Below are 56,364 nucleotides of genomic sequence, written 5' to 3' on the forward strand. Positions count from 1 at the left end.
ACCCACCCGCTAAGGCTTCGCTGGGGCTCACTTCTCATGATTGGCTGCACTCGGTCAGATTCGCGTCGCGCTGGACTTTCGTCCGCGCCGCTCCGCCCGCAGCAACCCTTCCAACCTAGCTCGGTCGGTCTCGCTCTGTCAACCCGGGGCCTTCGAGAGGAAGTTCCCGGACCGGTTGAGCAACCGCCCGGCGGTCCGGCGACCTACCGGAGTAGGTTTCCGTTCCGCGTCGCGCTCGTGAATCTTTCGATCCGCTCGCGGCGACGGGGTGAACTTTAGGCAGGGCCCGCATCGATCTGCAAATCGGCTGGTCAGCGGCCTTGCGGCCCCGATCGGCGCTCTGCACGGGACTCGCGCGACGACGGCACACGACCGTTCGGCTCCGAGCAGATCGCGTCAGAGGGTGGAAGTTGGGCGCCTGGGTAACCTTCCGGCGTGTCAGACCTCGCCCGACCGCAGCCCTCGTCGACGCCGACCGACCAGACGGCTCCGCATGCGCGGCGTCCCTACGTGGACAGCGAGGTGGGCCGGCTTCGTACGGTGATGCTGCACCGTCCAGGGCCGGAGCTCCGGCGGCTCACTCCACGGAACAACGGCTCGCTCCTCTTCGACGGCATCCCGTGGGTGGCCAGGGCCCAGGAGGAGCACGACGCGTTCGCGGAGGCTCTGCGCTCGCACGACGTCGAGGTGCTCTACGTCGACAAGCTGCTCGCGGAGGCGCTGGCCGATCCAGGTGCCCGCAAGGAGATCTCCGAGTCGCTCCTCGGTGACCGCCGCTGGGGTGACACGCTCCGCCGCCGCGTCGCCGACTACCTCGAGGACCTCGACGCGGAGGCTCTCGCCGCCACCGTCATCGCCGGCCTCGCTCACGAGGAGCTGCGCAACGGCGCTGGGCTCACCTACCGGCTGATGGATCAGCACGACTTCGTACTCGAACCGCTGCCGAACACGCTCTTCACCCGGGACTCCAGCGTCTGGGTGCGGGACGCCTCGGCCGTGACCAGCATGGCGATGCCGGCCCGGCTCCGGGAGAGCACGATCACCGGAACGATCTACCGCTGGCATCCGCGCTTCGCCGGCTCGTCCGCGCTGTACGGACGCGAACTGGAGCCGCTCGAAGGCGGTGACGTGCTGCTGCTCGCTCCGGGCGTCATCGCGGTCGGCGTCGGGGAACGCACGACGCCGGCCGGTGCCGAACGGCTGGCGAGCCGACTGTTCACGGAGGGAAGGGCCAGCTCGACCCACACCGTGTTGGCGGTCCCCATCGCACAGCAGCGCGCGACGATGCACCTCGACACGGTGTGCACGATGGTCGACCTGGACGCCGTCGTCGCCTACCCCGCGGTGGCCGACACGCTGGTGGCGTATCGGCTCACCCCGGGTGTCGACGGCGAACCGACGGTGAGCGGCCCGGTGCCGTTCCTCGAGGCCGCGGCCGAGGCCATGGGCGTCGACCGGCTCCGGGTGATCCCCACCGGCTTGGACCCGGTTACCGCTGAGCGCGAGCAGTGGGACGACGGCAACAACACGCTCTGCATCGCGCCGCGGCTGGCCGTCGCGTACGAGCGGAACGTCGAGACGAACGCCCAGCTCGAGGACTCCGGGATCGAAGTCATCCGGATCCCCGGCAGCGAGCTCGGATCGGGTCGCGGTGGTCCCCGGTGCATGTCCTGCCCGATCGTCCGCGACCCGCTGACGGACTGACGCGCGGCTACCGCAGCGTCAGCTGGCGGCCGCGCAACCCGTCCCGCGCTCGACGCTCGGCCGAGTTCAACGGATCCGTCACCGCGACGGCGTCCGCGTAGCGCTTGGCGAGATCGGCCAGCGGCTGCTCGTACTCGGCCGGCTCGGGATCGCGCGGGAGGTCCCAGACCGGCGCCAGCAGCCCGTGCGCCCGGAACGCGCCGACGTACCGCCCGGTCGAGCCGAGCGCGAGGTCGCCGGCGGCGTGCAGCCGAGCCAGCGCATCGAGGGCCACGTCCTCGGGCTCGGGCAGCACCCACCGCAGGTGTGCCTTCTCGGTGACCTGGCACCAGTACGCCGCCGGCGCCGACGGCACCGCCACGGTCGGCAGGATCGAGGAGTTCGCCTGTTCGAGACTGCCGGCGATCTCTGGGTCGTCCGGCCGCGGATCGTCGAGCCAGTAGTCGAACGTCGAGTGGACCGTCACGTCCAGCTGCCCGTCGTCGGCCAGCAGATCCTGCAGCCGGGGACCGGGCCCCGGCAGGCCGGTAGCTCCGACGTAGTTGCCGGGCTCCGCGCGCAGCGCGTCCTCGAGCACCGTGGCCAGGTCTCGGCTCAAGTCACCGGAGCGGGCCGGCATCTGCACCGACAGAAGGATCCGGCCGTCCGGCTTGACCAGCGCCGGCAGAGCCATCGGCAGCACCGTGGTCAGGATCACCGGGCGGTCGGGGTGGTCGGCCAAGGCCAGGGGAGCGGTGGCCGCCGGGACGAGTTCGCGCAGCGCGACCCACTCGGCTTCGGTCGCCAATCCTTCGAACGGACGCCCGACGAATACGTCCCTGGTCTTCTTCTCCCGACGTCCCCGCTTGCCCACGACCACTCCTCGCTGCTGACACCTCGGTCGGCCAGGAGCCTACGACGCCGACCCCTCCGTCGTGGGCCGCGGCACCGGGTGGTCGGCACGGCGCAGCCGGACCTCGACCACCGAACCGCCGCCGGGACGCGGACGCAGCGAGACCCATCCGCCCTGCCGATCCAGCAGCTGCCGGATGATGTAGAGCCCCAGACCGACGCCCCCGAACCGACGTTGGTCACCCCGGTCGGCCTGCCAGAACCGCGCGAACACCGACTCGACCTGGTCCGCCGGTACGCCGATGCCGCGATCGGCGACCCGGAACCAGACCGCCGAGACGTCGGCCCCTGCGGTCACTTCGATGTCACCACCGTCCGGCGAGTACTTGTACGCGTTCGTCAGCAGCTCGGTGACGATCGTCGGGATCGAATCCGCCTCGCCGATCGCGAACGGCAGCGTCGCCGGAATGCGAGTACGCAGCCGGAGGCCGTCCTCGCTCGCGGGTGCGGCCGCCAGTGCGCTCGCCAGCGCGGTGCGCAGATCGAACGCGTGCGTCTGCGGGGGGCGGATGTCGCCGGCCCGGTCGCCACTGAGCAACCGGTCGACGAGCGCCGCGAGCTGTCTGCTACGCGCGACGATGACCTCCGCGGCGGATCGACGTCCTGCGTCGTCGAGCTGGTCCCAGCGGGTGACCAGCGTCTCGGCGTAACCCCGGACGATCGTGAGCGGCGTGCGCAACTCGTGGCTCGCGGTGGCGAGGAAGAGGTTCTGCGCCTCGTCCCTGCGTCGGGCCTCGCTGACGTCGTAGAACGTCACCACACGGCGGGACGCGTCGAGGGCAGCGCAGCGCGCCTCGATCCAGCGGCCGTTCGGCAGGCGGTGCTCCCGCACCTGGCCGGGGACCGGGATCGGGAACGGCAGCGGCTGGTTGAGCATCTTGTCGGTCGCGCCCTCGGTGATCTCCTCGGCGGCCGGGTTCCAGGCCTGGACGAGCCCCGCGGCGTCCACCACGGCGATGCCCTCCGGCACGGCGGTGGCCACCGTGCCAATCGGCTCGGGCAGGCGGTCGGGGCGAATCACCGCCAGCGCGCCGATGCCGGCCGCGAGGCACTCCAGGACCGCGCGTTCCATCCGCAACTCGCCGTCCCGCGGGGACTCGATCGCCACCACGAGCGCGCCGAGCGGGCCGTAGCGTCGCACCACCCGCGTCATCAGGATCCACTCGCAGCCGTGGTCGCGCAGGTCTCCGCGGAGCACCGGCGTCGCTTCGGCCCAGCCGAACTCGATCGTCCGGTGCGGGCTCCCGAACAGCCGCGCGAACGACGAGCCGGACAGCGGTAACCGTCGTCCGGCCATCCAGTTCACCGAGTCGCTGGTCGCGACGGCCCGGAGGGCTCCCGGCTCACTCAGCAGGAAGGCCGCTCCCACCCCACCGACCAACTGCTCCAGCGCGTCCACGACGCGGCGCAGCGCAGGCACCTCGACCGGCCCGCCGGAGACGTCGTCGAGGATGTGGGTGATCGCCCGGAACGCGTCGGCGGCATCGAGCGGTGGGAGGTCGGCGCCTCCCCGCGGTGCTTCCGCATTCCCGTCCGGCACGGTTCCATCGAACACCGTCGCGGCCGAAAGCGGCAGTACCGATCAGGGCACCCGCTGGAGGTGGTCGAGCAGCCGCGCCGGACGGTTGGTGGCGATCATGTTCGCACCCAGCCCGAGGACGAACTCCATGTCCGCGAGTTCGTCGACCGTCCAGACGTAGAGCTGGTTCCCCGCCGCCCGGATCCGCTCGGCGAACCGCGGCCGCGATCGCAGGACGTGTAGGCCGGGGCCGGCGATCGTCGCGCCGAACGGCAGCGTTCCGTCCCGGTACAGGGGCGGCAACCCGTCGAAGAGCATCACGGCGGGGAGTTCGGGCGCGAGCTCGCGCAGTCGCCGTACTGCCATCGGCGAGAACGACATCACGACGACCCGGGACGAGGCGACGTCCGGCGCCGGGCGGTCGGGGACCAGGCCGAATCGGCGGAGGCTCGCGACGACGCGCTGCTCGACCAGCCCACCCCAGCGGGTGGGGTGCTTGGTCTCGACGTAGAGCTGGACGTTCCGCCCGCAGTCGACGAAGAGTTGGAGCAGGCGCTCGAACGTCAGCACTCGGCGCTCGGCGTCGCGGATCTTGTCGTCGTCCTCGATCGGCTGCCGGTAGTCCCGGTCGCGGCGCGCCGCGACCAGGTCGTCGGCCGACTCCGGCAGGTCGACTTTCCACCCGCCGAAGTCCAGGGAATGCAGGTCCTGCAGCGAGCGGTCGCTGACCGCGCCCCGTCCGTTGGACGTCCGTTCGAGCCTGCGGTCGTGGACGCAGACGAGGTGACCGTCCCGGGTCAGCCGGACGTCACACTCCAGTCCGTCAGCGCCCTCGGCCAACGCCTTCTCGTAGGCGGCCAAGGTGTGCTCGGCGAGGAGGGCTGAGGAACCACGATGGGCCACGACCAGCGGGCCGTCGGATTGCACGGCCGAAAAGATAGTCGAAGCTCTGCCCCAGGAGTGCAGCTGGGTCGGAACGTTGAGTCACATGTTCGTGAACAGGATGCAACGAATGGGCGCAACGCGGCCCGAGTGAAACGCGGACGAAGTCAGAGCACCCGAGCCGGAAGGCCGGTGTCGGCGACGATCGCGCGCCCGGATGCTTCCCAGGCGAGCATTCCCCCGTCGAGGTTCGCGACGTTCTCCCAGCCCTGCGCTGCAAGGTATGCGGCGACCTGCGCGGATCGGCCGCCGACTCGGCAGACGACGACGACCTCGCCGACGGTCGGCACCTCGGCCAGTCGGGCCGGGATCTCCCGCATCGGGATGTGGTGTGCGTGCGGCGCGTGGCCGGCGTCCCACTCGTCGGGCTCCCGGACGTCGAGCAAGTAGACCTCGTCGGAGAGCAGGTCAGGAGTGACGTCCGGGACTTCAGCGGGGAGCGACGGCTGCACCATGCAGCCATTCTCGCCCATGGCCCGAGTGATCCGAGCCTGCGGGGCTCACCGGCGGATGAGCTCGTTGCCCGCACTCCGGCTGTCGGCCTGCTGGTTGACCGCGTAGGCAGCGCCCAGGCCACCGAAGCCGACCAGCACGAGCACCGCGCCCAGGACGACACAGACCTTCGTCCACATCGGGAGCGTGAGCGTGCGCGGCATCCGGATCGGGGCCGGCAGCGACGGCGTCATGCTCCGCACGGGGGGAGCGCTGCGCATCGGCACCGGAGGAGCGCTGATCGGGCGCCGGGCCGGAACGCGCGGCGGCGGTGCTGCCTGCGCCGCGACCCGCGGGGCGGGACCCCGCTGCTGCACTGGAACTCGTTGAGCAGGAACGCGCTGGGCAGCAACGGCCTGGGCGGGGATGCCCGGAATGGGACCGCCGTGGCCAGGTACCGCGACGGAAACAGCGACCCTCGGCGCGGGCTGCTCGGGCGTGCGGCGCGGCGCCGGAATGACCGCGGTCGCCGCTCCGTCAGTGTTCTTGCTGGGCCTCTCGGCGTCCTGAGCGGACATAGCCGGAAGGAACCCGGTGTCGGCTGACGGCGGCTTGATCCGGGGGATCTTGCCGGTCTTCCGACCACCCGCGGCCCGACGGAACTTCGGGTCCTCGGGTTTGACGAATAGAACTCCGGTCGGCGTATCGCCGTTAGCGTGCCTACCCACGATGGCCTCGGCGCGTCCTCTCAGGCGACTGTCAGGTGACTGTCAGGACGCCGATACTGTAACGACTCGCGTGACGCCGAGTACAGCTTTCGAGTGGACAGCTGGCGATTAGCGGGACCGGGCGATGCGAACGACCGAATTGTCGAGGCGTTCGGATGATTAGTTGAACCATCCGCCACTGGCGTACGTGGGGGGCGGTAACTACGAGCGACGGCCCGCCGAGTGATTCGGCGGGCCGTCGTCGGCGTTGGGCGGGCGTCAGCGACCGCGAGTGACGTCGTTGCCCGGGTTGGCGGCGAGCCAGTCGGCCACCGTGTCCTTCTCCACAGCACCCCACAGCTCGATCGCCTTCTCCTTGTCGGAGACGACGACGCTCTGCCCGTCGACGTTCTGCGAACCGAGGTGCGGAGAGGTCACGAACGAGAGGTCGCCGGGGCGCAGGCCACGGAACTCCAGCGCCATGTCCTTCAGCGAGAACGCGTTGTCGACGGTGAGCGACGTCGTCGCGGCGTCGAGGAACTTCTTCAGCTTCACCGGGTTGGAGAGCGTCCCGGACTCGGTGGCCTTCTGCATCAACGCGCGGAGGAAGATCTGCTGACGCTGGACGCGGTCGAAGTCTCCGCGCGGGAGGTTGTAGCGCTGGCGGACGTAGTCCAGGGCAGCGTCCCCGTCGAGCTCGTTCACGCCGGCCTTGAACGTCCGCTTGCTGCGCGGGTCGTAGACCGTCTTGTCGACCGTGACCTTGACGCCGCCCAGCGCGTCGGTCATCGCCTTGAAGCCGTTGAAGTCGATCTTCGCGACGTGGTCGATCTTGACGCCGGTGAAGTTCTCGACGGTCTTCACGGTCAGCGGGATACCGCCCCAGGCGAACGCCGCGTTGATCTTGGCCCGGGCGCCACCGTTGCCGTTGAGCTCGGGCACGGAGACGTAGGTGTCCCGGGGGATCGAGATGATGTATGCCTTGGAGTGATCGGCCGGGATGTGCAGCACCATGATCGTGTCGGCGCGCTCGTTCTTGACCTCGCCGGTGTTCGGCTTGGCGTTCGGGTCGTACGCGCCACCGTCCCGGGAGTCGGAGCCCAGGATCAGGATGTTCTTGGTGCCCTCGACCGACTTGCCCGGCCGCTCTCCGAGGCCGGAGAACGCGTCGGTGCGGTTCAGCTTCTCGTCCAGGTTGGTGACGTAGGCCAGCCCGCAACCACCCGCCAGCAGAACGATCAGGACGATGACGGCGCCGATGACGAGTCCGATGCGACCCCAGCGCGGCTTCGTCTTACGCGGACCGCCTCCGGTGTAGGTCGTCCCCCGGGTGCCGTACACGGTGCCGCCCGCGCTGCCGGGTTTGGTCGCGGGAGGTTGGGTGCGCGCCACGGGGTTCGCTCCTTGCTGTGGGGGTCGTCGTGCGTCGTCTCGTCGGTGCTGGACGAGATTCAGCGTATCGACGGACGTCGAGCCGAACTGTTGTCATGACAACGGTCGACTCCGCAGCCCAAACGGCCCGAACTGGGTATTTCCGCAGCTCAACGCGGTTAAAGCACCGCGCTGGCAGGCGTCCGGGTCGGGGAGCTGACAGCAGAGGCGTCAGGCAGACGACGCAGAGGCCGCCGTCGACGCGGTCGCCGACGTCTCCGCGGCGTGCGCCGTGAACCATTCGAGCGTCCGCCGCAGCCCTTCCGCGGGGCTGACCGACGGCGCGAACCCGAGCAGTTCCCGCGCCCGCGTCAGATCGGGGCGCCGCAGCTCCGGGTCGTCGGTCGGCCGGGGAAGGAAGCTGATCGTCGAGCGGGAGCCCGCCAACGCCACGATCGTCTCGGCCAGCTCGCGCATCGTCAGCTCGTGCTCGCTGCCCAGGTTGATCGGGCCCGGCTCGTCCGAGTCGAGCATCGCGAGGATGCCGTCGACCAGATCCGAGACGTAGCAGATCGACCGGGTCTGTCCACCGGTGCCGTGCACGGTGATCGGGGCGCCGACCAGCGCCTGCGAGGCGAACGTCGGAATGGCCCGGCCGTCGTCCGGCCGCATCCGCGGACCGTAGGTGTTGAAGATCCGTACGATGCCGGTATCAACGCCGTGAATACGGCGATAACCGGCGGTCGCGGCTTCGGCGAACCGCTTGGCCTCGTCGTAGACCGCCCGCGGGCCGATCGGGTTGACGTTGCCGCGGTAGGTCTCCGGCTGCGGATGGACCTCCGGGTCGCCGTACGCCTCCGACGTCGACGCGAGAACGAACCGGGCGCCTTGCTCGCGCGCCAGTTCGAGGCAGTGGAACGTGCCGGCGGAGTTGACCTTCATGACTTCGAACGCGAGCTTCTCGAAGTCGGTCGGCGACGCCGGCGAGGCGAAGTGCAGCACGCCGTCGAACCGGCCGGTGACCGGCAGTCCGTCGATCACGTCGGCCTCGACCAGCGTGAAGCGTGGCTCGTCGGCCAGGTGCGCGATGTTCGCGCGGCTTCCGGTCAGAAAGTTGTCGACGACGACGACTTCCGCTCCGCGCGCGAGCAACGCGTCACAGAGATGGGAACCGACGAAACCGGCACCGCCCGTCAGCAAGATCCGGTTACCGGCTCCGTACCGCTGTGCCATCTGCGTGCGACCGCCCCGGGTGTGTCAGCTGTGGTTGGCCAAGGGTACCCAGCGCTGCCGGAGCGTAGACCCGCAGCCCGCAGTTGACCGCTTTCCCATTTGTGACAGATCACTACTGGTAGTAACCACAGTGGCGGCGCCCCACCCTCCCGGACGAGGGGTGTGACGCCGCCACTGGGCGGGGAAGACGTGACTCAGACGGCTCCGGACCCGGTGAGCGACCGAACCTCGAGCTCGGCCCACTTCTCCCGGTCGCGTTCCTTCGAGAGGTACGTACCGATGATCGCGCAGGCGAAGCCGACCGGGATCGAAACGAGACCCGGGTTCTCCAGCGGGAACCAGTGGAAGTCGACGTCGGCCGGGAAGAGCGACAGGCTCTTGCCGGTGACCGGGTTGACCCCCTTGCCGGAGACCACTGGCGAGAAGAACACCAGCACGACCGCGGCGATCAGACCGCCGTAGATGCCGGCCGTCGCCCCGGCGGTGTTGAACCGCTTCCAGAACAGCGAGAGCAGGATCGCCGGCAGGTTGGCCGAGGCCGCCACCGCGAACGCCAGCGCGACGAGGAACGCCACGTTGAGCTGCTGAGCGAAGATCGCGAGGACGATCGAGATCGCGCCGATCACGAACGCGGCGATCTTCGCGACGTTGACCTCCTGCCGCTCGTCGACCTGCCCACGTTTGATGACGTTGGCGTAGAAGTCGTGGGCGAGCGACGAGCTGGACGCCAGCGTCAGGCCGGCGACCACAGCGAGGATCGTGGCGAACGCGACCGCTGCGATGATCGCGAGGAGCACCGCGCCGCCGCCGTCACCCGCCAGATCCCGGCCGAGTTCCTCGGCCAGCTGTGGAGCGGCGGTGTTGCCGGCGGCGTCCTGGGCAGCGATCGCCTCGCCGCCGACCAGTGCCGCCGCGCCGAAGCCGAGCGCGAGCGTCATCAGGTAGAAGGCACCGATCAGCGTGATCGCCCAGTTCACCGACGTCCGCGCGGCCCGGGCAGTGGGCACCGTGTAGAAGCGGATCAGGATGTGCGGCAGACCCGCGGTGCCCAGCACCAGGGCGAGGCCGAGGCTGATCAGGTCGAGCTTGCTGGTCAGCGTCTTTCCGGCGTCCCCGGCTGTCTCCACGCCGTAGCGCAACCCTGGTTCGAGGAACGCCGTACCCTTCCCGGATGCCTCGGCCGCCTCGCCCAACATCGTCGAGATGTTGAAGTTGAACTTGGCCAGCACCAGGACCGTCATCAGGGCGGCACCGGTCATCAACAGCGCAGCCTTGACGATCTGCACCCAGGTTGTGCCCTTCATGCCGCCGACCGTGACGTAGACGATCATCAGGGCGCCGACCAGGATGATCGTCACGACCTTGGCGGTGTCGGCAGTCATCCCGAGGAAGGTTTCCCCGGGTTTGATGCCGAGCAGCAGCGCAACCAGCGCGCCGGCGCCGACCATCTGCGCGAGCAGGTAGAAGATCGACACCACGATCGTGGAGAGCGACGCGGCCGTCCGGACCGGGCGCTGCCGCATCCGGAACGAGAGCACGTCGGCCATCGTGAAGCGGCCGGAGTTCCGCAGCGGCTCGGCTACCAGCAGCAGCGCGACCAGCCAGGCCACCAGGAAGCCGATCGAGTACAGGAAGCCGTCGTACCCGTAGAGCGCGATGATGCCGGCGATGCCGAGGAACGACGCCGCCGACATGTAGTCGCCGCCGATAGCCAGACCGTTCTGGAAGCCGGAGAAGCCGCGGCCACCCGCGTAGAAGTCGGTGGCGGTCTTGGTCTGCCTGCTCGCCCAGATCGTGATGCCGAGCGTCGCGGCCACGAACAGCAGGAACAGGACGATCGTCAGCGTGCGGGCACCGGAACTGGTGCCGCTGGCTTCCGCCGCGAGCGGCGCGATCGAATCAGCGGCCAGGATCGTGCCGGCGCTCATTTGGCCGCCTCTGCGTCGAGTTCGGCCTTGATCTTCTCGGCCATCGGGTCGAATCGACGTGCGGCGTACCGCGAGTAGAGCACCGCGATCAGGAACGTCGAGACGAACTGCAACAAGCCGAAGAAGAACGCGATGTTGAGGTTGCCAACGACCTTGGTGTCCATGAAGTCGCGCGCGTACGCGGAGAGCACGACGTAGAGCAGGTACCAGGTCAAGAACGCCGCGGTCATCGGGAAGATGAAGCGGCGCATCGTGCGACGTAGTTCGCCGAATTCCGGACTGGCCTGCATCGCGAGCGCGCGCGCAGCGCGTTCGTCAGGGGCGTCGGCGTCCGTGGGATGGACATCGGTGGACATGCGGGCACCTCCCCGGTGGTTGAGTGAGAGTGGGTCAGCCGCCCGTGCGCACCATCCTGAACGGCACAGGTGGCTGAACGACTCTCATTGGGGTGCCCGCACGCTAAGCATCCTTGACCGGTCCGGACGCAGTACTGGTCGCTCGCTGCGACGAGCGGTCGGGACTCGGCGCTCAGTGGCGTTGGTCACAGCGCCGGGCGGTAAGCCCGACGCTGCGACTCGAGCGGCGAACGTCAGACGGGGAGCTTTTCCCGCGCGACTTTGGCCGCGTGCTCACTGGACTTCCGGGCGGATTTCGCCGCGTGCTCGGTCGTCTTCCGAGCGGACTTGGCGGCGTGCTCGGTCGCCTTGCGGGCGTCCTTCGCGGCGCGCCGGGCGCGCCAGGAGAGGCTCGGACGGCCCTCGGTGTCGACCGCGGCGAGCACCAGGCCGCCGAGCACGGCGAGGTTCTTCTCGAACTCGGCGCGCTGGCGGGCCTCGGTCTCGGGGGTCGCGTCGGCGGACTTGTGCGGCAGGATGCCGCCCGCCGGGACCAGCGAGCCGGCCAGCAGCAGAGCGGAGAGCCGCGGAGCGCGTCCGGTGGCGAGCGCGATGCCCGCCACGATCTGGACGGCCGCGGTCGCCCGGACCACGGTGGTCGGGTCCTTGGGGATGGACGGGAATTGGTTGGAGACCCGCTCGACCAGGGGGCGGACCGCGTCCGCCGACTCGTCGGGGTTGCGGAGCGCCGCGTAGCCTCCACGGACGAACGTGTAGCCCAGCAGCGAGCGGGCAGCGAAGCGTACCGGTGTCATCTCCGAATGATGCCCGCCCAATAAGCATTCAAAGCGCCGCCAGGCGCGTGCTTTGTTCTGACTGTGGAGCCCGCTGAGAGCGGGGCTGGCAGTCGAGCGCGAGGCCGCCTCGACCTTAGTGTGGCCTCAAGGCCTCGCACTCGCCTGTCAGCGTCGTTCTCAGCGGGCCGCCCAACTAGCGGGCCGTGCAGACGAATAGGCCGGTGTCTGTGGTTAGGCGGAAGGCGCCGTCGCGGTCGATGACGGCGTCGACCTCGGCGCGGATCTCTTCGGCGTGCTCTTCCGAGAGCTGCGTACCGCACACCGCGGTCAGCAGCCCCATCACCGCTTCCGGGTCGAGCAGCCGGAAGCCGTCGGAGAAGCGCTCCAGGCGAACCCCGGAGAATCGGTCGGCCAGCACGAGCGCACCGTTGCCGAGGTGGAACCGCGGTACCTCCAGCGGGCGCCAGCCCTCGACCCGCCCGGCGAGCAGACGATCGAGCTCGATCAGGTGCGTGGGGCCGTCGGCGGCGAGCACGATCGAGCCGCCCGGCCGCAGCACCCGGTCGAACTCCTCTAGCGCCGGTGCCGGGTCGTCGAGCACCTCGAGCAGGTGGTTGGCCACGACCGTGTCGAACGCCGAGTCACCGAGCGGCAGGTCGGCGAACTCGCCCTGGGTGACGGTGACCTGCGGGGCGCCGTCGACCGCATTGCGCAGTTCGGTCACGACGTCCGGCGAGATGTCGGTCAGCCAGACCCACCACGCCATCGGTAGCCGGTCGTAGTTGTAGGTCCAGAGCAGACCGGCGCCGGCCCCGACCTCCAGCACCGCCGCGACGTCCGGCGTGTGGGCGAGGATGCGGTCGAAGAGCCAGCCGTACCACGGCAGCCCGGCCGTCACAGGGTCGTGGTGCGCGCGCATACCGGCGGACAGGTGGGACCGGCCGGTGCGCCGCACGGATCCACCCTGGGTGGCATCGCGGAAACGGTGCATTGTCCCGTCCTCTCCGGGTCGCGCGCTCGCCACGACTTGTGAATGCCTCGGGTATAGCGTCTGTTTACTGCCGTTCGGAAGAGGTTCCACCGTACTGAGACCCCTATTTTGGGGCCGCGCCGGGCAGCGCTTACATCGAACACCCAGATATCGACTCTCAGTGACGAAGCGACTCGGGAGCGTGCAGACGGAGCATCGTCGCGCCGACGTCGTGCGGAATGCGACGACGCGTCAGCATCGAGACGACCACCATCACTGCGAACGCTAACGGCACGGTCCAAGCCGCGGGTTGCGCGACCAGCGCGGCCGGCCAGCCGGTGAGGGCGGGGCCGGCGACCGCCAGCAGCACCGCCACCGCGGCGGCACCTCCCCCCACCAGCAGCCCGGCGGCCGCACCGACGTCGGTCAGGCCGCGCCACCAGATGCCGAGCACCAGCAGCGGGCAGAAACTCGACGCAGCGACGGCGAAGGCGAGCCCGACCACCTGCGAGACGTCCAGGCCGTGCAGTTGCAGCGCGAGCACGGTCGGCACCGCACCGGCCAGCACCGCCGCCCATCGGAACCCGGTCACCGAATCGGTGCCCCGGCCGACGTCGCCGGTCCCGAGCACATCGGTCGCGAGCACACCGGCGACCGAGACGAGGAGCCCGGACGCGGTGGACAGGAAGGCCGCGAACGCGCCGGCCGCGACCAGGCCACCCACCAGCGCTGCGGCGAAGCCGTCGAGCATCGCGGCGGGCAGCACGAGCACGACCGCGTCGGTGTTGCCGGTCATGAACAGTTCGGGCGTGTAGACCCGGCCGAGCGCTCCGTAGAGCGCGGGGAACAGGTAGAACGCGCCGAGCAGGCCGAGCACGACCAGCGTGGTGCGGCGGGCCGCGGCGCCGTCGGGGTTGGTGTAGAAGCGCACGAGGACGTGGGGCAGCCCCATCGTCCCGAGGAACGTGGCGAGGATCAGCGAGTAGATCCCGAACAGCGCGGTCTCGCCGGTGGTCGACGGGGTGAGCCAGGCGCTGCCGTCCCGGGTCGCCAACCCCACCATGTGCGGGACCTCGGCTCCGGCGGGGAACGTGACGGTTCCGGGTCCGAGCTCGTGCTCGCCCACCGACAGGGTGGCCGGGCCGTCGAGTCCGACGCCGTCGAGCCGACCGTCGACCTGTACCGACACCGGCTCTGCGACCTCGACCCGAACCGGTGTGCGGACGTCGACCTCGGTGGCCGCACGGAACTCCGGCGCGGTCGGCGGCGCCAGCGCGGAGCGCTGATCGGCCTGCCACGCCAGCAGCAGGACCGCGACCGGGAAGGCGATCGCGGTCAGCTTCAACCAGTACTGGAACGCCTGGACGAACGTGATCGAGCGCATGCCGCCGCCGGCGACGTTCGCGGTGACCACGATCGCCACCCCGACCGCGCCCACCCAGTAGGGCGCGCCGGTCACGGTGCCGAGCGTCAGGCCGGCGCCTTGGAGCTGGGGAACCAGGTAGAACCAGCCGATGAAGACGACGAACGCCGTCGTCAGCGACCGGAGGCGGGGCGAGGCCAGCCGCGCTTCGGCGAAGTCCGGCAGCGTGTAGGCACCGGACCGGCGCAGCGGAGCGGCGACGAACAGCAGGAGCGCGAGGTAACCGGCGGCGAAGCCGACCGGGTACCAGAGCATGTCGACGCCGTTCTTCATCACCAGACCGGCGATGCCGAGGAAGCTGGCGGCCGAGAGGTACTCCCCGCTGATCGCTGCCGCGTTCCACGTCGGGCTCACCGCCCGGCTGGCGACCAGGAAGTCGCTCGTGGTCCGGGCCAGCCGGACGCCGTAGAGGCCGAGGGAGATCGTCGCCAGCGTCACTGCGACGACGGCGACCAACCCCGTCGGGTTCACCGGGCGGTCACGAGCGCTCGACCAGCTCGACGAAGTCCCGCTCGTTGCGCTCGGCGCCCCTGGTGTAGATCCAGCCGGCGACGACGAACAGCGGGTAAGCGGCGACGCCGAGCAGCAGCCACGGTAACCGGATCCCGAACACGGTCACCTCGGCCAGCCCCGGGAAGAGCGCGAAAAGCAGGGGGAGGGAGCCCACCGACAGAGCGACCAGCGCCGCCATCCGCACGGCGAGGCCCAACTGCGCCCGGACCAGCCCGCGGACGAGAACTTCACCGACGCCGGTCTGCTGGTCGAGCTCGGCCCTCACCGGCGGCGTCGGCCGGGCCTGCGGCATCTCGCCGAGGACGACCCGGACGCGTTGCGGGCGGGTCGTCGCATCGGTGTCGTCCATCACACCTCCCGGGCGCAGGCTAGTGAACTTAGCGCCAGCCGGTCTTGGCCGCGCGCACCAGACGGTCCTTCAGTTCCCGGGTATGCCGTCGACTCACCGGCAACTCCTGCCCGTCGACCACGACGACGTAACCACTGGAGCCCAGCCGCAGCTCGCCGATCACCCGCAGAGCGACCAGGTAGGAGCGGTGGATCCGGACGAAGCCGGCATCGGCCCAGCGCTCGGCGAGCAGCGAGAGCGGCACCCGCACCAGATGGTTGCCGTCGGCGGTGTGCAGCCGGGCGTAGTCACCGTGCGCCTCCACCCACCGCACGGACGACCGCGGGAGCATCCGCGTCGTCCCGGCGAGCTCCACCGGGATGACGTCGTCGAGGACCGGCTCCGGGCTGGGCCGGGTGCCCGCGGTGACGGCTCGGGCCCGTGCAGCCCGCCGGACGGCTTCGGCCAGTCGGTCGGCGCGCACCGGCTTGAGCAGGTAGTCGGCGGCGCCCAAGTCGAACGCGTCGACGGCTCGGTCGTCGTGCGCGGTGACGAACACGACCACCGGCGGCGAGGCGAATCGGCCCAGCACCCGGGCCAGCTCCATCCCGTCCAGCCCCGGCATCCGGATGTCGAGGAACACGACGTCGACTCCGCGGTCGCGCAGGCAACGCAGCGCCTCAGTGGTGTCCCCGGCCGTGACGACCTCGGCGACGCCGGCGTCACCGCGGAGCAGGTAAGCCAGCTCGTCGAGCTGTAACGGCTCGTCGTCGACCGCCAAAACCCGCAATCCCGGCGCTTTCACGATGCCCATCCGCTCACCACCCGGACTCCAGGTTGGAATTTCGGTACTCGCATGCTCACCTTGGTACCGGCGCCCGGCGCCGTCTCGACGACCAAGCCGCACCCCGGTCCGAAGACCGAGCGCAGCCGATCGTCCACGTTGGTCAATCCGACGTGCGCGCTGCGGGTCTCGCCGCGCCCTCCGCCTGCCGGCCGACGCAGCTGGTCCGGGTCCATCCCCACCCCGTCGTCCTCGACGCTGATCAGACACTCCGAGCCGGCGTCCGACGCGATGATGCTGACCGTGCCGGTGCCTGCCTTCCCCGCCAGGCCGTGCCGCACCGCGTTCTCGACGAGCGGCTGCAGGCACAGGTACGGAACGACGACCGGCAGCACCTCTGGCGCGACCTGGAGCCGCACTTGGAGCCGGTCCCCGAAGCGAGCCCGCTCGATCAGCAGGTAGCGGTCGATCGAACGGAGCTCCTCGGCCAGCGTCGTGTACTCGCCGTGCGCCCGGACGCTGTACCGCACGAACTCCGCGAACTCCTCGATCAGCTCGCGGGCGCGCTCCGGATCGGTTCGTACCAGCGCCGAGATCGCGGAGAGCGCGTTGTAGATGAAGTGCGGGCTGATCTGGGCCCTCAGCGCCCGGAGCTGGGCCTCGGCCAGCCGTTCCCGGGAGACGTCCAGTTCGGCGAACGCGAGCTGCGCGGACACCCACTCGGCGGTCTCCACGGCGGCCCGGACCAGCCCCGGTACCGGGTCGGTGTCGACGATCGCGACCAGCGCGCCGACCATTTCCTCCCCGGTCGAGAGCGGCACCACCACCGCACCGCGTACCGGGCATTCGAGCAGGTCGCAGGGCAGGTCGTCGGCGCGCAGCGCGATCACACGTCCGGTGCCCTCGTGCAGACCCTCCGGCCGGGAGTCCGCGAGCGCCGCCAGCACCGCGGGCGCGTGGTGTTCACCAGGGCCTTCCCAGGCCAGCACGCGGTCCGGGGCGACGAGCCCGAGCGCCGGACCACCGAGCAGCTGGTGGAGTGGCCGGATCGCCTTGGCCGCGGTGGTCTCGGTCAGACCGGACCGCAGCGGCGGAGCGGCCAGGCTCGCCACGTGCAGCACCTGGTAGGTGGCGCGCTGGGTCGGGGTGGCGATCACCCGTCGCTTCCGCGACCGTAGGACCACGGCGACCGCGAGCAGCACCGCGCCGAGAACGACCGCGGCCACGGTGGCCGCGGTCGGCGACGCCGGCAACAAGTCCTGAGCGGAGACCAGTTGCCCCTCCGCGGCGGACGCCAGACCGGCCGGCACAGGAGCCACACTGCTCATCCGCCCATGATGGGGCTTGGTACTTCAACGACGCGAGCGGAACGCTCAGTACGCCCCGTCCCGCTTCATGACCGCGAAGAACGTTTTGTACAGAATCATGAAGTCGAACGCGAGCGACCAGTTGTCGACGTAGTACAGGTCGAGCCGGACCGCGTCCTCCCAGGAGAGGTTCGAGCGGCCGGACACCTGCCACAGCCCGGTGATGCCGGGCCGGACCAGCATCCGCCGCCGGACGTCGCCGGCGAACTGCTCATTCTTCACCGGCAGCGGGCGCGGCCCGACCAGCGACATCTCGCCCAGCAGCACGTTGATCAGCTGCGGCAGCTCGTCGATCGACGTCTTCCGCAAGAAGTGACCGACCCGGGTGATCCGGGGGTCGTTGGACATCTTGAACAGCAGACCGTCGGTCTCGTTGCTGCCGAGCAGCTCGGCCAGGCGTTCCTCGGCGTCGACGTACATCGTCCGGAACTTCCAGACCCGGATCGTCGAGCCACCGCGTCCGGCCCGCGCCTGGCGGAAGAAGACCGGGCCGGGGTCGGAGATCTTGATCGCCAGCGCGGCGATACCGAGGATCGGCGAGATCAACACCAGGCCGACGAGCGCGGCGAGCCGGTCGAACAGGCCCTTGAGCAGCCAGCCGACACCGGAGATCGTCGGCTCCTCGACGTGCAGGAGCGGCAGACCCTCGACCGGGCGGATGTGCACCCGAGGGCCAGCGATGTTGGTGAGCGCCGGTGCGACGACCAGATCGACACCGCTGCCCTCGAGCTGCCACGCCAGCCGGCGGAGTGCGTCCGGGGAGACCCCGCGCGCACCGCAGACCGCGATCGTGTCGGCGCCGACCTGCTTGACCCGGTCGAGTGGCTCGACCTTGCCGTTGAACACCGGAATCGGCAGCGAGGTCTGCTCGCCGGTGGGCTCGGTGAGGCAGATCCCGACCGGGACCAGCCCGGCGTTCGGGTTGCGGGTGGTGATCCGGTACACCGAGAGCGCCTCGCCGAGCGTCCCGACCAGCAGGATCCGCTGCGACGCGCGGCCGCGCCTACGGACGACGTGCAGCACCTTGCGCGTCACGAAGCGCACGAGCAGCGTCACCGTCGCGGTCAGCGGCAGGACCGTGCCGACCGACAGACGCGAGAGGTCGGCCTTCTGGGTGAACGCGAGGAAACAGACCACCGCGGTGAGCGTGATGATCGCCTTGACCACGCGCTTGAACTCGTCCGGCCCGAGGCCGAGGTAGCGGCCTTCGTAGGCGCCGTGCACCCAGAGCGTGAAGATCCAGGCGGCCGGCAGGATCAGCAGCGCGGTCCAGTTCAAGACCGTGCGGTCGAAGAAGCCGGCTTCCGCCTGGGGATACATGTGGATTACCGCCCAACCGGCGGCCGAGCAGCTCAGGAAGTCCAGCAGGAGCAGGAGCAGCCGGTACCGCTGAGCCCACCGGTGCTGCCGGTTGCCACCGCGGGTACGCGGCGAGCGCTGCACGCCGCCCGGCTCGATCACCAGGGTGCTCTCCAGGCCGGGCGCGAGCGCGTTCGCCGCGCTTCCGGTGGCTTCGGGCGCTCCCACCGGAGGCGGGGCCGTGGTCGGCGGTGCGCCGGCCGAGGTGGGGGCGGGTGCGGCGGTCGGTGGTGCAGCGAGGTCGTGCATGCGGCCACTTCTGTCGGGGGCGCCGTTCACCGGCGCTCCGTTGGCGGCGGGCTGGGAAGCCCGGGACGTGGACGTGGCTGCGCCTGTCCGTTCAGCGCGTTGGGTCACGACAGTCGCCTCGACCGCACGAAGGTCCACTCCCCACTCCGGTCGCCGACGGCGACCCAGTCGAGACGGCGACCGAACGGTGCCGTATCGGTGCACTCGCGAACGCCCACCCCCGACCGCGCACGCGTCGGATAGGGCACGGTAGCGCTCCTTCTCCCCGTGCGAAACCAGGGACGCGGGTGACTGGTGGGACTGATCGCTGACTGCATGGACTTCACCGGATCAACTTGGACATTCTGCGATCGGCGAGCGGCTTGCCGCCGGTCTGGCAGGTCGGGCAGTACTGCAGCGACCGATCGGCGAAGGACACCTCTCGCACGAGGTCGCCACAGACCGGGCACGGTAGGCCGGTCCGCGCGTGGACCCGGAGCCCGGAGCGCTTCTCGGCCTTGAGCGTCGCGGCGCCCTGGCCGATGCTCCGCTCAACCGCGTCGGTCAGCACCGACCGCAAAGCACCGTACAACCGCGTGACATCCTCGTCACTCAACCGGTACGCCAGAGCGAACGGCGAAAGCTTCGCGACGTGCAGGATCTCGTCGGAGTACGCGTTTCCGACACCGGCCAGCACGGTCTGGTCGGTCAGTACGCCCTTGATCTGCCCACGCTGTCCTCGGATCCGCTCGGCGAACTCGGCGTCGGAGATCGAGAGCGCGTCCGGACCCAGCCGGGCGATGCCCGGCACCTCGCTCGGATCGCGGACGAGGTAAACGGCGAGGCTCTTCTTCGTGCCGGCCTCGGTCAGGTCGAAGCCGGACTCGTCGTCGAGGTGGACGCGGAGCGCGATCGGCCCGCGGCCGGGCTTCGGCGGTGCGGCCGGCAACGAGTCGCGGTAGTGCAGCCAGCCCGCTCGTGCCAGATGGGTGACCAGGTGGATGCCGTCGACGTCGAGGTCGAGGAATTTGCCGTGCCGCGTCGCACCGGTGACCAGGGCCCCGTGCAACGCGAGCGGCGTCGGGTCGTAGGTCTTCAGCACTCCGATCGCGGCGACGTCGATCCGCGCGATCGCGTGGTCGACCGCACGCTCGCGCAGGTAGGCGGCGAGCGCCTCGACCTCCGGTAGCTCGGGCACGCCTTCAGTCTGCCCGGACGAATCCACCGTCGGCGAGCGGACCCCTACGGCGTGTCCGAATCGGTGCGCTGGGCCTCGGCGATACGGATGAGGTGGTGGTCGGTGAGCGAGCGCGACCTCGCGTCCGTTCGTTACGGGTTCCCGAGCGACTCCACGGGCGGCAGCGGGAGCGCCGATGCGCTGCTCGGGGTGGTGATTCCTGGCGACGGAGCCGCGCTCGTCCGGGTCGGCTCGTCGGGCACGACCGGCGGACCGCTGCCGTCGGCCTCGGCCGACGGCTCGGGCGGGCGCCCGCGTCCGCCCGGCTCGCCGGGCGGACGCACGTCGATCGTGACGTCGCCGGTCCGTGCCTCGGTCCGGCCGTCGCAGTCTTCCGTCGTCACGGTCAGGCGGACGCGGTAGCGACCGACCGGGAAGCGATGGGCGGTGGACAGTTCTCCGCCGTGCGATCCGGCCCGGCCCGTGCAGTCGACGATCTCCACCGAGCTGGCGGCGGTGCCGTCTCCCCAGTCCTCGGCCAGTCCGGCGTACCGGCCGTTCCCGTCCGACCACCGCACTCGGAAACGCACCAGTTCGTCGGCGGTCAGCGGACCGGCCGGTTCCACCACCTCGACGCGCAAGCCGGCGGGGCGCCGCTCGGTGGTGCGCCCCGGAGCCGGCGTGGGAGTCAGCGCGGCGGCGTCCCGCGCGCGGGTCTCCCCGGCCGGGGAGACGCTGTGCGAGGTACCCGGTGCCTGGTCGACCGCGGCGCGGCCGGGCGCCTGCGCTCCGGTGGGTCCGTAGCGGCCGGTCGGGGGCGAATCGGCGAGGCCGGCACCGATCAGGAACGCCGGCACGGCGAGCAGGCCGAGCGCGCTCATCCTGGTCGCTCGTCGGGTGCTCCCATTTGTCCGCCACACGATCAAACCAACGGCCGACTCGGCGGTTAGTAACGCGACACGATCGAGTAGTTACGGATAGTGGCCGGAAGTACGGCCGGATCCTCCCCCAATATGGTACGCATCGGACGGCGGGACGCCGCCGCGTGATCTACCGACTCGACGGGGGTGACCCAATCGCTGCGCCCGTGATGCCACGCGCCCGGCCCGCGGAGCGCTATCGGGCCCGCATCGCGGTGGTCGGCGGTGATCGGGATCCGGCCCTGCACCGCGCGACGGGGGTGCTCGAGTCGGAGCCGGTATTCGACGTCCTGACCGACCACTCGGCCGGCCGTGACCGACTGGCGTCGTTGGAACGGGCGCAGCCGGACGTCGTACTTGTCGGCCGGTTCCCCGGCCGACCGGATCTGACCGCGCTGATGGCACGGGAGGTCACCGACGTCGCCGGGCGGCCGAGCCGGTTGATCGCGCTGGCCGCCGCCGCACCCGACGCCGAGCTGCGCGCGGTCCTGCGCGCCGGTGCGATCGGCTTCCTCCGCGCAGACGCCAGACGAGCCACCGTCGTCGAGGTGATGGTGCGCGCCGCCGAAGGGGCGGTGCCGACCGGGGGGGTCGCGGTGAGCACGCTCGCGTCCGCGTTCGCGGCACCGCCGCGGCAGCCGGGGTCGAGCGTCCGGCTCGGTCAGCTCACCCGGCGGGAGCGCGACGTACTCCGGCTGGTCGCCAAAGGGCTCTCAAACGGCGAGATCGCGGCGGCGCTGGTGGTCACGACGAGCACGGTCAAGACCCACATGAACGCGATCCTGGGCAAGCTCGGGCTGCGGGACCGCGTCCAGGCGACGGTGTTCGCGTACGAGAGCGGGCTGGTCCGGCCCGGCGGCCCGTGAGGGCAGCGGAGGCCCGTGACGGGCACGGACCCCCGCGGAGCGGTCTAGGTGCCGGGCTTGCGGCCGAAGATCTTCACCGGCGTGCCGGTCTTCGTGTACGACCACAGCATCCTGGCGTCCACCGGGAGCAGGTTGATGCACCCGTGCGAGCCCGGCGAACCGGGGTCGTGCAGGTACGTCGTGGTCTGGTGGAAGCCCATGTCCCGGTAGAAGCGCTGCCAGTACGGAAGCTTGACCTTGAAGATCGTCGACACCGTGCTGATCTTGCGGTCGTGGATCTTGAACGTCCCGGCAGGCGTCGCGAGGCCCTTACGGCCGGTGCGGATCGGCGCCGGACCGTGGATGCGCTTCCCCGACCGGGTGACCCACATCACCTGGTGCGTCAGGTCGACGCAGACCCGGATGCCGGCCGAGTAGCCGCAGGAACCGAACGAGGCCCCGCTGAGCCGGGAGACGATCCTCGAAGTCAGCGGACCCGCGTAACCGGCCGCCGGGCGAATGTCCATGCGGCGCTGGAACCGCTGGACGGCGAGGCAGTCAGCGGCGCTCGCAACGCCGTCGACCGGCCGACCGAGGTACTTCTCCACTTGACGCTGAGCCGGCCCGGTCCGCGGAGTGCAGCCGGCGGCCTGGGCAGTGGAGGGCAACAGGACGCCGAGACTCGTACCACCGAGCACGGCAGCGACCAACAGCGCAGCGCAGCGCCGAGACGAACGGATCATCGAGGGGGCCTTCGTTCGGGGGTGTGACGCTCGTCTATCGGAGGCGGGGATTCGCCGTCAACCGCAGAGTCACGAACCGGTCACTACCGGGCGGCTCGGTGCACTCGCTCCCGGACGTCGTCCCACGCTTCCGCGAGCCGAGCCCGGCGGGCGGCCCCGACGTGGTCCATGCGGTGTTGGTAGGCACGGCGTTCCCGGCCGAGCAGTAGCGCGAGGTTGACCAGGAACGGTGGCGAGGCGTCCGGCCCGGAGTCCTCGATCAGGTCTTCGATCACGCGCCGGGGGCCGTGCAGCTCACCGAGCAACACCCAGAGCTGGGCGAGGTCGAACCCGGCCAGGTAGAGCCCGGCGGTGGCCCAGTCGAGGAAGACGAAGCCCTCGCGGGTCTTGTGGATGTTGTCGAGAACCGCGTCGCCGTGCGCCAGCTCCCACCGGCCGGCGGCTCGACGGGCCAGCGCGGCGACGGCGGCCCGGTCGGCGTCGTCGAACATTCCCTGCCGCCGGGCGCGGTCGATCCGCGGCGCGTAGTTCACGATCCAGGATTGGCCGACCGGCGGCTGCCACTTGCCGAGCTGCCGTAACTCGGTGAGGGCACCGGCGAGCTCGGCGGGCGGGATCGGCGTCGTGGGGTGCCGCTCGTACGCGAGAGGGCGGCCGAACACCCGATCGAGGATCAGCACCCCGCGGTTGGCGTCCGCGTCCCGCAGCCGGGGCGTCCGTACCGGCGGCGGCAGCGTCTCGAACAGCCGGTACGCCTCGACCTCGCGGAGGAAGTGCTCGCGCCAGAACGGCGAGCCGCCGGCCAGGACCTTCGCCACCACCGGGCTGAGGTCGACGGTGCCCGCGACCACGAACGACGTGGAGCTGCGATGCAGCACGGTGCCGGCCATGAAGCGGGGGCACACCTCGTAGACGAGGCCCAGCAGGGCGTCGTCCGAGACCGGCTCGGCATCGGTGAAAAGCATCGGCGCCGATAGTGCCACGCGGCGAGGGTTCTTCAGCCGGCGCTTGCACAGAGTCCGTCGATCCGCCTCATCGACGCGCGTTCGCGTACCGAGTGGCTCCGCGGGTAACGCCGCCCCATGGTGGATTTCGGTTACACGCTCATGTGTGAACAGGCCGGGCCGGCGGCGCTGGTCCGGGACGCCCGGCGAGCCGAGCAGACCGGCTTCGATTTCGAGGTGATCAGCGATCACTACTTCCCGTGGCTGGACGAGCAGGGCCACGCCCCGTACGCGTGGTCGGTGCTGGGAGCGGTCAGCCAGGTGACCGAGCGGGTCCCGCTGATGACGTACGTGACCTGCCCGACGGTCCGCTACCACCCGGCGGTGATCGCCCAGAAGGCCGCGACCATGGGCCTGCTCACCGGCGGTCGCTTCTGGCTCGGGCTCGGCGCGGGCGAGAACCTCAACGAGCACGTGGTGGGCCGTGGGTGGCCGTCGGCGAACGTCCGGCACGAGATGCTCAGTGAGGCGGTCGACATCATCGCCGCGCTCTTCACCGGCGAGTACGTGAACTACGTCGGCGAGCACTTCCGAGTCGACTCGGCGAAGCTGTGGGACGTCCCGGACGTGGCACCGCCGATCGGCATTGCGGTGTCCGGACGGCAGTCGGTGGAGCTGGCGGCCGAGAACGCCGACTTCCTGGTCGCGGTGGAGCCGAAGGGCGACCTGGTGGACCAGTTCGACCGGGAGAGCCGGAAGAAGGACGCGCCGAAGGTCGGCCAGCTGCCGATCAGCTTCGACCCGGACAAGGACGCGGCGATCAACCGTGCCCACGAGCAGTTCCGCTGGTTCGGCAGCGGCTGGAAGGTCAACGCGGAACTCCCCGGCCCGGCCGGGTTCGCGGGGGCCAGCCAGTTCGTCCGACCGGAAGACGTCGCTGAATCGATTCCGTGCGGTGCCGACGTGGACGCGGTGGCCGAGGCCGTCCGGCCGTACGTCGAGGCCGGGTTCACTCACGTCGCGCTGGTTCAGATCGGCGGCGACCACCAGGAGGGCTACCTGGACTGGTCGGAGAAGGAGCTCCTCCCCGCACTCCGGGACCGCTTCGCGTGACCGACCGGCGCGCACTGTGGCGCACACGACACCCCGAGTCGGATTGGAGATCGACCATTCGGTCTAGGCAGGCAAGGCCGCTGAGCGCGGGCCGAGGTACCTAACGGGTTTTCCAGGCTGGAAGGGGATGCGGCGGGGCGTTTCGCGCGCAACGATTTCGACACCGAACGGCCCTGGTAGTAGCGTTCCGCGCTCCGAGGGCGAGCGATGAGGGGATGCTATGGAGACCGCCGGCGCGACCGGGACGGCTACCGCCGTCCGTGGTTCCGTCTCGCCGGTGACCAGGGCAGCTGTCGCTGGTGTCGGATCACGGACGCTCAACCCGACTACAGGGGTGCCTCGCCGCATGCTCGGCCGGAAAGGGCATAACCCGCCCGCCCAGATGGGGCGAGCGGGTGATTTTGTGGGCAAGGGGGGAGTTGAACCCCCACGTCCTTTCGGACACACGGACCTGAACCGTGCGCGTCTGCCATTCCGCCACTTGCCCGGCGAAGACTTGGGAACTCTAACACGTGCCGGATGCTCCCCACTCGGGGGTTCGCGGCGGCCGATACGATCATGCCGAACCGAGGACAGGAGGAACCGGTGGGCGTTCTGCAGCGCTTCGAGAAGAGGTTGGAGAACCTCGTCGAGGGGGCGTTCGCCAAGGTCTTCAAGGGTGTCGTACACCCGGTGGAGATCGCTAGCGCAATGCAGCGCGAGGCGGATGCGCACAAGTCCATCTTGGGCGGTGGGCGCACACTGGTTCCCAACCGCTACATCATCGATCTGAGTCCGAGCGACCACGACCGGCTGGCGCAGTACGCGGCGCCGCTGGCCCAGGAGCTGGCCCAAGCTCAGGCCGAGTACATCGGCGAGCAGGGTTGGACTGTGTACGGCGACGTGATCGTCGAGATCGAGCGTGGGGATGGCCTCGACACGGGCATGTTCCGGATCGCCGCCGAGGTTTACACCGGTGGCGTCGAACCGGCGCACAGCCCGAACCCGTACCAGAACCCGCCGCCGCAGGGGTACAACATGCCCCCGCAGGGTGGCGGCCTACCGCCCGTCAGCGGGCCGCCCGGATACGGCGGTCCGGGCGGCCCGGTCAGCGGCCCACCGATGCACTCGAGTGGGGCCCCGTACGGCGCTCCGGGTCCGCAGGGTGGCTACGGCGCCCGGCAGGCACGGCTGATCACGTCGGACGGCCGCCAGTTCACGATCGTGATCGGCTCGACCGTGATCGGCCGTGGCGAGGGTGCCCAGGTACGCCTGGCTGACGTCGGCATCTCTCGTCAGCACGCACGCGTCGACTTCGACGGCTCCCGGGTGGTGCTGACCGACCTCAGCTCCACCAACGGCACCACCGTGAACGGGAACCGGATCAACGCGGCGGCGCTCCAGCACGGCGATGTCGTTCAGCTCGGAACGACGTCGCTCACGTTCCGGCTGGATGGCTGATGCCAGAAGTCGTACTCGCGGTCGCCCGGTTCGGCTTTCTCGCGCTGCTCTGGGTGTTCGTGTTCGCCGTCGTCGGAGTGATCCGTCGCGACCTGACCGGGGCTCGCCAGCCCCGGCTGGTCGCGACGCCCCGTGGCGTGCCGCTGGCGCCGCCCGGGCGTCCGGCGAAGGCGAAGCGCGGGCTCTTCGGTAGCGGCGGCAGCGGCGGTGGCGCGGGTATGCCCCGGACGCTGGTGGTGACCGAAGGCGCGCTGGCCGGGACGCGAATCACGCTAAGTGATTTGCCGATCACACTCGGACGTGCGGATGACTCGACGTTGGTGATCAACGACGACTATGCGTCAGCGCAGCATGCACGTCTGGTGCCGCGTGCGGGAGAGTGGCTGATCGAAGACCTGGGGTCCACCAACGGCACGTATCTTGGCCAGACCAAGATTTCCGGCCCGACCCCTGTCCCCCTGGGCGCGCCGATCCGGATTGGGCGCACGTCGATCGAGTTGCGCTCATGAGCCAGCGAAGCGAGCGAAGCATGCAGTTTTGGCACCTCCTTGGTGAGGATCGCGAATGAGCCTCACGCTGCGCTACGCGGCAAAGTCCGACCGAGGTCTCATCCGGGAAGGGAACGAAGACTCGGTCTACGCCGGCCCGCGGCTGCTGGCGGTCGCCGACGGTATGGGTGGCATGGCCGCTGGTGAAGTGGCGTCGAACATCGTCGTCCGGGCGCTGGAGCCGTTGGACGAAGACGTCTCGTCGAGCGACCTGGTCGACGCTCTCCGGGCCGCGATCGGGCACGCGAACCAGCAACTGCGCGACGCGGTGGACGCCAATCCGGCCCTGGAGGGCATGGGAACCACGCTCACCGCGCTGCTGTTCAGCGGGTCCCGGCTCGCGCTGGCGCACGTCGGTGACTCCCGGGCGTACGTGCTGCGCAACAACGAGCTGCACCAGATCACCCGCGACGACACCTACGTCCAGATGCTCGTCGACGAGGGCCGGATCACCGCCGACGAGGCGAACACCCACCCGCAGCGGTCGCTACTCACCCGCGCGCTGGACGGTCGGGAGGTCGAGCCGGAGTTCTCCGTCCGGGAGGCCCGGCCGGGCGACCGTTACCTGCTCTGCAGTGACGGTCTCTCCAGCGTCGTCTCGATGGAGACGATCGCGGACGCGATGCGGATCGACGATCCGGCGCAGGTGGCGAACCGGTTGATCCAGCTCGCGCTGCGAGGTGGCGGGCCGGACAACATCACGGTGATCGTCGCGGACATCCTCGACGACCGGCTGGCCGACAACGCACCGGTCGTCGGCGGCGCCGCCGCCCGTGACCGCACCACGTCGGCGACCGCCGACACCGCGGCGGGCCGAGCCGCGCTGGCGACTCCACCGCGGCCGGCGACGCTCGACGACGACTACGGCGTCGAGGACGAGCCGGAGCCGGACGAACGCGGCGGGAAGCATCGCCGCCGAACCACGGCGTTGCTGACGGTGCTGGCACTAGCAGCGCTCGCCGCGGGCGGATACGCCGCCTGGCACTACACCCAGCAGCAGTACTACGTAGGAACCACCGAAGCCGGACACGTTGCGATATACCGCGGCGTGTCCGGCTCTCTTGCAGGCCTGGAGTTCTCCACGCTGCAGTCCGACACGGACCTTCGCGTCAACGACCTGCAGCAGGTCGCTCGCGAGTCGGTGCAGCAGACCATTCCGGCCGAGAACCGTCAGGACGCGTACACGATCGTGGACAACCTCCGGCAGGACAAGCTCCTCCCGTGGTGCCACGGTGACGTCACCGCGAATCCCTCGCCCTCCGCGTCGACGTCACCCGGCGCCACGCCGACGGGCACTCCCTCGGCAACCCCGAGCGTGAGCGCCAGCCCCAGCGGCACGCCCGGCGCGACCCCGTCGGGCAGCGCCTCGGCTTCTCCGAGCGGCGCCACCCCCTCCGCCTCGCGGCCGGCCGGGAAGGTGCTGCCCGCCAACGACGTCGACAAGCCCGGCGTGAACTGTCGGGAGGTCCGGTGACGGCTTCGGCCGCTCCCCGCCCCGCCGGCGGCGCCGAACCCGCTCTCACCAGTGTGATCGGGCGGCCGGACCGTCCCCTGGCCAACAACCAGCGCAACACCGAGCTGTTCCTGCTGATCCTTTCGCTGGTCGTGGTGACCGGCATGTCGGTCGCGGTCCAGGGCTCCGTGCTGGGAGAGATCAACCTCGGCGCACTCGCGCTCCCCGCATTGCTCGCGCTGCTGTTCTTCGGCGCTCACGTGGCCGTGCGGTTCCTGGCGCCCTACGCCGATCCGCTGCTGCTGCCCGCCGTGGCCACGATCAACGGCCTCAGCGTCGTCTTCATCCGGCGCCTCGACCTCGGCCGACTCACCCCGGACGAGCGGCTTGCCGCCGGCGTCCTCGGCGGCGAGGGCAGTGAGGCGCTGAAGCAGTACATCTGGGCGACCGTGGCGATCCTCGGCTTCGTCGGACTGCTCTGGCTGGTCCGAGACCACCGCTCACTCGCTCGCTTCGGCTACATCGCGCTCTTCACCGGCCTGGTGCTGGTGATGCTGCCCGCAGTGCTGCCGTCGTCGTTGAGCGAGATCAACGGCGCGAAGCTGTGGATCATCATCCCGGGTATCGGCCAGATCCAGCCCGGTGAGTTCGCCAAGATCGCGCTGCTGCTGTACTTCGCGCGCAGCCTGGTGGACAACCGGGAGTTCCTGCAGATCGTCGGCAAATACCAGACGCTGAAGGCCACCCCGGGCTTCCTCTTCCGTGCGTACGCCCCGATCATCGGTGCCTGGCTGGTCAGCCTCGGCGTCTTGGTGTTCGAGAAGGACCTCGGATCGTCGCTGCTGTACTTCGGCCTGTTCCTTGTGATGATGTACATCGCCACCAACAGCGCGCGCTGGCTCGTGATCGGGCTCTTGCTGTTCATGGCGGGCGCGTACTCGGCGTTCCTGGTGGTGAGCCGGGTCCAGCTGCGGGTCAACATCTGGCTGCACCCGTTCGACGACCCGTTCGACGCCGGCTACCAGATCGTCCAATCGCTCCTGGCGCTGGGCAGCGGCGGACTGTTCGGCGCCGGACCGGGTGCCGGGTCGCCGAACCTGCTCAGCCTCTACGCCAGCACCGACTTCGTGATCGCCGCGATCGGCGAGGAGATCGGCCTGTTCGGCCTGACCGCGTTGCTCATGCTCTACACGCTGATCGCCGCCCGGGGCATCCGAGCAGGCTTGGACGTCCGGGACTCGTACGGCAAGCTGCTCGCCGGCGGGTTGGCGTTCTCGATCAGCTTGCAGGTGTTCGTCATCGTGGGCGGCGTGACCAAGCTGATCCCGCTGACCGGTCTGACGACGCCGTTCCTGTCCTACGGCGGCTCTTCGCTGATCGCCAACTGGTTGATCATCGGCTTGCTGATCCGGATCTCGGATGCGGGGCGCCGTCCAGCGAAGGTGAAGGCGCCACCGCTGCAACTGCGGGACGCGCCGACCGAGGTGGTCAAGCTGTGAGCAGTCCGTCCACGACGGGTCGACCGGAGGTGCCGAACCGATGAACGCTCCGCTTCGACGCGTAGCGATCGCGGTGTTCGTGCTCTTCGCGCTGCTCTTCGTCAACCTGAACTACGTCCAGGTGGTCAAGGGTGACGACTACCGCACGAGCGACCTGAACGAGCGGGTCCGGATCTCCAGCTACGAACGGCCGCGCGGGCTGATCATGGTGGAGGACCAGGCGATCGCCCAGTCCGTCGAGACCGACGGCCGCTACAAGTACCAGCGCAAGTACCCGCAGGGTGAGCTGTACTCCCACGTCACCGGCTACCAGTCGATGATTTACAGCAACAGCGAGCTCGAGGCCGCGGCGAACGAGGACCTTTCGGGAGAGTCCGACAAGCTCTTCGTGCGCCGGATCACCGACATGATCACCGGCAAGAAGAGCAAGGGCGCCAACGTCATCCTGACGCTGGACAAGGAAGTCCAGGCGGCGACCGCGGACGCGCTGGAAGGGGAGAAGGGCGCCGCGATCGCGCTCGATCCGAAGAGCGGGGAGATCCTGTCACTGGTCTCCAACCCGGCCTACGACCCCAACCCGTTCGCGTCGCACACCGATCAGCCCCAGAAGGACGCCTGGAAGCAGCTCAACGGCGACAGCGTCAACAAGCCGCTGCTCAACCGGGCACTGCGCCAGACCTACCCGCCGGGATCGACGTTCAAGGTGGTCATCGCGTCGGCGCTGGTCGACGAGGGGTACACGGCCGAGACCGAGGTCGACGCGCCGCTCCGGTACACCGCGCCGCAGACGACCAAGCACATCGAGAACTACAACGGATCGGCCTGCGGCGACGGGTCGGTGACGCTCGAGTACGCGCTCCAGCAGTCGTGCAACACGGTCTTCTCCCAGCTCGGGGTCGAGAAGCTCGGCGCCGAGAAGATCAAGGAGAAGGCCGGGGAGTTCGGGTTCGGCGAGAAGATGAAGGTCCCGACCGACGTCGCGGCCAGCGAGACCGGTGAGATTCCGGACCCGCCGGCGGAAGCCCAGTCGAGCATCGGCCAGCGTGACGTCCGGATGACGCCGCTGGAGGGTGCGATGATCGCGGCCGCAGTCGCCAACGACGGCAAGCTCATGACGCCGTACTTGGTGAAGAAGGTCGAATCGGCCGACTACACGACGCTCTCGACGACGCGGGACAAGACGCTCTCGACGCCGCTGACCGAATCCGGCGCCGAAGAAGTGCAGAAGATGATGCGGGCCGTCGTCGAGAACGGCACCGGTACCCGGGCACAGGTCGACGGGGCGGAGATCGGCGGCAAGACCGGTACCGCCGAGGACGGCAACGAGCGGCAGGACCACGCGTGGTTCATCGGCTATGCGATCGTCGACGGCGAACCAGTCGCGGCGGTGGCCGTGGTCCTCGAGAACGCCGGCACGTCGAGCAGCAACTCTGCGGCGATAGCCGGAACCATTATGAAGTCGATCATCGAACAGCGAGCGAACCGATGATCCGCAGCGAGGGCCCGACAGGGCCCGCGATACCGAGGACTAGGCGATGACGGACGCCCGCCTGTTTGGCGGCAGGTACGAGATCGGCAACGTGCTGGGCTACGGCGGAATGGCCGAAGTCCACATGGGGCGCGACCACCGGCTCGGCCGGGACGTCGCGATCAAGGTTCTGCGGTCCGACCTTGCCCGAGACCCCGGCTTCCAGGCCCGGTTCCGCCGGGAGGCGCAGAACGCAGCGGCGCTGAACCATCCGGCGATCGTGTCGGTCTACGACACCGGTGAGGGCAACTCCGGGCGGGACGGCGTTCCACTGCCGTTCATCGTCATGGAGTACGTCGAAGGCCTCACGCTCAAGGAGGTGTTGGGCGCCGAAGGGCACCTGATGCCCCAGCGTGCCCTGGAGATCGTCGCGGACGTGTGTGCCGCGCTCGACTTCAGCCACCGGCACAACATCATCCACCGGGACATCAAGCCCGGAAACGTGATGCTGACCCCGCAGGGCGCGGTCAAAGTCATGGACTTCGGCATCGCCAGGGCCATCACCAGCGCGTCGTCGCAGATGACGGCGACGTCGGCCGTGATCGGCACCGCTCAGTACCTCTCGCCGGAGCAGGCCCGCGGCGAGACCGTGGACGCCCGCTCGGACGTGTACTCCACCGGTTGCCTGCTCTACGAACTCCTGGTCGGCGAGCCCCCGTTCACGGGTGACAACCCGGTGTCGGTCGCCTACCAGCACGTCCGCGAAGACCCGATACCGCCGAGCCAGCGGAACCCGGAGGTCAGCGCGACGATCGACTCGATCGTCTTGAAGGCGATGGCGAAGAACCCGGCGGCTCGTTACCAGAGCGCCGGAGAGATGCGTGCCGACCTGCTCCGGGCCGCCGCTGGGCGTCCGGTCGCAGCAACGCCGGTGATGGGGAGCAACGAGCGGACCGCGGTGCTCGGCGGCGGCGCGGCCACCCGGGTCGTGCCTGGTGCCGCGGCCGGCGGCGGGTACCCGACGACGACCGGTGGAGCCGTTCCGGACAGCGCCGCCGGGAAGCGGCGCAGTGCGACGATCGCGGTCGGCATCCTGGCGGTAGTGGCGCTCGTCGCTGTGGTCGCTTTCGCCGCCAGCCAATTCGGGGGCGGCGGCGGCAAGAACGTGACGGTGGAGAACGTCGTCGGCACGCTCGAAGCGTTGGCACGGAAGAACTTGGAGGCCCAGAACCTCGAGGTCCAGTCCAAGACGGTCCGGAGCACCGCCGAGCAGAAGGGCAAGGTCGTCGAGCAGACCCCGGCCGGCGGCGCGACTGCCAAGGAAGGCGACACGGTCGTCATCTCGGTCGGTGGCGGGCCGGAGGAGGTGACCGTACCGGACCTGACCCAGACGAACGAGGACGGCGCCCGCGTCCGCCTCGAGCAGCTCAAGCTGGAGATGAAGGTCGAGGACGACGAGGACAGCGACGCCCCGGAGGGCAGCGTCACCAGGCAGAACCCGAAAGCGGGCTCGAAGGTGCCGCAGGGGACCGAGGTCACCGTTTACGTGTCGAAGGCCAATCGGGTGCTGGTGCCGGACGTGAAGGGCCTGACGTACGCCGAGGCCAAGAGCAAGCTCGAGCAAGCAGGCTTCCGGGTGCGTAGGCAGGAGACGGCGTCTGACCAGGCGGCGGACACCGTGATCAGCCAGTCGCCGGGACAGGCCACCCCGCAGAGCCGCGGCACGACGATCACGCTGACGGTGTCCACCGGCCCGGCGTCGGAGTCTCCCGACCCTTCCCCGACAACGAGCGACGATCCGGATCCGACTGAGCCGACCGAGCCGACCGAGAGCACGGACACCACTGGTACCCCGGGAGCTACGCCACAGCGGGGAACCAACTCGCTGGTGCGCTGACGCGACGACGAAGGGCCCGACCGAGAGGTCGGGCCCTTCGTCCGTTCCAGGCCGTGTTCAGGCGTAGGCGGCGAGCCGGCGCTCCTCGACCTGCTCGACCAGAGGGGTGGACCGGTCGACGGCCGCGGGGTCTCCACAGGCGCCGAGCCAGTTCGCCAGCATGCGGTGGCCACCTTGGGTGAGCACCGACTCGGGGTGGAACTGCACACCCTCGATAGCCAGTTCCCGGTGACGCATCGCCATCACCACACCCGAGGGCGTGCGTCCGGTGATCTCGATCTCGGCCGGCAGCGTGTCCTCCACGACGGCCAGCGAGTGGTAGCGGGTAGCGGTGAACGGGTCCGGGAGCCCGGCCAGGACGCCCACGTCGTCGTGGTGGACCTCGCTGGTCTTTCCGTGCAGGAGTTCCGGCGCACGGTTCACGGTGGCCCCGTAGGCCACGCCGATCGCCTGGTGCCCGAGGCAGACCCCGAACAGCGGTACCTGGCCGGCCAGGTGCTCGACCATCGGGATGCACACGCCGGCGTCCTCCGGTGCGCCCGGGCCGGGCGAGAGCAGCACCCCGTCGACCGGGGCGCCGTCGACGTCACCGGCGAGCACCTCGGCGGGTTGCACCGCGTCGTTGCGTCGGACGACGCACTCGGCACCGAGCTGGCCCAGGTACTGCACCAGGTTGTAGACGAACGAGTCGTAGTTGTCGACGACCAGGATGCGCACGCTCACCCGTCGATTGTGACACCTGGAGGACAAGCCTTTAACCACCCGCGGTCGTGGGGGCCTCGCTGGCGGGGGGACTCGCGGGGTTGCTCTCGTCGACGGTGTCGCTGCCGCCGGTGGTGGTGCCGTCGACGGTTACGTCCCCGAACGGGAGCAACGGCTCTGCCCAGGGGAAGATCTTGAACCAGAGCAGCCAGCCCACCGCACCGACCAAGACGAGCGCGCAGAGCGACTTGAGCGCCACGTTGCCGGGTAGGCGGTCCCAGATCCAGCCGTACACGCCGAGCGTCCTTCCTACTGCCTGCCTACTGCACCTCGGCCGGGCGTCCGGCCGACTGCGGTTGGGACTTGGTCTGCTTCGCCCAGACGATCAGCCGCTCGTAGTTGTCCAACTTCGGGTTGCAGGTCGTCAGCGTCAGCATCTTCTCGGTGGGTTCCTGCCCGGGGTTCTCCGGGTTCGCAGCGACCACCGACACCTGCGTGGGCAGCGTGATGAAGTTCTTCGTCACCGTGTACACGTACCAGTCGGTCTGGGTCTCGACGACGATCGTGTCACCGGTCTTCAGCTTGTCCAGGTCCCAGAACATCGCCTTGAGTCGGTGACCGGCGACGGCGAAGTTGCCGGGTTCGTTCGGCATCTGGCTGTCCGGGTAGTGGCCGGGGGCCAGCTCGATGTCGTCGGGTTCGACGCCCTCGACGACCACCCACTTCTGGTCGAACTTCGGGATGTAGAGCCGCGCGATGCCTTCGCCGGGGAGTGGTTCGGCGGGCTGCCCGGACGAGGTCGGCGGCGGCGCGGCGGCCCACTGCTGGTCGAGCTGGGCGTTGAGCCGGTCCCGTTCGGCGTTGACCTGATACGCCTTGCCGTAGACCTCGTAGCAGGCAAACAGGATCACGATGAGCCCGAACGTGATCAGGATCTCGCCGAAGGTCCGGATCGAGCTGCGGATCAGCGATTCGGGTTCGTTGCGTGCGTCAACCCGGTGGGACCGTCGTACGCCGGCAACGTGACGACCTGGGGTTCGCCGACCGTATACCCCAGGTTCCATGCGCGAGCCGCTTGGCGGAACAGCGACACCCCTGGCGACGCGTCGAGGGCGGCCCGCATCGACGAGACGTTGCCAATCGCGGTGATCACGAATGCCGGCGAGAACGTTCTCCCGTGTAGGAGGAGGGTGTTGCCCACGCACCGGACGGCGCTGGTAGAAATCACCCTGATTCCCATAATCGTCATAGCCTCCGCGCCGCCCGCCCATAGTGCGTTCACCACCGCCTGCACATCCTGTTGGTGCACGACCACGTCGTCCGCGTTAGCGCCGGCCGGTAGTACACCGCCGGGGCGACGCGGGGCGTCGTCGAGCTTGACCGTGAGCGACGGTCCGCGAACCTTTCCGAGCCCGGCCGGCCCGGTAAGTGCGTCGACTTCCTGCTGTGGACGTTCCAGCCGGGCGTCGGTGCGCGTGTAGGACCGCGTGGCTTCATCAACTGAACGACGCAGCTCGGCCGCGCGGCGTTCAGCAGCCGCAACATCAGAATTACCACGTCGGATCAACTCTGCGAGCTGATCGCGTCGACCGCCTCGGAGATCGGAGCCTTGGGAGGTCTCCGCACTGGTGGCGAACAACACGCCCGCCAGCACCAGGACACCGGGCAGCGCGAGGCGCCAACCCAGCGCGTGCTGGGCCGACCCCGCACGCGATCGACCAGCTCGGTGACGCGGAGGTCGACCACCGAGCCGACGCCACCCCGAGCGTCGGCCGGAGCTGCGGGGGCGCTGGCTACCGGAATCCGTCCCGGTCGGCCGGATCGCCGCCACATCGCCTCCTCGTCGAGAGCCTTCGACGACTACGCTAACCCGGGAACCCCGTATCAGGAGAAACCCGTGCCGAAGTCACGCGTACGCAAGAAGAAGGTCTACACGCCGCCGACGGATGTCCGGCCGGCTGCAGCCACCACCGCGAAGCGGGCGAAACCCAGCCCACGGTGGGTGCCCGGCCTTGCCGTCGCCCTCATCGTCGCCGGGATCGCGTGGCTGGTGACCTATTACATGACCCAGGGCGAGTACCCGGTCGCGGAGTTGTCCGCGTGGAATCTCGCGATCGGCTTCGGGATGCTCGTCGCCAGTCTGGGCGTCTTCACCCAGTGGCGATGACGGGCCCGTCATCCACAGGTAGCCCTCTGAACGGCGGCGTAGCCTGTGGATACTGTGGATAACTACCCCGGACTCTGGGTAGCCGCGGTGCGAGCCTGTGGAAAACCGTGGACGAGGCTGTGACCGAGGGCACAGCCCGTCGGTGGCGTGTGCCGGTCGCGGTCGCGCTCGTCAAGTTCGCTCTCGCCGCGGTGTTGGTGGTGGCTACCGTGACGGTGGCCCGCGATCTGGTCAGCGCGCTCCTCGGCCTCCTGGTCGCGGTGGGTCTGGGACTCTCGGGCCTGCGCGACGTCCTCATGCCGGTCCGGCTGGAGGCCGACGGCGAGGGCGTCACGGTGCTGACCGGGCTGCCCGGCCGTCGGAAGCACTACCCGTGGGCGAAGATCGAGCGAATCCGACTGGACCAGCGGCGGCGCCTGCTGGGTCGCTCCACGATGCTCGAGATCGACGCCGACAGCGACCTGTACTTCCTCACCCAGTACGAGCTGGGCGCGCCGCCGGCGCAGGTGGTCGAGGAGCTGGCGGCGCTACGGACCGGGCGCTGAGCGCCCGGGACTACAGGATCCCGAACGACGCCGTGCGCAAGGCGACCAGGATCACCAGCGCCAGCCCCACCCCTCCCAGCGCGATCCATTGCAACCGCGCCCGGTTGGGTCCGGCCGGCAGGTAGGACATCAGAGCTCCCACCGCCGCGCCGACGACGAAGCCGCCGATGTGGCCCCAGATGCTGATGTTGGCGACCACGAAGCCCAGGCTGAAGTTCAGGACGATCAGGAACACCAGCCCGCGCGGGTCTGCCCGCAGCCGGCGGAGGAAGAAGAACATCGCGCCGAGCAGGCCGAAGACCGAGGCGGACGCCCCGGCGGAGGCCTGGTTGAGCGGCGAGAAGAGATAAACGGCCACCGAGCCGCCGATGCCGCTGAACAGGTAGAGCGCGAGGAATCGCGCGCGGCCGAGCAGCCGCTCGCACTCGCGGCCGAGTATCCACAGCGCGTACATGTTGAACGCCAGGTGGATCAGCCCGTAGTGCAGGAAGTCAGCGGTCAGCAGCCGATAGAACTCCCCGGACGCGATGCCACCGCAGACCTCACCGCCGAAACCGCACGAGTAGGCGGGCACCGCCGCGCCCCACTCGGTGACGCCGGTGATGCCGCCGAAGAGCACGAACCGGCCGAGTTCGCGAAGCGCCACCTCGCCGGTGAGCACAGCGGCGACGATAGTGAACAGCCAGGCCGCGACGTTGATGCCGATCAACGTGCGGGTGACGGTTCCCTGCTCGCCCGAGAGCCCACCACCGAAAACGGTGCGCGCCGGGATCGTCGTCTTGCGCCCCTCGCTGACACACTCCGGGCACTGGAAGCCGACCGAGGCCGGCTGCATGCAGTCGGGGCAGATCGGCCGGTCGCACCGGACACACGACACGTAGGTGCTGCGGTCCGGGTGCCGGTAACACACCGGCGTCGCGGTGGTCCGCGCGCTGTCCTCGGTCACTGCCCATCCTCTGCTTGCCTGAAAGCGCCCCGGAGGCGTACTGACACGCCGAACGCCGCGCCCGGGAACGAAGTTCCCGGGCGCGTCACCCACGTCGGCTCAGGAGGGACGCTGCTCGATCGTGACGCTCTCGATCACGACGTCCTGCACCGGACGGTCGCCGCGGCCGGTCGGCGCCTGCGCGATCGCGGCGACGACCTTCTGGCTCTCGGCGTCGACGACCTCACCGAAGATCGTGTGGCGCCGGTTGAGGTGCGGCGTCGGCGCGACCGTGATGAAGAACTGGGAGCCGTTCGTGCCCGGCCCGGCGTTCGCCATCGCCAGCAGGTAGGGCTTGTTGAACACAAGGTCGGGGTGGAACTCGTCGGCGAACTGGTAACCGGGACCACCGGTGCCGGTGCCGATCGGGTCGCCGCCCTGGATCATGAATCCGTCGATGACCCGGTGGAAGATCGTGCCGTCGTAGAGCTTCCGCTGGCCACGCTCGCCGGTGCGCGGGTGGGTCCAGTCGATGCTGCCTTCAGCCAGGCCCACGAAGTTGCGCACGGTCTTCGGCGCGTGGTTCGGGAACAGCTTGATCGCGATCGGCCCGAAATTCGTGTGCAGAGTGGCGTAAAGATCGTCGGCCACGGGGTAGTTCCTCTCTATCGTGTAGGCCCTATCCTGCCACGCTGGTACGAGCTTGGACCGACGTGCAGGATAGGGACATCGAGGACCCACACAGAGGGGGCAAGATGGTGTTCCGTCGCAAGAAGGCCTCGACGCGTGATCTGGCGTCGGCCAAGGCCAAGGAGATCGGCACAGAGGTCGGGGCGGGGGTCGAGCACTTCCGCAACGCCGCTGTGGCGACCGCCGGGGCGGCACGGGACGCGGTCAAGCCGGCGGTCGGCAGCGCGCGTGATGCGCTCGGACCGAAGGTCGACGCCGCGCGGGTAGCCGTCGCCCCGAAGGTGGAGGCAGCTCGGGTTGTCGTGGCTCCGAAGCTGGAGTCCGCGCTCGAGCAGGCGAGGGAGGCCGTTTCGCCGCGGGTCGAGTCCGCGCGCGACTCCGTGGTCAGCACCGCCAAGCCCAAGGTCGACCAACTGCTGGTCGCGCTCGCCCCGCTGGTCGCGGCGGCGATCGACGCTCAGCAGACCTCCAAGAAGCAGGTCAAGAAGTCGGCGAAGAAGTTCGAGAAGCAGACTCGCAGCCAGCGGCGGGAAGCCGCCAAGCGGGCGAAGGAAACTTCTCTCGCCCTCCGTGGTCAGCGGCGTCGCCGGTGGCCGTGGATGCTCGGTGCGCTGGCGGCCGGCACCGCCGTCGGTGCTGGTGCGGCGCTCGCCGCCCGGCGCAACCGGCAGCCGGAGTGGGAGGAGTACGACCTGGTCGAGCCCGACACCCGTAGCACGGTGAAGGAGAAGGCCGACCAGGTTGCCGAGCGCGTGTCCAGCGCTGCGACGTCCGCCAAGGAAGCCGTGAGCAGCACGGGCGACAAGACGGCGAAGGACAAGACGACCCCGATCCCCGGAGCCGTCGAGCCCACGACCGAGACGACCGCGTCGTCGGTCAAGGACGCTGCCGAGGCCAACAGCCGGCGTAGCTGACCTGTAGTTCCCCCGAGTAGCGAGGGGCCCGCGACCGATCCGGTCGCGGGCCCCTCGCTGCCCGGTCAAAGCCATTCGGACTTTTTGAACAATCGGTACAGGCCGAAACAGATGACGAAGATGATGAACAAGATCATCGGGTAGCCGAAGCGCCAGCCCAACTCGGGCATGTACTCGAAGTTCATCCCGTAGATGCCGGCGACCGCGGTGGGCACGACGCCGATCGCCGCATACGCCGAGATCTTCCGCATGTCGTTGTTCTGCTGGATACCGGCCTGCGCGAGGCTCGCCTGCAGGATCGAGTTCAGCAGGTCGTCGAAGCTGGCGATCTGGTCGACCACGCGGCTGTGGTGGTCCGCGACGTCCCGGATGTACCGCCGGATCTCCTGGGGAACGCTCATCACCGCACCGCTGACCAGGCTCTCCAACGGTCGCGCGAGCGGCAGCACGGCCCGCTTGAGCTCCACGACCTCCCGCTTGAGTTTGTAGATCCGTGGGATGTCGACGTTCGAGTTGTCGAAGACGCTGGCCTCCAACTCGTCGATGTCGTCCTCGATCGCGTCGACGACCTCGACGTACCGGTCGACGATCTGGTCGACCACGGCGTGGAACACCGCCCACGGCCCTTGCCGCACGAGGTCTTCGCGCTGCTCCAGGTTCGCCCGGACGCCGCGGAGGCGGCAGGCGTCGCCGTGCCGCACGGTGATCGCGAAGCGCTCACCGAGGAACAGCATCACGTCGCCGGTCTCGACGACCTCGCTGGTGGCGGTGAGCGCGCCGTTGCGGATGTAGCGCGCGGTCTTGATCACGACGAACGTGACGTCGGCGTAGCGCTCGAGCTTGGGCCGGGCGAACGCCACGATCGTGTCCTCGACCGCGAGTTCGTGCAGGCCGAACGTCTTCGCGATGTCGGCGAATTCGTCGGACGTCGCGTCGTGCAGCCCGAGCCAGACGAACGCGTTGTCGTTGCGCTTCGCGGCCTCCAGCGCGGCGACGTAGTCCATCCGTCCGGGCCGGCGGACGCCGTCGATGTAGAGGCCGCAGTCCACGATCGCCGAGCCGGGATCGCGGGACGGGTGTGAGGCGGCCGCCGAGGGCGATCCGGTCAACGGGCGGGGCAGGACCTTGCCGAGCGTCCGGACCGGCGCGGCCAATGCACGCGCCATCGGCCGCGATCGCTGCCGATCAGAGGAGTGCACCTCTGTGGGCCGGATTTCACTGTTGACCATGCCGTCACCTCCCGCTCGGAGTTACCTACCGCGGACCAACCGCTCAAGAATAGGCCGGTAGGAAGTCGGACCCCTGTCTTACGGATGACGTCCGCGCATCGGTGTGACTCGGTACACCGGGCGAACCCGTTGGGTGTCTGTATCGATCCAGTAGGCTGGGAAGCGTCCTGGAACACCGAGTGAACCGCGAAGAGGAGAGGTCGATGCCCGTTCTGTTGGCTCCCAGCCGACTCACGGTCAGCATGATTCGCAACGGGGCCGCACTCGTGGCGCGACGGTTCGACGAGTGGACGCTGCGCGCGTTCAACGCCGACGTCCCACCGCGGACCCACTGACAGCTGACACCGGAAGCCCGGGGTAGCCTTCACGGCCACCCCGGGCTTCTGCGTTCAGGCCTCCGGCTGGCGTTCCTCGGACTGGGCGGCCACCGACGCGGGCGCATCCGGGCGGAGCGGCCGCAACCAGGACCACAGCCCGAACAGAGCTCCCAGGATGAACATCCCGACGCCGGTCCAGAGGTTGATCCGGATCCCGTCGGCCTTCTGCACCTCGGCCTCGGAGTCGAAGATCCCGAGCACGATCAGTAAGCCGCCGTAGACGACGAACAGGCCGGCGATCAACCACCGCAGGTCGAACAGGCTGCGGGACGCGGACTTGGCGTGTACTTCCTCGTCGGTCTCGGACATGAGATCGTCTCCTATCTCAGAGGAAGATCACGGACAGAACGGCTGTGATACCGAGGGCGGAGAAGCCGAGCAGCTTCGGCGACTCCCACCAACGACGGACCTTCTGCGCGTCGGCGGCGTCCGGGTTGTCGGGGTCGGGAACGCCCCAGATCAGACCCTTGACCTCGTCGAGCGGCTTCGGCTTGGTGACCATCGTGACGATGAGGGTCACGACGACGTCGACCACGAAGGCGGCGATCGCGCCGTAGAAGTTCCGGCTCTGCACCGACTCGATGTAGACGATCTCCGGAACGCCGAACTTGCCGTTCAGCGTGATCCAGGAGGCGACCGCCGCGACGGTGCCGGAGACGAGGCCGGCGAAACCGGCCCACGGAGTCATCCGCTTCCAGAACACACCGACGATGAACGTCGCGAACAGCGGCGCGTTGAAGAACGAGAACAGCGCCTGGACGTAGTTCATGATGTTCTCGTAGCCGGCCGCGATGAACGCGGTGCCGATGCCGATCAGGATGCCGATGACCGTGATGATGCGGCCGACCTGCAGGTAGTACCGGTCCGGTCGGTTCTTGACGACGTACGGCCGCCACAGGTCGTAGGTGAAGACCGTGTTGAACGAGCTGACGTTCGCCGCCATACCGGCCATGAACGCGGCCAGCAGACCGGTCAGCGCGATCCCGAGTACGCCGTTCGGCAGGAACCTCGCCATCAGCTCCGGAATCGCGTCGTTGTACGTCGGGCCGCCCTGCTGACCGAGCTTGGGGATGAGAACGAGCGCCACGAGACCCGGAATGATCGTCAGCGCCGGGATGAAGATCTTCGGGAACGCCCCGATCAGCGGCGTGCGCTGAGCGGCCGAGAGGTCCTTGGCCGAGAGGCAGCGCTGCACCTCGGCGAAGTTCGTCGTCCAGTAACCGAACGAGAGCACGAAGCCGAGACCGAAGACGATGCCGATCCAGTCGCCGAGCGGGTTGGTGGCGTCCCCTGGAGCCGTACCGCCCCACTGGCTGAACGCCGCACCGCCGATCTCGGTGTTCTGGCTGACCTGGTCCTGCAGGCCATCCCAGCCGCCGACCGCGGACAGACCCACGACCACCAGCGGGATCAGACCGGCGAGGATGACGAAGAACTGGAGCACCTCGGTGTAGATCGCGCCGGAGAGGCCGCCGAGCGTGATGTAGACGAGGACGAAGAACGCCGAGATGAAGATGGCCAGCCACAGAGGCCAGCCGAGCAAGCTCTGGATGATCAGGCCGAGCGCGTACAGGTTGACGCCCGCGGTGAGCACGGACGCCACGGCGAACGTCAGCGCGTTGAACGCGTGCGTCGGCCGGTTGAACCGCCGGCGCAGGTACTCGGGGACGCTGTGGACGCGCGTGCTGTAGTAGAACGGCATCAGGACCAGGCCGAGGAAGACCATGGCCGGGACCGCGCCGATCCAGTAGAAGTGCACCGTCGAGATGCCGTACTCGGCACCGTTGGCGGCCATGCCGAGGATCTCCAGCGCACCGAGGTTCGCCGCGACGAACGCTAACCCGGTCACCCAGGCCGGCAGGGCACGGCCGGAGAGAAAGAAGTCCTCGCTGGTTGCCACCGCACGCCGGGCGAGCAGTCCGATCGCGATGACGATGACGAAGTAGATGCCGAGGATCGTGTAGTCGATCCCGTTGACGTCGAGTTTCGCTGCTAATTCGGTCGTCACGCGACCCACCCCTTTCCGCTGAGGACGGGCCGAGGACGCTCCGTGGGTGCGGCTTCGCGGCCCAGCGGTGGGCTTGATACCCCGTGGTATAGCGGGTGAATCGTGGGGTGAGGTACCGGTGTACGTGCGGATCGATGCAGGTGGCTAGTCCCGACCGAACAGCCGGTCAGCGGGGGAGCAGGGCGTCCAGCGCGAGGCGGCCCAGCAACGTCGCGGCGTCCGACCGGTCGAGCTCGTCGTCCAGGAACGGCGTGGCGTTCATCAAGCCGAACGCCGCATGGGCGGCCGCCCGCGCGCGGGCAGGGTCCCACTCCGGTCGAACCTTGCCCAGTACCGCGACCCACTCCTCGACGTACTCGCGTTGGAGGCGGCGGATCGTTCGTCGGCTGTCCTGCGGTAAGCGGTCGATCTCGTGCAGGTAGAGGCTGATCACCGCGGGGTTGCCGAGCGCGAACGACACGTGGAAGTCGACCAACGAGCCGAGTGCGGTGATCGCATCGGGCGCGGCCGAGGCCCGCTGCCGCCCTTCGGCCAGGAGGTGCTCGCACACCGGCGTGAACGCCGCGGCGAGCATCGCCTCCTTACCGGCGAAATGGTGGTACAGCGCCGGGCCGGTGACCCCGGCCGCCGCACCGATGTCGTCCATCGAGACACCGTGGTACCCGCGGCGGGCGAAGAGCTCGACCGCGATCGTGAGGATCTCGTCCCGCCGCCGGGTCTTTACGAGCACGTCCCCGCGGACGGCGTCACGCCACCGGCGGGCTTCGGCGGGTTGGCAGCCAGGTACTGGTCCATCGTGTCGTTGCGCATCGCCGCGAAGAGTTCCTCACCCTTCACCGGGTCGAGCTCCACCGAGCTTCCGTAGGGCGTCGACAGGTCGTCGGTGATGAACGGGAGCGTCGTGCACCGCAGGTTCGTGGGACGCAGCTTCTTCATGCCGAGCGCGAGGTCGGGCAGGTCAACGTTCTCGTCGACGGTCACCGACTCGGCGACCGTGGTCAGCAGCCTGTCGAGCTTGCCCGGGTCGGTCAGCACGCCCTTCGTCGTCATCTTCTTCGCGACCGCGAGGACGACGCGCTGCTGGTTCTGCATGCGACCGAAGTCCCCACCCGGAACGGTCTTGCGCTGACGCATGAAGTCCTGCGCGCCGTCGGCGGTGAGGAAGTTGCAGCCCTTTTTCCACGTCCGGTCGGTGTGGATCGAGGACATCGAGAACGGAATGCAGACCTCGACGCCGCCGACGATGCCGACGAGTTTCCGGACGCTGTTGAAGTCGAGCAGGAACGCGCCGTTGAGCGAGACGCCGGTCAGCTGCTGGACGGTCTTCGCGGTCAACGCCGGGCCGCCGTACTGGTAGGCGGCGTTGATCTTGTTCTTGCCGCCCTCCCACTTGCCGTCCCCGGACGCGGGAATGTCGACGTAGCTGTCCCGCGGGATCGACACGATGTACGCCTTGCTCAGCGTCTTGTCGATATGGGCCATCATGATCGTGTCCGAACGCGTGCCCTCGGACGCGGCGAAGTCCGGGTCGTTCGCCCGGTCGTCCGAACCGAGGATCAGGAAGTTCAGCGGACCCTCGGTGTAGGTGGACTGTTCGTCCGAGAGGTCGCCCAGAATGTCCGCGCGCTTCAGCTTGCTCTCGTAGCGGTGGTTCAGCCCGTAGGCGGCGGTGAGGGTACCGCCAGCCAGCACGACCAGGACCGCACCGAGCACCACACAGACCTTGGCCCACGGCGGGGACTTCGGCTTCTTCGGCGGCACCGGGGAGCGGAACGTGGCCGGACTCGGCGGTTCGGCCGGCGTGGCCGACCGGGCCTCCTGCAGGCCTACTGCCATCACGCTCCCTAGCGTCAGTCGCGCCGCCGCCCGGGGTAGCGCGAAGAACAGCCAGAAGTGTATGGGCGCCAGTCCTCCGTCGCACTCAACCCGCAACGGCGGGCGGCGATGGAGTACTCGACCCCCGCCGCACCACGGTGTGCAGCGGCCCTACTCCCGGCCGACCGTCAGTCCGGCGACTTCCGGTCGATCGCCTGATTCGCGTCTCTCTACCAGCGCATTTCGGCGCTTTGGCAGGTACATCGCGACCAGTCGACAGGAGCATAGCCAAGGAGATGAAGAATCGACCCAGCGATCAGAAGTCTGTGGATTGTTCCGTCCGAAGAGATGAGTGCGTTGTTACTGTGCGCATTCTCTCGTCACTTGGCGTGATTGATTTCGGGCATAGTGGCAGGTCGGAGACCTTGCCGCCGAGCCTAAATAGCCTCCCCGGTGCCAACAAGGAGGCATTTTCCGTTATTGCGGGGATAGGGAACGGGTGACTCATTACGAGCGAGGGTTGCGCGAATGGGGCTTTCCGGCGCGTCCGCGACCGTAGCGCCGCCGCCACAGCCCTGGGCGAGGTCTCGTCTGCGGCCGCCGGGAAAACGAAGCGGACCGTGCGAGTGTTCGCACGGCCCGGATCCAGCGTCCTGATGAAGCTTTACGGGAGGGAGGACCTGCCCGAAGGAGTGGAGACGAGGGGAATCGAACCCCTAACCCCCGCCTTGCAAAGGCGGTGCTCTGCCAATTGAGCTACGTCCCCGCGCGCGCCGTCGGCGGACCGCAGGACGCCGTAGCGGCGGGAGCTATTCAGCGGTGGTCGGGCGCCGTGGTGGCTTCGTGCCAGAGCTCACGCTCGTCGCTGGCTTCCTTGAATTTCTTGGCAGCCAGAACGGCGATACCCGCGACAGCCGCGAGCACGAGCGCCTTCTTCCACATGGAGAATGCTCCCTTCTCCGCACCCGCCATTGCGGGCGCTGGTGGGGCTAGCTGGAATCGAACCAGCGACCTCATCGTTATCAGCGATGCGCTCTAACCGACTGAGCTATAGCCCCCGACGCGGACGAAAGATTACCCTACCCGTCCGCCCCGCCCCAAACCCGCTACCCCCGTCGGGCAGCGGGCTCCGCTAGGAGCGGACTTCCCAGCCTTACTGGTTCCGCTCGGCGAGCGTCAGCTCGACACCGCCGACCAGGTCCGCACACACGTTGTAGATGAACGCGCCGAGCGTCGCCAGCGCCGTGAACAGCACCATGTTGACGGCTCCGAGCAGCGCGGACCCACCGATCACCATCTTCGCCGTGATCGCCAGGTCGATTCCCTGGCTACCGTCCTGCCCCGCGGTGACCGTGCTGATCGTCTCGTTCAGGCTGTCCCACACGCCGAGGGCGCCGAGGACCATGTACAGGATCGACGTGGCCACCACCGACGCGATGAACAGCACCAGCGACACCGCGAACGAGAACTTCATCACCGACCACGGGTCGACCTTCTTCAGCTGCAGCCGAGCCCGGCGCGGGCCCCGACTCGCGGCCGCCGACACGGTCTGTCGCGCCGATCGGACGGCCTCCCCGACCTGAACCCGGGGAGGGGCCGCAGCGCCGCTCGACTGGCCCGCTGAGCCGCCGGAGACGGGCGCCGCACTGGTCGGCGTGGCCCCGCTCCCGGCCGGGCTGCCCACCGCGTGGGCAGCCGGCGGGCTGACCGACGCGGCCGCAGGCCGGGCGGCCTGCGACACGCTGGTGTCCCGATCGAACGACGGCATCGACGCGGTGGCCGCCGCCGGCGGGGAGGACGTCGGCGGCTTCGCCGCCGCCGCGGTGCGGGCGGTGGCGCTGCCGGCTCCGCTCCCGGACGTCGGGGACGCCGGCGAACCGGACGCGGCGGCCGGAGCAGGGTTCGCCACCGGCTTGCCGTACGTGGTGCCCTGGCTCTTCGTCGCCGGGCGGGTGGCTCCGTTCGCCGAGCCACCGGACGCCGGAGTCGTCGACGCGGGCGACGGCGTGCTCTTGGCAGCCGCTGGCTTCGTCGGGTTGGAGGCCTTAGTCGGCGTGGACGCCCCGGCGGCCGCGGACGGCGTCGTGGGCCCGGCGGTGGCCGGCTTGGCGCCCCCGCTCCCCGTGCCGGCCGGCGAGCCGGTGGCCGACGCCGGAGCACCGGCCGGCTTCGTCGTCGCGGACGAGGCGTCGGTCGCCCCCGGTTTCGCGGGCTGCTTCGGCGCCGCCGGCTTGGCCGACGGCGCGGCGGTGCCGCTCCGACCGGTGTCACGCGACGGCGTAGCGGCGCCTCCCACGGTGGCACGGCCGACGGTGGCCTTTCCCACCGCGGCGGACGCCCGGGCCGGGCCGCTCGAGTTCTGAGCGCCCGGACCGTCCGTGCTCTCGGAGTCAGTCATCAGCCGTCCTGTCCGTCAGGTTCGTCCTCGTTGCGCGCGATCGCCACCAGTGTCACCCCGGCAGGGAGCTCCATGAGCTTCACCCCCATCGTGTTCCGGTCACGAGTACGGCGAACCTGCCGCACCGGCGTCCGGATCACGCCACCGTTAGACGTGATAGCGAAGAGCTCATCATCGGTGGTTACCGCAAGAGCTGCGATGAGCCGTCCGCGCTTGGACACGATCCTGGCAGTGACTACCCCCTTACCACCACGACCTTGGACCGGATACTCCTCAATTGGTGTCCGCTTGGCGAAACCACCTTCGGTGGCGACAAGGACGTCCATACCCTCGCGAGCCACGTGCATGGAGAGAAGTTCGTCCTCGCCGGTGAACCGCATCCCGATGACACCCGAGGTAGCCCGGCCCATCGGGCGCAGCGACTCGTCGTCCGCCTTGAAGCAGATCGCCTGAGCCTGCTTGCTGACCAGCAGCAGGTTGTCGCTCTCGTTGATCAGCTCCGCGCCCACCAGCTCGTCGCCGTCGCGCAGGTTGATCGCGATGACGCCGCCCTGCCGGTTCGAGTCGAACTCGGTGAGCTTGGTCTTCTTGACCAGCCCGTTCCGAGTGGCCAGCACGAGGTGCGGCGCGTCCTCGTACGTGCGGATCTCGATGACTTCGGCGATTTGTTCGTCGGGCTGGAAGGCGAGCAGGTTCGCCACGTGCTGGCCGCGGGCCGTGCGACTCGCCTCCGGCAGCTCGTACGCCTTCACCCGGTAGACGCGGCCCTTGTTCGTGAAGAACAGGATCCAGTCGTGGGTCGAGCAGACGAAGAAGTGCGCGACGATGTCGTCCTGCTTGAGCGCCGCCCCCTGCACGCCCTTGCCGCCACGCCGCTGCGACCGGTAGAGGTCGACCTTGGTGCGCTTGGCGTAGCCGGTGCGGGTGATCGTGACGACCACCGGCTCCTCGGCGATCAGGTCTTCCATCGAAACGTCGCCGTCGTACGGCAGGATCTTGGTCCGCCGGTCGTCGCCGTACTTGTCGACGATCGCGGCGAGCTCGTCGCCGATTATCTGGCGCTGCTTCTCGTCGCTGGCGAGGATCGACTCGAGCTCGGCGATGTCCTCCATCAACTGGTTGTACTCGTCGATGATTTTCTGGCGCTCGAGAGCGGCCAGTCGACGCAGCTGCATGTCCAGGATGGCGGTGGCCTGCAGCTCGTCGATCTCCAGAAGCTGCATCAGGCCGGTGCGCGCGATATCGACGGTATCCGAAGCCCGGATCAGCGCGATGACCTCGTCGAGCGCGTCCAGCGCCTTGAGGTAACCGCGCAGGATGTGGGCCCGCTCCTCCTTCTTGCGGAGGCGGTAGCGGGTGCGCCGGACGATGACCTCGACCTGGTGGGCGACGTAGTACCGGAGCATCTGCGCGATGTTCAGGGTCCGGGGGACACCGTCGACGATCGCGAGCATGTTGACGCCGAACGAGTCCTGCAGCTGGGTGTGCTTGTACAGGTTGTTCAGCACGACCTTGGCGACGGCGTCCCGCTTGAGCACCAGCACCAGGCGCTGCCCGGTCCGGCCGGACGACTCGTCGCGGATGTCGGCGATGCCACCGAGCTTGCCTTCCTTCACCAGCTCGGCGATGCGCTCGGCCAGGTTGTCGGGGTTGACCTGGTACGGCAGCTCGGTGACGACGAGCATCTGCCGACCGCGGCGGTCTTCCTCCACCTCGACGACCGAACGCATCCGGACCAGCCCACGACCGGTTCGGTAGGCGTCCGCGATGCCCTCGGCGCCGACGATCAGCGCGCCGGTCGGGAAGTCCGGGCCCTTGATCCGCGCCGCGAGCGCGACGATCGTCTCTTCTTCGGAGGCCTCCGGGTTGTCCAGGCACCACTGGACACCGGAGGCGACCTCGCGGAGGTTGTGCGGCGGGATGTTCGTAGCCATCCCGACCGCGATCCCGGCCGAGCCGTTGACCAGCAGGTTCGGGAACCGCGCAGGCAGGATCGCCGGCTCGGTGGCCCGGCCGTCGTAGTTCGCGACCATATCGACGGTGTCTTCGTCGATGTCCCGAACCATCTCCATGGCCAGCGGATCGAGCCGGCACTCGGTGTACCGCATGGCGGCGGCCGGGTCGTTACCCGGCGATCCGAAGTTGCCGTTGCCGTCGATCAGCGGATGGCGCAGCGACCAGGGCTGCGCCATCCGGACCAGGGTGTCGTAGATCGAGGTGTCGCCGTGGGGGTGGAACTGCCCCATCACGTCGCCGACGACGCGGGAACACTTCACGTACCCACGTTCCGGTCGGTAGCCGCCGTCGTACATCCCGTACAGGACCTTGCGGTGCACGGGCTTGAGGCCGTCCCGCACGTCCGGCAGCGCACGCCCGACGATGACGCTCATCGCGTAGTCGAGGTAGCTGCGCTGCATCTCCACTTCGAGCCCGACTGGCTCGACGCGGTCGCCGGAGGGTGGCGGGGTCGTCGTCTCGGTCACGAACTGCCTTCCGGTGTGGATATCGTTCCCACGAGCGGGAGTTATGTACGATATGCCGTTTTACGGTGTGGATGAGGCTGTGAACAGTGTGGACAACTCCCGGCGGATACCATGTGCGCTTCGGCGCATTTGCAGTCCCTTACCGGCGTTTCCACACCACGGACAACAATCTCGTTAGATGTCCAAGAAACGGACATCCTTGGCGTTCTGCTGGATGAACGAGCGGCGCGCCTCGACGTCCTCCCCCATCAGGACGCTGAACAACTCATCGGCGACCGCCGCATCGTCGAGCGTCACCTGGAGCAACGTCCGGGTCGCCGGGTTCATCGTGGTCTCCCAGAGCTCGGGGTAGTTCATCTCGCCGAGACCCTTGAACCGCTGGATGTCGTCCGGCTTGGCCTTGGGGTTCTTCTCCTGACGTAGCCGGATCAGGCCGTCGCGCTCACGGTCGGAGAACGCGTACTGGGCGTCGTCGCCCTTCTTGTTCCACTTCACCTTGTACAGCGGCGGCTGGGCCAGGTAGACGTGGCCGAGCTCGACGAGCGGCTTCATGAAGCGGAACAGCAGCGTCAGCAGCAGCGTCCGGATGTGCTGGCCGTCGACGTCGGCGTCGGCCATCAGCACGATCTTGTGGTAGCGGAGCTTCTCGATGTCGAACTCGTCGTGGATGCCGGTGCCCAGCGCGGTGATCAGCGACTGGACCTCGTTGTTCTTGAGCACCCGGTCGATCCGGGCCTTCTCCACGTTCAGGATCTTGCCGCGGATCGGCAGGATGGCCTGGAACCTCGGGTCGCGGCCCTGCTTCGCCGAACCGCCGGCCGAGTCACCCTCCACGATGTAGAGCTCGCACTCGCGCGGGTCGGAGGACTGGCAGTCCGACAGCTTGCCGGGCATCGCGTTCGAGTCGAGCGCGCTCTTCCGGCGAGCCAGCTTCCTGGCCTGCTGGGCGGCGATCCGCGCCCGGGACGCCGCGGAGGCCTTCTGGATGATCGACCGCGCCTCGCTGGGGTTGCGCTCGAACCAGTCGTTGAGCCACTCGTTGCAGATCTTCTGGACGAACGACTTCACCTCGGTGTTGCCGAGCTTCGTCTTCGTCTGGCCCTCGAACTGCGGGTCGGCGATTTTCACGCTGATGATCGCCGCGAGACCCTCGCGGATGTCGTCGCCGGTGAGGTTGTCGTCGCTGCCGCGGAGGAGCTTCTTCTCCTTCGCGTACCGGTTGACGATGCTCGTCAGCGAGGTGCGGAAGCCCTCGTCGTGCGTGCCGCCCTCGTGGGTGTTGATCGTGTTGGCGAACGAATGGATCGACTCGCGGTAGCTCTCGTTCCACTGCATCGCGACCTCGACGGAGAGACCCTGACCCTCGCCGGCGAACTCGATGACGCTCTTGTGGATCGGCGTGTTCTTGTCGTTCAGGAACCGCACGTAGTCGGCGATGCCGCCCTTGTACTGGTAGGTGTACTCGCGGGGCTTCTCGCCCCGGTCGCCGTCCGGGTCGCGCTCGTCCCGCAGGATCAGCGTCAGCCCTCGGTTGAGGAACGCCATCTCCTGCATGCGGCGACGGATCGTCTCGAGGTTGTAGACCGTCTCCTCGAAAATCGTCGGATCGGCCCAGAACGTGATCGACGTGCCGTGCTCGCTGGTCGCGCCGCGCCTCTCGAGCTTGGCGGCCGGCTGGGTGTTCACGTACGGCTGGTACCAGACGTAGCCGTCGGTCTTGATCTCGACCTCGAGCTTGTGCGACAGCGCGTTCACGACCGAGACGCCGACGCCGTGCAGACCGCCGGAGACCGCGTACGACTTGCCGTCGAACTTGCCGCCCGCGTGCAGGACGGTAAGGACGACCTCGACCGCCGGGCGCTTCTCGACCGGGTGCATGCCGACCGGAATGCCACGGCCGTTGTCGACGACCCGGACGCCACCGTCGTCGAGCAGCGTCACCTCGACCCGGTCGCAGTAGCCGGCGAGCGCTTCGTCGACCGCGTTGTCCACGACCTCCCACACCATGTGGTGCAGGCCGCGCTCACCGGTGGAGCCGATGTACATACCTGGCCGCTTGCGAACTGCTTCGAGGCCTTCGAGAACAGTGATGGAGCTGGCGCTGTAGCCGGACTTCTTCTTTTCTGACACGGACTGGCCTCGGCTGCTCTCTCCACCGGCGGTCCGGCGGCGTCGGGCGCACAGGCGTTTTCCTCACCACGCCACTCCGACCGGTGCGGGGGCACCGAACTGAGTGCAGCGCGGCGCAAGCCTGACACGCGCGGGTACGGAGCCAGTCTAGCCGTCCGGTCCGACAGGAAGTCGCAGCGGCGCGTCCTGTGGGCTAGCTGACGCTTTCGGCCCCCATCCGCGTGGGTACCTACTGGGGCTGGCTGCCGACTTCGTACGACCGGTTTCCCGGCGCGAGGCTCGACGCCGTGGTAGTCGGGTAGCGACCGTACCCCGACGGCCCAACCGAGCCGGCTCCCCTGGACGCCGGCGGAGGCGAGGACACTCCGGCGGGGCGGTCGGCGACGGCGCCCGACGGACCGCTCCCGGCCGACGGCGGATCGCTCACCGGGGCGCGGGGCGCCGGGTAACTTCCGCCCGGACCGGCAGTGGACGCGGTGCCGCCCGCGGCCAGCCGCGCGGCGAAGGTGCGAAGCAGCTCGGCCGTCTGGGTCAACGGCGCCACGGCGTCCCGCGCGCGGTCGGCGGCCTGGTTGAGGTGCGCGGCCAGACTCGGCGGTGCGGTGATCGGTGGCCCCTCGGGCTGCTCGAACCGAATGGTGGCCACCACGCTCGCGGCGTCGCGGAGCTTCTGCGAGACCTCCACGACGGGGCTCCGCTGCCGCTGGGCCTGGTCGGAGAGGAACCGGAGTCGACCGGCGATCCGCTCCAACTCAGATGCCATCGGAACAACCTTCCGTACTGGCTCGCCTGCTCTGCGTATCCATTCTCACATCGCCTGAGGATGAATAGCTGCCGATGTCGGGATCACTCAGGCCCGTCACTCAGGCACCGTCGCGACGAACCGGCGCCCTTCGATGACCGCGTTCCGCATCAGCTCGATCGATCGGTCCAACTCGTCGAGGTTCATCTGGAGCTGGTCGAGGACCTTCCGGTCGTAACCGGTGGCGGTGCCGGCGATCGCCGAGTCGACCTGCGAGACCGCCTCGTGGATCTGTTGTTTCAGCTGAGTGAGGCTCGCGGCTTGGCGCTCGACTTGACCCAATCGCTCGAGGAGCCGTCGCTTCTCGGCCGCCGAAGTCGCCATGCCGAATGACTTTAGCGGCCGCGCCGGTGGCCGAGTTGGACGGTGAAGCGACCGAGAACGGTGTGCTCCGTGGGTTTCGCGATTCGCAGATGATCTTTGTCGATCAATGTCGATTGGGCTTGATCCACATATCCACAGGAAGCCTGTGGATAACTCTCGTCACCGCAGGAGGGGCGTGGTCGGCCCGCCCGCCGCAGGCCGGTGACCGCTGCTTCCTTCGGCCGCTTCTCGGTCGCGCGATCCGTGCTGATCTATGTTGATCAACATAGATCCACCTGGATCACGGTGGGCTGCAGCGCGCGCTGCGGGACGAACTGTGACGATGGATGCATGGCGGCTGACGTGCAGATCATCGGAGCCGGGATCGCGGGTCTCGCGTGTGCGAGAGCGCTCGTCGGCGCCGGTCACCGAGTAGTGGTCCGGGAACTATCCGAATCCGTTGGTGGGCGGATGGCGACCCGTCGGCTGGACGGTCGGCCGGTGGACCTCGGCGCGTCGTACTTCACCTGCCGCGACGAGGCTTTCCGCACCGTCGTCGACGACTGGGTACGGCGCGGGCTCGCCCACCCCTGGACCAGCGCGTTCGCCGTCCACACGCCGCACGGAACCACCCCCGGCGAGGACGGACCCGTGCGCTACGGCAGCCGCGGCGGCCTCCGCACGCTCGTCGAGGACCTCGCGAGCGGGCTGATGGTGTCGCTCGGCGATCCGGTGACCAGCGTCGAGCCCGGTCCACGCGTCAATGGCTGGCCCGCCGACGCGGTCGTGCTCGCGGTACCCGACCCGGAGGCGCACCGGCTGCTCGACCCGGCCTGCACGGAAGAGCGGGATCTCACCGCGGATACCCCCTGGTCACCGGTGATCGCGGTCGCTGCGGGCTGGTCGAGCAGGCGCTGGGACGTGGACGGGGTCTTCGTGCACGACGATCAGGTCGTGGAGTGGATCGCGGACGACGGCCGGCGACGAGGGGACTCCGCACCGGTGCTGGTCGCCCACTCCACGGCCGAGTTCGCAGCGGCGCACCTCGACGACCCGCACCAGGCCGCCGTCGCCGTGATCGACACCGTGCGCAGCGTCCTCGACATCCCCGAGCCGCCGAGCTGGATCTACGTCGAGCCGTGGGCGCGGGCACGCCCGGTCGAGCCACGCGCGACGCCGTACCACTACGGCGAGGCACGGATCGGCTTGTGCGGAGACGCGTGGGGATCTCCCCGCATCGAGACCGCCTGGCTGTCCGGCCACCGACTCGGCACCGAAATCGCCCGCACGCTCGCCTGATTCCGCCCTGCCGACCTGCCCGACAACTCGGGTCGATCGATGTTGATCCACATATCCACAAGACACCTGTGGATACCGCCAGCCCGCTGGCCCGGCGCATCGATACATTGATCAATGTGGGCAGGCCGGGCGAGCGGGGAGGTGAAGGATGACCGACGAGGTCTCCTTGCTGTCCACCGCGGAAGCCGCCCGCCGGCTCGGCGTCAAACCGGCAACGCTCTACGCGTACGTGAGCCGCGGCCTGCTGTCCCGGGTTCGAGGCGCCGACGGCCGCACGAGCTTCTTCGATCCGGCCGAGCTCGACTCGATGGCGCAGCAGCCGAGGACCCCGGTTGCGGCCGCAGGCAACGGGGTCGTGGTCCGCACCGCGGTGAGCGAGATCCGTGACCAGCGGCTCTGGTATCGCGGACGGGACGCCTGCGAGATGGCGCGCACCGAGTCGTTCGAGGCCGTCGCCGGCTGGCTGTGGTCGGCCGGTCGGCCGATGCCGCCGTTCGCCGGGCCCGCTGAGTTCGTCGAGGCCGGCCGTGCGGCCGCCGATGCGCTTCCGGACGGCGCCCGGCTCCTGGACCGCATCCGGGCGATCGTCGCAGCGGTCGGCGCGGTCGACCCGTTGCGCGCCGACCTCCGGCCCGAGGCCGTGATGGTCACGGCCGCCACGCTGATCGGTGCGCTGGTGGACGGTCTACCGCGCAGGCGGGAGAGGGACGCGGACGCCGAATCCGTGGCGCAGCGGCTGTGGGGCGTCCTGACCTCGCTCCCCGCCGAGCCGACCACCGTGGCATCCCTGAACACCGCACTCGGTCTGCTCGCCGACCACGCGGTGACCGCGTCGACGCTCGCGGCTCGGGTCGCCGCGTCGGCCCGCGCGCACCCGTACGCGGCGATCGGAGCCGCGCTCTACAGCCTGGACGGCCCGGTGGAGAGCGGAACGACCGCGCTGGTGCACCGGACACTGGTCGAGGCCGAACGGGACGGCAGCGTCGCGGTGGTCGCGCGCCTGCTCGACCAGGCGAACCAGCTGCCGGGATTCGGCCACCCGCTCTACCCGGACGGCGACCCCCGCGGCCGGACGCTCATCGACGTGCTCGCCGCCGAACCGCCGCACCGCGGCCGGTGGGAAGCCGTGGAGCAGTTCCTCGCGACCGGTCAGCGCGGTCGGCCGCTGGCTCCGACGATCGACTTCGGAGTGGCGGCGCTGACGTTCACCGCCGGGATGCCCGCCGACGCCGGGCTGGCCATCCTCGCGGTCGCGCGGTGTGCGGGATGGGTCGCGCACACGCTCGAGGAGTACGCGGAGGAGCCGGACCGGTTCCGGCCGTCCGCCGAGACGCAGCGGCGGTCCCGTCTGCGGCCCTGAGCCGCGGGTGGCCTCCGCAGCCGCGGGTGGCCTCGGGGCCACGTCCGGGCGCTGCGCCAGGGGCTGGGTCAGCCGTAGGTGTCGCGCGGCCCACGGCCGCGGACGGAGAGCGGTCCCCGCTTCCAGCTCGGCGAGGACGGCCCGTGCACCCGGATCTTCCGGACGATGTCGGGCCCCACCTCGGCGGAGAGCAGCCCGAGCAGTTTGCCGGAGAGCAGGCGCAGCTGGGTCGCCCAGGCTGTGGACTCCGCCTGGAGGGTCAGCTCCCCGTCACGCAGTCCGACCGGGCGGGATTTCGCCGCGATCTCCGGGCCGACGAGGGTGGGCCAGTCCCCCAGCACCCGCGCTTCGGCCGTAGCGCGGTCCCAACCGCGCTCGGCCACCATCCGACGCACCAGGCGGCCCAGCGGCTGGGGATCGCGCGGGTCCGGGCCGGCGCCGCTCCAGCGACGTCGCTTGGGGCTCTGACCGTCGCCGGGCTGGCGCGCCGGTGCCCCGGGACGGGTGGTGTACGTGCGGCCCGCCGCACGGGCAGCGTCCAGAGCGGCCCGTGCCAGCTGTGCACCGGCGAGCGGCTTCGTTCCGCCGCCGGGCGCTGCCGGCGTAGCGTCCGCTGCTTCGTCAGACACGAGTGACCTCCCCCGCCGCGACATCGAACCGTACACCCTGCAGCGCTGACGGAACGTCCGCGGCGACAGCCGCGGTCACCAGCACCTGGGACGCATCCCGGACCAGTCCCGCCAGGCGATCACGGCGTTGGGTGTCGAGTTCGGCGAAGACGTCGTCGAGGATGAGGACCGGCTCACCACCGTCCGCGCTGAGCAGGTCGTAGCTGCCCAGCTGGAGGGCGAGCGCGTAGGACCAGCCCTCGCCGTGGCTGGCGTAACCCTTCGCCGGCAGGTCACCGAGCCAGAGCACGACGTCGTCGCGGTGCGGGCCGACCAGGGTGATGCCCCGCTCGATCTCCTGGCTCCGCGACGCGGCCAGCGACTCCAGGATCCGGTGGGTCAGGTCGGCGACGTCGACGTTGAACTCCGGACGGTCGGTGACCGGCTCGGGCAGGTCGGTGGCTGAATCGCCGTGCGTGGACGACCGGTAAGCGAGGCGGGTGCGGCCCTTGCCCGCGCTGACCGCGTCGTAGGCCTTCGCGACGTACGGCTCCAGCGCGCTGAGTACCTCGAGCCGACCGGCCAGCAGCTCGGCGCCGTGCGCGGCCAGGTGCCCGTCCCAGACCTCCAGGGTCCGGAGGTCGCCGGCTCCCTTGGCGGCGCGACGCGCGGACGCGGCCGTGCGGAGCAGCGCGTTGCGTTGTCTCAGAACCCGGTCGTAGTCGGCGCGG

General features: G+C 69.3%; 55 protein-coding genes and 3 tRNA genes (1 of these 58 only partly in view). 16 read left to right on the forward strand and 42 right to left on the reverse strand.

The genetic code is table 11. The features are described 5' to 3' along the window. Positions 1 to 543: 543 nt before the first annotated feature. Entirely contained in the window at positions 544 to 1,704 is a 1,161-nt protein-coding gene (locus ABEB28_RS30290; RefSeq protein WP_376980808.1) for an arginine deiminase, read from the forward strand. Positions 1,705 to 1,711: 7 nt separating this feature from the next. Here the strand turns inward: ABEB28_RS30290 and ABEB28_RS30295 are convergent, their stop codons facing one another. From ABEB28_RS30295 to ABEB28_RS30380, 18 genes are all read right to left on the reverse strand, one after another. Next, positions 1,712 to 2,557, reverse strand: coding sequence for a DUF5926 family protein (locus ABEB28_RS30295; protein ID WP_345731664.1), 846 nt, complete (start codon positions 2,555 to 2,557; stop codon positions 1,712 to 1,714). Between the two features lie 39 nt (positions 2,558 to 2,596). Next, a complete protein-coding gene (locus ABEB28_RS30300) occupies positions 2,597 to 4,135 on the reverse strand; it encodes a sensor histidine kinase (protein ID WP_345731665.1) in 1,539 nt (512 codons plus the stop codon). 42 nt (positions 4,136 to 4,177) lie between these two features. Further along, positions 4,178 to 5,041 (reverse strand): glycerophosphodiester phosphodiesterase family protein, encoded by an 864-nt coding sequence (locus tag ABEB28_RS30305; RefSeq protein WP_345731666.1) that lies wholly within the window; start codon positions 5,039 to 5,041, stop codon positions 4,178 to 4,180. A 122-nt stretch (positions 5,042 to 5,163) separates the two neighbouring features. Beyond that, the gene (locus tag ABEB28_RS30310; protein ID WP_345731667.1) at positions 5,164 to 5,511 is read right to left on the reverse strand and encodes a rhodanese-like domain-containing protein; all 348 of its coding nucleotides are present in this window, start codon (positions 5,509 to 5,511) and stop codon (positions 5,164 to 5,166) included. 45 nt (positions 5,512 to 5,556) lie between these two features. Continuing rightward, positions 5,557 to 5,742, reverse strand: coding sequence for a hypothetical protein (locus ABEB28_RS30315; RefSeq protein WP_345731668.1), 186 nt, complete (start codon positions 5,740 to 5,742; stop codon positions 5,557 to 5,559). 732 nt (positions 5,743 to 6,474) lie between these two features. Then, positions 6,475 to 7,650 (reverse strand): LCP family protein, encoded by a 1,176-nt coding sequence (locus ABEB28_RS30320; RefSeq protein ID WP_446684882.1) that lies wholly within the window; start codon positions 7,648 to 7,650, stop codon positions 6,475 to 6,477. Positions 7,651 to 7,797: 147 nt separating this feature from the next. Then, the gene (locus tag ABEB28_RS30325) at positions 7,798 to 8,799 is read right to left on the reverse strand and encodes a UDP-glucuronic acid decarboxylase family protein (protein WP_345731670.1); all 1,002 of its coding nucleotides are present in this window, start codon (positions 8,797 to 8,799) and stop codon (positions 7,798 to 7,800) included. A gap of 194 nt (positions 8,800 to 8,993) precedes the next feature. Continuing rightward, a complete protein-coding gene (locus ABEB28_RS30330; RefSeq protein ID WP_345731671.1) occupies positions 8,994 to 10,727 on the reverse strand; it encodes a solute symporter family protein in 1,734 nt (577 codons plus the stop codon). Further along, entirely contained in the window at positions 10,724 to 11,083 is a 360-nt protein-coding gene (locus ABEB28_RS30335) for a DUF485 domain-containing protein (RefSeq protein WP_345731672.1), read from the reverse strand. The genes ABEB28_RS30330 and ABEB28_RS30335 overlap by 4 nt, the downstream gene beginning before the upstream one ends. Positions 11,084 to 11,316: 233 nt before the next feature. Further along, the gene (locus ABEB28_RS30340) at positions 11,317 to 11,877 is read right to left on the reverse strand and encodes a DoxX family protein (RefSeq protein ID WP_345731673.1); all 561 of its coding nucleotides are present in this window, start codon (positions 11,875 to 11,877) and stop codon (positions 11,317 to 11,319) included. Between the two features lie 175 nt (positions 11,878 to 12,052). Further along, positions 12,053 to 12,850, reverse strand: coding sequence for a class I SAM-dependent methyltransferase (locus ABEB28_RS30345; protein WP_345731674.1), 798 nt, complete (start codon positions 12,848 to 12,850; stop codon positions 12,053 to 12,055). A 157-nt stretch (positions 12,851 to 13,007) separates the two neighbouring features. Next, positions 13,008 to 14,723 (reverse strand): sodium/solute symporter, encoded by a 1,716-nt coding sequence (locus ABEB28_RS30350; RefSeq protein ID WP_345731675.1) that lies wholly within the window; start codon positions 14,721 to 14,723, stop codon positions 13,008 to 13,010. Between the two features lie 7 nt (positions 14,724 to 14,730). Further along, positions 14,731 to 15,114 carry a DUF485 domain-containing protein gene (locus ABEB28_RS30355; RefSeq protein ID WP_345731676.1) on the reverse strand — a complete coding sequence of 128 codons (384 nt, stop codon included), beginning with the start codon at positions 15,112 to 15,114 and terminating at the stop codon, positions 14,731 to 14,733. Positions 15,115 to 15,142: 28 nt separating this feature from the next. Next, a complete protein-coding gene (locus ABEB28_RS30360; RefSeq protein ID WP_345731677.1) occupies positions 15,143 to 15,907 on the reverse strand; it encodes a LytR/AlgR family response regulator transcription factor in 765 nt (254 codons plus the stop codon). After that, a complete protein-coding gene (locus tag ABEB28_RS30365; protein WP_376980806.1) occupies positions 15,895 to 17,130 on the reverse strand; it encodes a sensor histidine kinase in 1,236 nt (411 codons plus the stop codon). The genes ABEB28_RS30360 and ABEB28_RS30365 overlap by 13 nt, the downstream gene beginning before the upstream one ends. 120 nt (positions 17,131 to 17,250) lie before the next feature. After that, positions 17,251 to 18,852 (reverse strand): sugar transferase, encoded by a 1,602-nt coding sequence (locus tag ABEB28_RS30370; protein WP_345731679.1) that lies wholly within the window; start codon positions 18,850 to 18,852, stop codon positions 17,251 to 17,253. 322 nt (positions 18,853 to 19,174) lie between these two features. Further along, positions 19,175 to 20,029, reverse strand: a complete 855-nt coding sequence (locus ABEB28_RS30375) for an Fpg/Nei family DNA glycosylase (RefSeq protein WP_345731680.1) — start codon at positions 20,027 to 20,029, stop codon at positions 19,175 to 19,177. A 131-nt stretch (positions 20,030 to 20,160) separates the two neighbouring features. Continuing rightward, entirely contained in the window at positions 20,161 to 20,889 is a 729-nt protein-coding gene (locus ABEB28_RS30380; protein WP_345731681.1) for a hypothetical protein, read from the reverse strand. A 209-nt stretch (positions 20,890 to 21,098) separates the two neighbouring features. Here ABEB28_RS30380 and ABEB28_RS30385 point away from each other — a divergent pair, with 209 nt between their 5' ends. Continuing rightward, complete coding sequence (locus tag ABEB28_RS30385) at positions 21,099 to 21,794, forward strand: LuxR C-terminal-related transcriptional regulator (protein ID WP_345732033.1); 696 nt, start codon at positions 21,099 to 21,101, stop codon at positions 21,792 to 21,794. 44 nt (positions 21,795 to 21,838) lie between these two features. Here ABEB28_RS30385 and ABEB28_RS30390 read toward each other — a convergent pair whose 3' ends face one another. Further along, a complete protein-coding gene (locus tag ABEB28_RS30390) occupies positions 21,839 to 22,516 on the reverse strand; it encodes a L,D-transpeptidase family protein (protein ID WP_345731682.1) in 678 nt (225 codons plus the stop codon). Positions 22,517 to 22,599: 83 nt separating this feature from the next. Further along, the gene (locus ABEB28_RS30395; RefSeq protein WP_345731683.1) at positions 22,600 to 23,481 is read right to left on the reverse strand and encodes a 3-hydroxyasparagine phosphotransferase; all 882 of its coding nucleotides are present in this window, start codon (positions 23,479 to 23,481) and stop codon (positions 22,600 to 22,602) included. Between the two features lie 117 nt (positions 23,482 to 23,598). On the opposite strand from ABEB28_RS30395, the gene ABEB28_RS30400 reads away from it, so the two are divergent. Continuing rightward, positions 23,599 to 24,573, forward strand: a complete 975-nt coding sequence (locus ABEB28_RS30400) for an LLM class F420-dependent oxidoreductase (RefSeq protein WP_345731684.1) — start codon at positions 23,599 to 23,601, stop codon at positions 24,571 to 24,573. Positions 24,574 to 24,977: 404 nt separating this feature from the next. On the opposite strand, the gene ABEB28_RS30405 is transcribed toward ABEB28_RS30400, so the two are convergent. Beyond that, positions 24,978 to 25,060, reverse strand: a tRNA-Leu gene (locus tag ABEB28_RS30405). A 71-nt stretch (positions 25,061 to 25,131) separates the two neighbouring features. Here ABEB28_RS30405 and ABEB28_RS30410 point away from each other — a divergent pair. From ABEB28_RS30410 to pknB, 6 genes are read left to right on the forward strand one after another with little or no spacing between them, the layout of a single operon-like run. After that, on the forward strand, positions 25,132 to 26,013 hold the full coding sequence (locus ABEB28_RS30410; protein WP_345731685.1) for an FHA domain-containing protein: 882 nt from the start codon (positions 25,132 to 25,134) through the stop codon (positions 26,011 to 26,013). Next, positions 26,013 to 26,522, forward strand: coding sequence for an FHA domain-containing protein FhaB/FipA (locus tag ABEB28_RS30415; RefSeq protein WP_345731686.1), 510 nt, complete (start codon positions 26,013 to 26,015; stop codon positions 26,520 to 26,522). The genes ABEB28_RS30410 and ABEB28_RS30415 overlap by 1 nt, the downstream gene beginning before the upstream one ends. A 55-nt stretch (positions 26,523 to 26,577) precedes the next feature. Then, on the forward strand, positions 26,578 to 28,035 hold the full coding sequence (locus ABEB28_RS30420; RefSeq protein ID WP_345731687.1) for a PP2C family protein-serine/threonine phosphatase: 1,458 nt from the start codon (positions 26,578 to 26,580) through the stop codon (positions 28,033 to 28,035). A gap of 56 nt (positions 28,036 to 28,091) precedes the next feature. Further along, on the forward strand, positions 28,092 to 29,513 hold the full coding sequence (locus ABEB28_RS30425; protein ID WP_376980804.1) for an FtsW/RodA/SpoVE family cell cycle protein: 1,422 nt from the start codon (positions 28,092 to 28,094) through the stop codon (positions 29,511 to 29,513). 40 nt (positions 29,514 to 29,553) lie between these two features. Beyond that, positions 29,554 to 31,002, forward strand: a complete 1,449-nt coding sequence (locus tag ABEB28_RS30430; protein ID WP_345731689.1) for a peptidoglycan D,D-transpeptidase FtsI family protein — start codon at positions 29,554 to 29,556, stop codon at positions 31,000 to 31,002. A 46-nt stretch (positions 31,003 to 31,048) separates the two neighbouring features. Continuing rightward, positions 31,049 to 32,878, forward strand: coding sequence for a Stk1 family PASTA domain-containing Ser/Thr kinase (gene pknB / locus ABEB28_RS30435; RefSeq protein ID WP_345731690.1), 1,830 nt, complete (start codon positions 31,049 to 31,051; stop codon positions 32,876 to 32,878). A gap of 57 nt (positions 32,879 to 32,935) precedes the next feature. Here pknB and ABEB28_RS30440 read toward each other — a convergent pair whose 3' ends face one another. The 4 genes from ABEB28_RS30440 to ABEB28_RS30455 are packed head-to-tail and all read right to left on the reverse strand — an operon-like array spanning position 32,936 to position 35,234. Further along, on the reverse strand, positions 32,936 to 33,595 hold the full coding sequence (locus ABEB28_RS30440) for an aminodeoxychorismate/anthranilate synthase component II (protein WP_345732034.1): 660 nt from the start codon (positions 33,593 to 33,595) through the stop codon (positions 32,936 to 32,938). Between the two features lie 37 nt (positions 33,596 to 33,632). Then, positions 33,633 to 33,875 carry a hypothetical protein gene (locus tag ABEB28_RS30445; protein ID WP_345731691.1) on the reverse strand — a complete coding sequence of 81 codons (243 nt, stop codon included), beginning with the start codon at positions 33,873 to 33,875 and terminating at the stop codon, positions 33,633 to 33,635. Between the two features lie 25 nt (positions 33,876 to 33,900). Beyond that, complete coding sequence (locus ABEB28_RS30450; protein ID WP_345731692.1) at positions 33,901 to 34,644, reverse strand: class E sortase; 744 nt, start codon at positions 34,642 to 34,644, stop codon at positions 33,901 to 33,903. Further along, positions 34,545 to 35,234 carry a DUF881 domain-containing protein gene (locus ABEB28_RS30455; protein WP_345731693.1) on the reverse strand — a complete coding sequence of 230 codons (690 nt, stop codon included), beginning with the start codon at positions 35,232 to 35,234 and terminating at the stop codon, positions 34,545 to 34,547. The genes ABEB28_RS30450 and ABEB28_RS30455 overlap by 100 nt, the downstream gene beginning before the upstream one ends. Before the next feature lie 243 nt (positions 35,235 to 35,477). Here ABEB28_RS30455 and ABEB28_RS30460 point away from each other — a divergent pair, with 243 nt between their 5' ends. Beyond that, a complete protein-coding gene (locus tag ABEB28_RS30460; protein ID WP_345731694.1) occupies positions 35,478 to 35,747 on the forward strand; it encodes a cell division protein CrgA in 270 nt (89 codons plus the stop codon). A 119-nt stretch (positions 35,748 to 35,866) separates the two neighbouring features. Then, the gene (locus tag ABEB28_RS30465) at positions 35,867 to 36,292 is read left to right on the forward strand and encodes a PH domain-containing protein (protein ID WP_345731695.1); all 426 of its coding nucleotides are present in this window, start codon (positions 35,867 to 35,869) and stop codon (positions 36,290 to 36,292) included. Between the two features lie 10 nt (positions 36,293 to 36,302). Here ABEB28_RS30465 and ABEB28_RS30470 read toward each other — a convergent pair whose 3' ends face one another. Further along, positions 36,303 to 37,238 (reverse strand): rhomboid family intramembrane serine protease, encoded by a 936-nt coding sequence (locus ABEB28_RS30470; RefSeq protein WP_345731696.1) that lies wholly within the window; start codon positions 37,236 to 37,238, stop codon positions 36,303 to 36,305. Between the two features lie 99 nt (positions 37,239 to 37,337). Beyond that, on the reverse strand, positions 37,338 to 37,868 hold the full coding sequence (locus tag ABEB28_RS30475) for a peptidylprolyl isomerase (protein WP_345731697.1): 531 nt from the start codon (positions 37,866 to 37,868) through the stop codon (positions 37,338 to 37,340). 104 nt (positions 37,869 to 37,972) lie between these two features. Between ABEB28_RS30475 and ABEB28_RS30480 the strand changes: the two genes are divergently transcribed. Beyond that, a complete protein-coding gene (locus tag ABEB28_RS30480; protein ID WP_345731698.1) occupies positions 37,973 to 38,821 on the forward strand; it encodes a hypothetical protein in 849 nt (282 codons plus the stop codon). Between the two features lie 65 nt (positions 38,822 to 38,886). On the opposite strand, the gene ABEB28_RS30485 is transcribed toward ABEB28_RS30480, so the two are convergent. Continuing rightward, positions 38,887 to 40,050 carry a magnesium and cobalt transport protein CorA gene (locus ABEB28_RS30485; protein ID WP_376980799.1) on the reverse strand — a complete coding sequence of 388 codons (1,164 nt, stop codon included), beginning with the start codon at positions 40,048 to 40,050 and terminating at the stop codon, positions 38,887 to 38,889. Positions 40,051 to 40,253: 203 nt separating this feature from the next. On the opposite strand from ABEB28_RS30485, the gene ABEB28_RS30490 reads away from it, so the two are divergent. Beyond that, positions 40,254 to 40,385, forward strand: coding sequence for a hypothetical protein (locus ABEB28_RS30490; protein ID WP_345731700.1), 132 nt, complete (start codon positions 40,254 to 40,256; stop codon positions 40,383 to 40,385). Positions 40,386 to 40,439: 54 nt separating this feature from the next. Here the strand turns inward: ABEB28_RS30490 and ABEB28_RS30495 are convergent, their stop codons facing one another. From ABEB28_RS30495 to ABEB28_RS30530, 8 genes are all read right to left on the reverse strand, one after another. Next, positions 40,440 to 40,736: a hypothetical protein gene (locus tag ABEB28_RS30495; protein WP_345731701.1), complete on the reverse strand. Its 297-nt coding sequence runs from the start codon at positions 40,734 to 40,736 to the stop codon at positions 40,440 to 40,442. Between the two features lie 16 nt (positions 40,737 to 40,752). After that, on the reverse strand, positions 40,753 to 42,435 hold the full coding sequence (locus ABEB28_RS30500) for a sodium:solute symporter family protein (RefSeq protein WP_345731702.1): 1,683 nt from the start codon (positions 42,433 to 42,435) through the stop codon (positions 40,753 to 40,755). Positions 42,436 to 42,601: 166 nt separating this feature from the next. Beyond that, a complete protein-coding gene (locus tag ABEB28_RS30505; RefSeq protein WP_345731703.1) occupies positions 42,602 to 43,165 on the reverse strand; it encodes a TetR/AcrR family transcriptional regulator in 564 nt (187 codons plus the stop codon). Then, positions 43,156 to 44,271, reverse strand: a complete 1,116-nt coding sequence (locus ABEB28_RS30510; RefSeq protein WP_345731704.1) for an LCP family protein — start codon at positions 44,269 to 44,271, stop codon at positions 43,156 to 43,158. Before ABEB28_RS30510 ends, ABEB28_RS30505 begins: the two co-directional genes overlap by 10 nt. Before the next feature lie 672 nt (positions 44,272 to 44,943). Beyond that, a tRNA-Ala gene (locus ABEB28_RS30515) sits at positions 44,944 to 45,016 on the reverse strand. Positions 45,017 to 45,063: 47 nt separating this feature from the next. Then, positions 45,064 to 45,192 carry a DLW-39 family protein gene (locus ABEB28_RS30520; protein ID WP_345731705.1) on the reverse strand — a complete coding sequence of 43 codons (129 nt, stop codon included), beginning with the start codon at positions 45,190 to 45,192 and terminating at the stop codon, positions 45,064 to 45,066. Positions 45,193 to 45,231: 39 nt separating this feature from the next. After that, positions 45,232 to 45,308, reverse strand: a tRNA-Ile gene (locus tag ABEB28_RS30525). Between the two features lie 95 nt (positions 45,309 to 45,403). Further along, on the reverse strand, positions 45,404 to 45,796 hold the full coding sequence (locus ABEB28_RS30530) for a DUF3566 domain-containing protein (RefSeq protein ID WP_345731706.1): 393 nt from the start codon (positions 45,794 to 45,796) through the stop codon (positions 45,404 to 45,406). Between the two features lie 109 nt (positions 45,797 to 45,905). Between ABEB28_RS30530 and ABEB28_RS30535 the strand changes: the two genes are divergently transcribed. Then, positions 45,906 to 46,613: a hypothetical protein gene (locus tag ABEB28_RS30535; RefSeq protein ID WP_345731707.1), complete on the forward strand. Its 708-nt coding sequence runs from the start codon at positions 45,906 to 45,908 to the stop codon at positions 46,611 to 46,613. 34 nt (positions 46,614 to 46,647) lie between these two features. Here ABEB28_RS30535 and gyrA read toward each other — a convergent pair whose 3' ends face one another. The 4 genes from gyrA to ABEB28_RS30555 form a co-directional block, all read right to left on the reverse strand. Beyond that, entirely contained in the window at positions 46,648 to 49,065 is a 2,418-nt protein-coding gene (gene gyrA, locus ABEB28_RS30540) for a DNA gyrase subunit A (protein WP_345732035.1), read from the reverse strand. A 240-nt stretch (positions 49,066 to 49,305) separates the two neighbouring features. Further along, positions 49,306 to 51,261: a DNA topoisomerase (ATP-hydrolyzing) subunit B gene (gyrB, locus tag ABEB28_RS30545; protein ID WP_345731708.1), complete on the reverse strand. Its 1,956-nt coding sequence runs from the start codon at positions 51,259 to 51,261 to the stop codon at positions 49,306 to 49,308. Positions 51,262 to 51,490: 229 nt separating this feature from the next. Beyond that, positions 51,491 to 52,024, reverse strand: coding sequence for a hypothetical protein (locus ABEB28_RS30550; RefSeq protein WP_345731709.1), 534 nt, complete (start codon positions 52,022 to 52,024; stop codon positions 51,491 to 51,493). Positions 52,025 to 52,120: 96 nt separating this feature from the next. Then, positions 52,121 to 52,387, reverse strand: coding sequence for a hypothetical protein (locus ABEB28_RS30555; protein WP_345731710.1), 267 nt, complete (start codon positions 52,385 to 52,387; stop codon positions 52,121 to 52,123). A 330-nt stretch (positions 52,388 to 52,717) separates the two neighbouring features. Here ABEB28_RS30555 and ABEB28_RS30560 point away from each other — a divergent pair, with 330 nt between their 5' ends. Both ABEB28_RS30560 and ABEB28_RS30565 read left to right on the forward strand, forming a co-directional pair. Continuing rightward, entirely contained in the window at positions 52,718 to 53,665 is a 948-nt protein-coding gene (locus tag ABEB28_RS30560; protein WP_345731711.1) for an NAD(P)/FAD-dependent oxidoreductase, read from the forward strand. A 148-nt stretch (positions 53,666 to 53,813) separates the two neighbouring features. Then, positions 53,814 to 55,025 (forward strand): citrate synthase, encoded by a 1,212-nt coding sequence (locus ABEB28_RS30565; protein WP_345731712.1) that lies wholly within the window; start codon positions 53,814 to 53,816, stop codon positions 55,023 to 55,025. 68 nt (positions 55,026 to 55,093) lie between these two features. On the opposite strand, the gene ABEB28_RS30570 is transcribed toward ABEB28_RS30565, so the two are convergent. Further along, on the reverse strand, positions 55,094 to 55,678 hold the full coding sequence (locus tag ABEB28_RS30570) for a DciA family protein (protein WP_376980795.1): 585 nt from the start codon (positions 55,676 to 55,678) through the stop codon (positions 55,094 to 55,096). Then, positions 55,647 to 56,364, reverse strand: the 3' portion of a protein-coding gene (gene recF / locus ABEB28_RS30575; protein ID WP_345731714.1) for a DNA replication/repair protein RecF. 491 nt of this gene lie beyond the right edge of the window; 718 of the gene's 1,209 nt are visible here — the last part of the coding sequence; the start codon falls outside the window, past its right edge; its stop codon occupies positions 55,647 to 55,649. Before recF ends, ABEB28_RS30570 begins: the two co-directional genes overlap by 32 nt.

Origin of the sequence: Cryptosporangium minutisporangium (genome assembly GCF_039536245.1) — a bacterium.
In the GTDB taxonomy this organism is placed as follows: Bacteria; Actinomycetota; Actinomycetes; order Mycobacteriales; family Cryptosporangiaceae; genus Cryptosporangium; species Cryptosporangium minutisporangium.

What these genes read in the sequence shown, in the direction of transcription:
- ABEB28_RS30290 (WP_376980808.1), top strand. Translation starts at nt 544, where the DNA reads ATGCTGCACCGTCCAGGGCCGGAGCTCCGGCGGCTCACTCCACGGAAC.
- ABEB28_RS30310 (WP_345731667.1), bottom strand. Translation starts at nt 5,511, where the DNA reads ATGGTGCAGCCGTCGCTCCCCGCTGAAGTCCCGGACGTCACTCCTGAC.
- ABEB28_RS30315 (WP_345731668.1), bottom strand. Translation starts at nt 5,742, where the DNA reads ATGACGCCGTCGCTGCCGGCCCCGATCCGGATGCCGCGCACGCTCACG.
- ABEB28_RS30325 (WP_345731670.1), bottom strand. Translation starts at nt 8,799, where the DNA reads ATGGCACAGCGGTACGGAGCCGGTAACCGGATCTTGCTGACGGGCGGT.
- ABEB28_RS30330 (WP_345731671.1), bottom strand. Translation starts at nt 10,727, where the DNA reads ATGAGCGCCGGCACGATCCTGGCCGCTGATTCGATCGCGCCGCTCGCG.
- ABEB28_RS30335 (WP_345731672.1), bottom strand. Translation starts at nt 11,083, where the DNA reads ATGTCCACCGATGTCCATCCCACGGACGCCGACGCCCCTGACGAACGC.
- ABEB28_RS30340 (WP_345731673.1), bottom strand. Translation starts at nt 11,877, where the DNA reads ATGACACCGGTACGCTTCGCTGCCCGCTCGCTGCTGGGCTACACGTTC.
- ABEB28_RS30345 (WP_345731674.1), bottom strand. Translation starts at nt 12,850, where the DNA reads ATGCACCGTTTCCGCGATGCCACCCAGGGTGGATCCGTGCGGCGCACC.
- ABEB28_RS30355 (WP_345731676.1), bottom strand. Translation starts at nt 15,114, where the DNA reads ATGGACGACACCGATGCGACGACCCGCCCGCAACGCGTCCGGGTCGTC.
- ABEB28_RS30360 (WP_345731677.1), bottom strand. Translation starts at nt 15,907, where the DNA reads ATGGGCATCGTGAAAGCGCCGGGATTGCGGGTTTTGGCGGTCGACGAC.
- ABEB28_RS30370 (WP_345731679.1), bottom strand. Translation starts at nt 18,852, where the DNA reads ATGCACGACCTCGCTGCACCACCGACCGCCGCACCCGCCCCCACCTCG.
- ABEB28_RS30380 (WP_345731681.1), bottom strand. Translation starts at nt 20,889, where the DNA reads ATGAGCGCGCTCGGCCTGCTCGCCGTGCCGGCGTTCCTGATCGGTGCC.
- ABEB28_RS30385 (WP_345732033.1), top strand. Translation starts at nt 21,099, where the DNA reads ATGCCACGCGCCCGGCCCGCGGAGCGCTATCGGGCCCGCATCGCGGTG.
- ABEB28_RS30390 (WP_345731682.1), bottom strand. Translation starts at nt 22,516, where the DNA reads ATGATCCGTTCGTCTCGGCGCTGCGCTGCGCTGTTGGTCGCTGCCGTG.
- ABEB28_RS30395 (WP_345731683.1), bottom strand. Translation starts at nt 23,481, where the DNA reads ATGCTTTTCACCGATGCCGAGCCGGTCTCGGACGACGCCCTGCTGGGC.
- ABEB28_RS30400 (WP_345731684.1), top strand. Translation starts at nt 23,599, where the DNA reads ATGGTGGATTTCGGTTACACGCTCATGTGTGAACAGGCCGGGCCGGCG.
- ABEB28_RS30410 (WP_345731685.1), top strand. Translation starts at nt 25,132, where the DNA reads ATGCCGAACCGAGGACAGGAGGAACCGGTGGGCGTTCTGCAGCGCTTC.
- ABEB28_RS30415 (WP_345731686.1), top strand. Translation starts at nt 26,013, where the DNA reads ATGCCAGAAGTCGTACTCGCGGTCGCCCGGTTCGGCTTTCTCGCGCTG.
- ABEB28_RS30420 (WP_345731687.1), top strand. Translation starts at nt 26,578, where the DNA reads ATGAGCCTCACGCTGCGCTACGCGGCAAAGTCCGACCGAGGTCTCATC.
- ABEB28_RS30430 (WP_345731689.1), top strand. Translation starts at nt 29,554, where the DNA reads ATGAACGCTCCGCTTCGACGCGTAGCGATCGCGGTGTTCGTGCTCTTC.
- pknB (WP_345731690.1), top strand. Translation starts at nt 31,049, where the DNA reads ATGACGGACGCCCGCCTGTTTGGCGGCAGGTACGAGATCGGCAACGTG.
- ABEB28_RS30450 (WP_345731692.1), bottom strand. Translation starts at nt 34,644, where the DNA reads ATGGAACCTGGGGTATACGGTCGGCGAACCCCAGGTCGTCACGTTGCC.
- ABEB28_RS30480 (WP_345731698.1), top strand. Translation starts at nt 37,973, where the DNA reads ATGGTGTTCCGTCGCAAGAAGGCCTCGACGCGTGATCTGGCGTCGGCC.
- ABEB28_RS30485 (WP_376980799.1), bottom strand. Translation starts at nt 40,050, where the DNA reads ATGGTCAACAGTGAAATCCGGCCCACAGAGGTGCACTCCTCTGATCGG.
- ABEB28_RS30490 (WP_345731700.1), top strand. Translation starts at nt 40,254, where the DNA reads ATGCCCGTTCTGTTGGCTCCCAGCCGACTCACGGTCAGCATGATTCGC.
- ABEB28_RS30495 (WP_345731701.1), bottom strand. Translation starts at nt 40,736, where the DNA reads ATGTCCGAGACCGACGAGGAAGTACACGCCAAGTCCGCGTCCCGCAGC.
- ABEB28_RS30510 (WP_345731704.1), bottom strand. Translation starts at nt 44,271, where the DNA reads ATGGCAGTAGGCCTGCAGGAGGCCCGGTCGGCCACGCCGGCCGAACCG.
- ABEB28_RS30520 (WP_345731705.1), bottom strand. Translation starts at nt 45,192, where the DNA reads ATGTGGAAGAAGGCGCTCGTGCTCGCGGCTGTCGCGGGTATCGCCGTT.
- gyrA (WP_345732035.1), bottom strand. Translation starts at nt 49,065, where the DNA reads ATGCAGCGCAGCTACCTCGACTACGCGATGAGCGTCATCGTCGGGCGT.
- ABEB28_RS30550 (WP_345731709.1), bottom strand. Translation starts at nt 52,024, where the DNA reads ATGGCATCTGAGTTGGAGCGGATCGCCGGTCGACTCCGGTTCCTCTCC.
- ABEB28_RS30555 (WP_345731710.1), bottom strand. Translation starts at nt 52,387, where the DNA reads ATGGCGACTTCGGCGGCCGAGAAGCGACGGCTCCTCGAGCGATTGGGT.
- ABEB28_RS30560 (WP_345731711.1), top strand. Translation starts at nt 52,718, where the DNA reads ATGGCGGCTGACGTGCAGATCATCGGAGCCGGGATCGCGGGTCTCGCG.
- ABEB28_RS30565 (WP_345731712.1), top strand. Translation starts at nt 53,814, where the DNA reads ATGACCGACGAGGTCTCCTTGCTGTCCACCGCGGAAGCCGCCCGCCGG.
- ABEB28_RS30570 (WP_376980795.1), bottom strand. Translation starts at nt 55,678, where the DNA reads ATGTCGCGGCGGGGGAGGTCACTCGTGTCTGACGAAGCAGCGGACGCT.